60 protein-coding genes, 1 tRNA gene and 1 pseudogene (1 of these 62 only partly in view) are annotated in these 56,646 nt (G+C 67.6%); 29 read left to right on the top strand and 33 right to left on the bottom strand.

Translation table 11 applies throughout. The annotated features are described in order from the left end of the window. Positions 1-806 carry the 3' portion of an AfsR/SARP family transcriptional regulator gene (locus AB0L60_RS19235; protein ID WP_364615442.1) on the top strand. Its footprint begins 52 nt before the window's first position, so 806 of the gene's 858 nt are visible here — the last part of the coding sequence; the start codon falls outside the window, past its left edge; it ends in the stop codon at positions 804-806. On the opposite strand, the gene AB0L60_RS19230 is transcribed toward AB0L60_RS19235, so the two are convergent. Genes AB0L60_RS19230 through AB0L60_RS19215 form a run of 4 tightly spaced genes read right to left on the bottom strand, consistent with a single transcriptional unit; the run spans position 746 to position 5,808 of the window. Further along, entirely contained in the window at positions 746-2,431 is a 1,686-nt protein-coding gene (locus tag AB0L60_RS19230) for an ABC transporter ATP-binding protein (RefSeq protein ID WP_364615439.1), read from the bottom strand. The genes AB0L60_RS19235 and AB0L60_RS19230 overlap by 61 nt on opposite strands. Further along, positions 2,409-3,236, bottom strand: coding sequence for an ABC transporter permease (locus AB0L60_RS19225; RefSeq protein WP_364615436.1), 828 nt, complete (start codon positions 3,234-3,236; stop codon positions 2,409-2,411). The genes AB0L60_RS19230 and AB0L60_RS19225 overlap by 23 nt, the downstream gene beginning before the upstream one ends. After that, complete coding sequence (locus AB0L60_RS19220) at positions 3,233-4,195, bottom strand: ABC transporter permease (protein WP_364615433.1); 963 nt, start codon at positions 4,193-4,195, stop codon at positions 3,233-3,235. Before AB0L60_RS19220 ends, AB0L60_RS19225 begins: the two co-directional genes overlap by 4 nt. Then, positions 4,183-5,808: an ABC transporter substrate-binding protein gene (locus AB0L60_RS19215; RefSeq protein ID WP_364615430.1), complete on the bottom strand. Its 1,626-nt coding sequence runs from the start codon at positions 5,806-5,808 to the stop codon at positions 4,183-4,185. The genes AB0L60_RS19220 and AB0L60_RS19215 overlap by 13 nt, the downstream gene beginning before the upstream one ends. Positions 5,809-5,964: 156 nt before the next feature. On the opposite strand from AB0L60_RS19215, the gene AB0L60_RS19210 reads away from it, so the two are divergent. Continuing rightward, a complete protein-coding gene (locus AB0L60_RS19210) occupies positions 5,965-6,876 on the top strand; it encodes a zinc-binding dehydrogenase (protein ID WP_364615427.1) in 912 nt (303 codons plus the stop codon). Positions 6,877-6,882: 6 nt separating this feature from the next. Here the strand turns inward: AB0L60_RS19210 and AB0L60_RS19205 are convergent, their stop codons facing one another. Continuing rightward, the gene (locus tag AB0L60_RS19205; protein ID WP_364615424.1) at positions 6,883-7,629 is read right to left on the bottom strand and encodes an SDR family NAD(P)-dependent oxidoreductase; all 747 of its coding nucleotides are present in this window, start codon (positions 7,627-7,629) and stop codon (positions 6,883-6,885) included. Positions 7,630-7,832: 203 nt separating this feature from the next. On the opposite strand from AB0L60_RS19205, the gene AB0L60_RS19200 reads away from it, so the two are divergent. The 8 genes from AB0L60_RS19200 to AB0L60_RS19165 all read left to right on the top strand — a co-directional run bounded on the left by AB0L60_RS19200 (position 7,833) and on the right by AB0L60_RS19165 (position 14,064). Beyond that, positions 7,833-9,128: a beta-ketoacyl-[acyl-carrier-protein] synthase family protein gene (locus AB0L60_RS19200; protein WP_364615421.1), complete on the top strand. Its 1,296-nt coding sequence runs from the start codon at positions 7,833-7,835 to the stop codon at positions 9,126-9,128. Beyond that, positions 9,125-10,351 (top strand): ketosynthase chain-length factor, encoded by a 1,227-nt coding sequence (locus tag AB0L60_RS19195; protein WP_364615418.1) that lies wholly within the window; start codon positions 9,125-9,127, stop codon positions 10,349-10,351. The genes AB0L60_RS19200 and AB0L60_RS19195 overlap by 4 nt, the downstream gene beginning before the upstream one ends. Positions 10,352-10,397: 46 nt before the next feature. Continuing rightward, positions 10,398-10,709 (top strand): acyl carrier protein, encoded by a 312-nt coding sequence (locus AB0L60_RS19190; RefSeq protein ID WP_364615415.1) that lies wholly within the window; start codon positions 10,398-10,400, stop codon positions 10,707-10,709. Continuing rightward, entirely contained in the window at positions 10,706-11,479 is a 774-nt protein-coding gene (locus AB0L60_RS19185; protein ID WP_364615412.1) for an SDR family NAD(P)-dependent oxidoreductase, read from the top strand. The genes AB0L60_RS19190 and AB0L60_RS19185 overlap by 4 nt, the downstream gene beginning before the upstream one ends. 28 nt (positions 11,480-11,507) lie before the next feature. Next, on the top strand, positions 11,508-12,461 hold the full coding sequence (locus AB0L60_RS19180) for an aromatase/cyclase (RefSeq protein WP_364615409.1): 954 nt from the start codon (positions 11,508-11,510) through the stop codon (positions 12,459-12,461). Beyond that, complete coding sequence (locus AB0L60_RS19175) at positions 12,448-12,894, top strand: nuclear transport factor 2 family protein (RefSeq protein ID WP_364615406.1); 447 nt, start codon at positions 12,448-12,450, stop codon at positions 12,892-12,894. Before AB0L60_RS19180 ends, AB0L60_RS19175 begins: the two co-directional genes overlap by 14 nt. A gap of 11 nt (positions 12,895-12,905) precedes the next feature. Beyond that, positions 12,906-13,628, top strand: a complete 723-nt coding sequence (locus AB0L60_RS19170; RefSeq protein ID WP_364615403.1) for a hypothetical protein — start codon at positions 12,906-12,908, stop codon at positions 13,626-13,628. A gap of 151 nt (positions 13,629-13,779) precedes the next feature. Beyond that, entirely contained in the window at positions 13,780-14,064 is a 285-nt protein-coding gene (locus AB0L60_RS19165; RefSeq protein ID WP_364615400.1) for a helix-turn-helix transcriptional regulator, read from the top strand. Between the two features lie 418 nt (positions 14,065-14,482). On the opposite strand, the gene AB0L60_RS19160 is transcribed toward AB0L60_RS19165, so the two are convergent. The 7 genes from AB0L60_RS19160 to AB0L60_RS19130 all read right to left on the bottom strand — a co-directional run bounded on the left by AB0L60_RS19160 (position 14,483) and on the right by AB0L60_RS19130 (position 19,970). After that, a complete protein-coding gene (locus AB0L60_RS19160) occupies positions 14,483-14,851 on the bottom strand; it encodes a YbjQ family protein (protein WP_364615397.1) in 369 nt (122 codons plus the stop codon). A gap of 179 nt (positions 14,852-15,030) precedes the next feature. Then, on the bottom strand, positions 15,031-15,942 hold the full coding sequence (locus AB0L60_RS19155) for an NAD(P)H-binding protein (RefSeq protein ID WP_364615394.1): 912 nt from the start codon (positions 15,940-15,942) through the stop codon (positions 15,031-15,033). A 9-nt stretch (positions 15,943-15,951) separates the two neighbouring features. Further along, on the bottom strand, positions 15,952-16,344 hold the full coding sequence (locus AB0L60_RS19150; RefSeq protein WP_364615391.1) for a hypothetical protein: 393 nt from the start codon (positions 16,342-16,344) through the stop codon (positions 15,952-15,954). Between the two features lie 228 nt (positions 16,345-16,572). Then, positions 16,573-16,842: a trypco2 family protein gene (locus AB0L60_RS19145; protein ID WP_364615388.1), complete on the bottom strand. Its 270-nt coding sequence runs from the start codon at positions 16,840-16,842 to the stop codon at positions 16,573-16,575. Positions 16,843-17,360: 518 nt separating this feature from the next. Then, the gene (locus tag AB0L60_RS19140) at positions 17,361-17,813 is read right to left on the bottom strand and encodes a hypothetical protein (protein ID WP_364615386.1); all 453 of its coding nucleotides are present in this window, start codon (positions 17,811-17,813) and stop codon (positions 17,361-17,363) included. Positions 17,814-19,385: 1,572 nt separating this feature from the next. Continuing rightward, entirely contained in the window at positions 19,386-19,769 is a 384-nt protein-coding gene (locus AB0L60_RS19135; RefSeq protein ID WP_364615384.1) for a hypothetical protein, read from the bottom strand. Between the two features lie 60 nt (positions 19,770-19,829). Next, a complete protein-coding gene (locus tag AB0L60_RS19130) occupies positions 19,830-19,970 on the bottom strand; it encodes a hypothetical protein (protein ID WP_364615382.1) in 141 nt (46 codons plus the stop codon). 2 nt (positions 19,971-19,972) lie between these two features. On the opposite strand from AB0L60_RS19130, the gene AB0L60_RS19125 reads away from it, so the two are divergent. Further along, positions 19,973-20,137: a hypothetical protein gene (locus AB0L60_RS19125; protein ID WP_364615379.1), complete on the top strand. Its 165-nt coding sequence runs from the start codon at positions 19,973-19,975 to the stop codon at positions 20,135-20,137. A 415-nt stretch (positions 20,138-20,552) separates the two neighbouring features. Next, positions 20,553-20,741 (top strand): hypothetical protein, encoded by a 189-nt coding sequence (locus AB0L60_RS19120; protein ID WP_364615376.1) that lies wholly within the window; start codon positions 20,553-20,555, stop codon positions 20,739-20,741. A gap of 842 nt (positions 20,742-21,583) precedes the next feature. On the opposite strand, the gene AB0L60_RS19115 is transcribed toward AB0L60_RS19120, so the two are convergent. The 6 genes from AB0L60_RS19115 to AB0L60_RS19090 all read right to left on the bottom strand — a co-directional run bounded on the left by AB0L60_RS19115 (position 21,584) and on the right by AB0L60_RS19090 (position 25,111). After that, positions 21,584-21,763 (bottom strand): DUF1272 domain-containing protein, encoded by a 180-nt coding sequence (locus AB0L60_RS19115; RefSeq protein WP_364615373.1) that lies wholly within the window; start codon positions 21,761-21,763, stop codon positions 21,584-21,586. 60 nt (positions 21,764-21,823) lie between these two features. Then, positions 21,824-22,870 (bottom strand): alpha/beta hydrolase, encoded by a 1,047-nt coding sequence (locus AB0L60_RS19110; protein WP_364615370.1) that lies wholly within the window; start codon positions 22,868-22,870, stop codon positions 21,824-21,826. Positions 22,871-22,912: 42 nt separating this feature from the next. Next, positions 22,913-23,416: a hypothetical protein gene (locus tag AB0L60_RS19105; protein WP_364615367.1), complete on the bottom strand. Its 504-nt coding sequence runs from the start codon at positions 23,414-23,416 to the stop codon at positions 22,913-22,915. A gap of 237 nt (positions 23,417-23,653) precedes the next feature. Further along, positions 23,654-24,586: a tyrosine-type recombinase/integrase gene (locus AB0L60_RS19100; protein ID WP_364615364.1), complete on the bottom strand. Its 933-nt coding sequence runs from the start codon at positions 24,584-24,586 to the stop codon at positions 23,654-23,656. Between the two features lie 97 nt (positions 24,587-24,683). After that, positions 24,684-24,757: transfer RNA gene (locus AB0L60_RS19095), tRNA-Ile, on the bottom strand. A 72-nt stretch (positions 24,758-24,829) separates the two neighbouring features. Further along, the gene (locus tag AB0L60_RS19090; protein ID WP_364615361.1) at positions 24,830-25,111 is read right to left on the bottom strand and encodes a hypothetical protein; all 282 of its coding nucleotides are present in this window, start codon (positions 25,109-25,111) and stop codon (positions 24,830-24,832) included. Between the two features lie 182 nt (positions 25,112-25,293). On the opposite strand from AB0L60_RS19090, the gene AB0L60_RS19085 reads away from it, so the two are divergent. From AB0L60_RS19085 to AB0L60_RS19075, 3 genes are all read left to right on the top strand, one after another. Next, complete coding sequence (locus AB0L60_RS19085) at positions 25,294-25,722, top strand: nitroreductase family deazaflavin-dependent oxidoreductase (protein WP_354838026.1); 429 nt, start codon at positions 25,294-25,296, stop codon at positions 25,720-25,722. Positions 25,723-25,913: 191 nt separating this feature from the next. Continuing rightward, positions 25,914-26,960, top strand: a complete 1,047-nt coding sequence (locus AB0L60_RS19080) for a TerC/Alx family metal homeostasis membrane protein (RefSeq protein ID WP_364615357.1) — start codon at positions 25,914-25,916, stop codon at positions 26,958-26,960. A gap of 63 nt (positions 26,961-27,023) precedes the next feature. Next, positions 27,024-27,509: a hypothetical protein gene (locus AB0L60_RS19075; protein WP_364615354.1), complete on the top strand. Its 486-nt coding sequence runs from the start codon at positions 27,024-27,026 to the stop codon at positions 27,507-27,509. Between the two features lie 440 nt (positions 27,510-27,949). Here AB0L60_RS19075 and AB0L60_RS19070 read toward each other — a convergent pair whose 3' ends face one another. The 9 genes from AB0L60_RS19070 to AB0L60_RS19030 form a co-directional block, all read right to left on the bottom strand. Then, entirely contained in the window at positions 27,950-29,719 is a 1,770-nt protein-coding gene (locus AB0L60_RS19070; protein ID WP_364615954.1) for an SDR family oxidoreductase, read from the bottom strand. Positions 29,720-29,742: 23 nt separating this feature from the next. Then, positions 29,743-30,852 carry a PDR/VanB family oxidoreductase gene (locus AB0L60_RS19065; RefSeq protein ID WP_364615351.1) on the bottom strand — a complete coding sequence of 370 codons (1,110 nt, stop codon included), beginning with the start codon at positions 30,850-30,852 and terminating at the stop codon, positions 29,743-29,745. Next, positions 30,849-31,754: a metal-dependent hydrolase gene (locus AB0L60_RS19060; RefSeq protein WP_364615348.1), complete on the bottom strand. Its 906-nt coding sequence runs from the start codon at positions 31,752-31,754 to the stop codon at positions 30,849-30,851. The genes AB0L60_RS19065 and AB0L60_RS19060 overlap by 4 nt, the downstream gene beginning before the upstream one ends. Before the next feature lie 174 nt (positions 31,755-31,928). Beyond that, positions 31,929-33,794, bottom strand: coding sequence for an amino acid transporter (locus AB0L60_RS19055; protein ID WP_364615951.1), 1,866 nt, complete (start codon positions 33,792-33,794; stop codon positions 31,929-31,931). A gap of 214 nt (positions 33,795-34,008) precedes the next feature. Next, positions 34,009-34,800, bottom strand: coding sequence for an N-acetylmuramoyl-L-alanine amidase (locus AB0L60_RS19050; protein ID WP_364615345.1), 792 nt, complete (start codon positions 34,798-34,800; stop codon positions 34,009-34,011). Positions 34,801-34,837: 37 nt separating this feature from the next. Beyond that, positions 34,838-35,257, bottom strand: a complete 420-nt coding sequence (locus AB0L60_RS19045) for a MarR family transcriptional regulator (protein ID WP_354838014.1) — start codon at positions 35,255-35,257, stop codon at positions 34,838-34,840. Beyond that, positions 35,247-36,623 (bottom strand): MFS transporter, encoded by a 1,377-nt coding sequence (locus AB0L60_RS19040; RefSeq protein ID WP_364615341.1) that lies wholly within the window; start codon positions 36,621-36,623, stop codon positions 35,247-35,249. The genes AB0L60_RS19045 and AB0L60_RS19040 overlap by 11 nt, the downstream gene beginning before the upstream one ends. 122 nt (positions 36,624-36,745) lie before the next feature. Beyond that, positions 36,746-37,477, bottom strand: a complete 732-nt coding sequence (locus AB0L60_RS19035) for a hypothetical protein (protein WP_364615338.1) — start codon at positions 37,475-37,477, stop codon at positions 36,746-36,748. Positions 37,478-37,557: 80 nt separating this feature from the next. Beyond that, a complete protein-coding gene (locus AB0L60_RS19030) occupies positions 37,558-38,547 on the bottom strand; it encodes a zinc-binding dehydrogenase (RefSeq protein ID WP_364615335.1) in 990 nt (329 codons plus the stop codon). Positions 38,548-38,709: 162 nt separating this feature from the next. Between AB0L60_RS19030 and AB0L60_RS19025 the strand changes: the two genes are divergently transcribed. The 8 genes from AB0L60_RS19025 (at position 38,710) to AB0L60_RS18990 (ending at position 45,145) form a co-directional block, all read left to right on the top strand. Further along, positions 38,710-39,003 carry a hypothetical protein gene (locus AB0L60_RS19025; protein ID WP_364615332.1) on the top strand — a complete coding sequence of 98 codons (294 nt, stop codon included), beginning with the start codon at positions 38,710-38,712 and terminating at the stop codon, positions 39,001-39,003. A 7-nt stretch (positions 39,004-39,010) separates the two neighbouring features. After that, positions 39,011-39,643, top strand: coding sequence for a TMEM175 family protein (locus AB0L60_RS19020; RefSeq protein WP_364615329.1), 633 nt, complete (start codon positions 39,011-39,013; stop codon positions 39,641-39,643). Positions 39,644-39,844: 201 nt separating this feature from the next. Continuing rightward, positions 39,845-41,281, top strand: coding sequence for an ATP-binding protein (locus AB0L60_RS19015; RefSeq protein WP_364615326.1), 1,437 nt, complete (start codon positions 39,845-39,847; stop codon positions 41,279-41,281). Continuing rightward, positions 41,278-41,691, top strand: coding sequence for a roadblock/LC7 domain-containing protein (locus tag AB0L60_RS19010; RefSeq protein WP_364615323.1), 414 nt, complete (start codon positions 41,278-41,280; stop codon positions 41,689-41,691). Before AB0L60_RS19015 ends, AB0L60_RS19010 begins: the two co-directional genes overlap by 4 nt. Then, the gene (locus tag AB0L60_RS19005) at positions 41,688-42,041 is read left to right on the top strand and encodes a DUF742 domain-containing protein (RefSeq protein ID WP_364615320.1); all 354 of its coding nucleotides are present in this window, start codon (positions 41,688-41,690) and stop codon (positions 42,039-42,041) included. The genes AB0L60_RS19010 and AB0L60_RS19005 overlap by 4 nt, the downstream gene beginning before the upstream one ends. A 52-nt stretch (positions 42,042-42,093) precedes the next feature. After that, on the top strand, positions 42,094-42,663 hold the full coding sequence (locus tag AB0L60_RS19000; protein WP_354838494.1) for an ATP/GTP-binding protein: 570 nt from the start codon (positions 42,094-42,096) through the stop codon (positions 42,661-42,663). After that, positions 42,660-43,922, top strand: coding sequence for a cytochrome P450 (locus AB0L60_RS18995; RefSeq protein ID WP_354837996.1), 1,263 nt, complete (start codon positions 42,660-42,662; stop codon positions 43,920-43,922). Before AB0L60_RS19000 ends, AB0L60_RS18995 begins: the two co-directional genes overlap by 4 nt. 35 nt (positions 43,923-43,957) lie before the next feature. Continuing rightward, positions 43,958-45,145 (top strand): cytochrome P450, encoded by a 1,188-nt coding sequence (locus AB0L60_RS18990; protein WP_364615316.1) that lies wholly within the window; start codon positions 43,958-43,960, stop codon positions 45,143-45,145. A 69-nt stretch (positions 45,146-45,214) separates the two neighbouring features. Here AB0L60_RS18990 and AB0L60_RS18985 read toward each other — a convergent pair whose 3' ends face one another. Next, positions 45,215-45,562, bottom strand: coding sequence for a hypothetical protein (locus AB0L60_RS18985; RefSeq protein WP_364615313.1), 348 nt, complete (start codon positions 45,560-45,562; stop codon positions 45,215-45,217). A 96-nt stretch (positions 45,563-45,658) separates the two neighbouring features. On the opposite strand from AB0L60_RS18985, the gene AB0L60_RS18980 reads away from it, so the two are divergent. The 3 genes and pseudogenes from AB0L60_RS18980 to AB0L60_RS18970 form a co-directional block, all read left to right on the top strand. Then, on the top strand, positions 45,659-45,922 hold the full coding sequence (locus tag AB0L60_RS18980) for a GlsB/YeaQ/YmgE family stress response membrane protein (RefSeq protein WP_364615310.1): 264 nt from the start codon (positions 45,659-45,661) through the stop codon (positions 45,920-45,922). Positions 45,923-46,316: 394 nt separating this feature from the next. Continuing rightward, the gene (gabT, locus tag AB0L60_RS18975) at positions 46,317-47,660 is read left to right on the top strand and encodes a 4-aminobutyrate--2-oxoglutarate transaminase (RefSeq protein WP_364615307.1); all 1,344 of its coding nucleotides are present in this window, start codon (positions 46,317-46,319) and stop codon (positions 47,658-47,660) included. A 38-nt stretch (positions 47,661-47,698) separates the two neighbouring features. Then, a pseudogene (locus tag AB0L60_RS18970) lies at positions 47,699-47,779 on the top strand (succinate-semialdehyde dehydrogenase); the annotation flags it as partial. A gap of 28 nt (positions 47,780-47,807) precedes the next feature. Here the strand turns inward: AB0L60_RS18970 and AB0L60_RS18965 are convergent. Continuing rightward, positions 47,808-48,224: a zinc-binding dehydrogenase gene (locus AB0L60_RS18965; RefSeq protein ID WP_364615304.1), complete on the bottom strand. Its 417-nt coding sequence runs from the start codon at positions 48,222-48,224 to the stop codon at positions 47,808-47,810. 174 nt (positions 48,225-48,398) lie between these two features. Here AB0L60_RS18965 and AB0L60_RS18960 point away from each other — a divergent pair, with 174 nt between their 5' ends. After that, a complete protein-coding gene (locus AB0L60_RS18960; RefSeq protein WP_364615300.1) occupies positions 48,399-49,895 on the top strand; it encodes a cytochrome P450 in 1,497 nt (498 codons plus the stop codon). Here AB0L60_RS18960 and AB0L60_RS18955 read toward each other — a convergent pair whose 3' ends face one another. The 4 genes from AB0L60_RS18955 to AB0L60_RS18940 all read right to left on the bottom strand — a co-directional run bounded on the left by AB0L60_RS18955 (position 49,896) and on the right by AB0L60_RS18940 (position 54,346). Further along, positions 49,896-50,897: a helix-turn-helix domain-containing protein gene (locus AB0L60_RS18955; protein WP_364615297.1), complete on the bottom strand. Its 1,002-nt coding sequence runs from the start codon at positions 50,895-50,897 to the stop codon at positions 49,896-49,898. It lies immediately after the preceding gene. Positions 50,898-51,035: 138 nt separating this feature from the next. After that, positions 51,036-51,971: a ParB/RepB/Spo0J family partition protein gene (locus AB0L60_RS18950; RefSeq protein WP_364615294.1), complete on the bottom strand. Its 936-nt coding sequence runs from the start codon at positions 51,969-51,971 to the stop codon at positions 51,036-51,038. 309 nt (positions 51,972-52,280) lie between these two features. Beyond that, the gene (locus AB0L60_RS18945; RefSeq protein ID WP_364615291.1) at positions 52,281-53,276 is read right to left on the bottom strand and encodes a GAF domain-containing protein; all 996 of its coding nucleotides are present in this window, start codon (positions 53,274-53,276) and stop codon (positions 52,281-52,283) included. 35 nt (positions 53,277-53,311) lie between these two features. Further along, positions 53,312-54,346 carry an SDR family oxidoreductase gene (locus AB0L60_RS18940; protein WP_364615288.1) on the bottom strand — a complete coding sequence of 345 codons (1,035 nt, stop codon included), beginning with the start codon at positions 54,344-54,346 and terminating at the stop codon, positions 53,312-53,314. Between AB0L60_RS18940 and AB0L60_RS18935 the strand changes: the two genes are divergently transcribed. Further along, complete coding sequence (locus AB0L60_RS18935; protein WP_364615285.1) at positions 54,324-55,067, top strand: SDR family oxidoreductase; 744 nt, start codon at positions 54,324-54,326, stop codon at positions 55,065-55,067. The two genes, AB0L60_RS18940 and AB0L60_RS18935, sit on opposite strands and share 23 nt — an antisense overlap. A 268-nt stretch (positions 55,068-55,335) precedes the next feature. Beyond that, positions 55,336-56,646: serine/threonine-protein kinase (locus AB0L60_RS18930; RefSeq protein ID WP_364615282.1), on the top strand; the 1,311-nt coding region annotated here is incomplete at its 3' end.

Here is a 56,646-nt window from a genome sequence, read left to right as displayed (position 1 = left end):
GCGCAGTCCCGAGCGCACCGAAGCAGCGCCAACTGCTCGCCCTGCTGTTGATGAACGCGAACCGGGTGATCTCGGCTGACTACTGCATCGAGGAGCTGTGGGAGTCGGCGCCGCCGTCCTCGGCGGCCTCCACGCTCCAGACCTATGTCATGCAGTTGCGCAAATGCCTCGGCGAGCACAGCTCGAACCTGGATCGGGGCGAGTCCCGGCTGGAGACCCGCGAACGCGGCTACCTCCTGCATGTGGGCCCCGGGGAATTCGATGTCGACGTCTTCGAGGACAAGGTCCGGCTGGCGCGGCTGGCGCTCGCCGCCGAGGACGACGATAGCGCCGACGGCGCGCTGCGCGCGGCGCTGGCCGTGTGGCGCGGCCCGGTCTTCACCGACATCAAGCCCGGTCCGGTGCTGACCATGTGGGCCACCAGCCTGAACGAGGTGCGGCTGTCGATCCTCGAACACCGCATCGAGGTGGATCTGCGGCTGGGCCGTCATCGCGAACTGATCGGTGAACTCAGCGGCATGGTGCAGCGCTCGCCGCTGCTGGAAAGCCTGCACGCGCATCTGATCATCGCGCTCTACCGCTCCGGTAGGCAGGCGCACGCGCTGCAGGTGTACGAGCGGTTGCGGCACCGGCTGGCCGAGGAGCTGGGCTTGGAGCCCACCCCGGCGCTGCAGCAACTGCACCACAAGGTGCTGCGCAGCGCCCCGGAGCTGGCTCCGCCACCGAAAATCGTTGCCGCCTCGCGCTATTCGGCCGAGCTCATCGCGGGTCGACTGCGACCGCAGGTGGATTCGCTCTGCGGCTGAAGCCGGACCGCGGCGAGCAGGGCCCGGGTGACGTCGTGCTGCGGAGTGTCGAAGACCTGGTCGACACTCCCCTGCTCCACGATCCGGCCCGCGGACATCACCGCCACGGAGTCGCTGAGGTGCTGCACGACCGCGAGATCGTGCGAAACGAACAGCATCGACAGTCCCCGCTGGGCTTTCAGATCCGCGAGCAGATCCAGGATCTGCGCCTGGATGGTGACGTCCAGGGCGGAGACCGGCTCGTCACAGATCAGGACGGCGGGATCGGAGGCCAGGGCGCGGGCGATGGCCACCCGCTGGCGCTGCCCGCCGGACATCTCGCCGGGCCGCCGCCGTTCGAAAGTTTGTGGCAGACCGACGGAATCGAGCAGGCTCAGGATTCGCGTGCGCCGATCGGTGGCGCTGCGCCCGCGCGCGGGCAGGGCCTCACCGATGATCCGGGTGACGTCCCAGCGGGGATCGAACGAACTCGCCGGGTCCTGCCAGACGACGCCGACCTCCGGCCGCCGGGCCCGGCGGGCCCGCTCGGGCAGGGCGCTCCAGGGTTGGCCGCCGAGGGTGACGGTGCCGGCATCCGGTCGCAGCAGGCCGAGAACCAGTGCGGCGGTGGTGCTCTTGCCTGAGCCGGATTCGCCGACCAGGCCCAGCGTGGTGCCGACCGGCAGCTCGAAGCCGACCTCGGTGACGGCCGCCACCGACCGGCCGCGGGCCACGCGGAACGACTTGCACAACCCCGTCACGGACAGGGCGGGCGGGGCGGATTCGGTCCCGCCGTCGACGAGGACCGCCGGTTCCGATCGCGCGACAGTCCGGCCATCCCCGGACAGCCGCCTGCCCCGTTTGCCGGGAGTCGGGACCGCCGCCAGCAGCCGGCGGGTGTAGGGGTGCTCGGGTGCGCCGAGAACCCGTGCGGTCGGGCCCTGTTCGACAATGCGGCCCTCGTGCATGACCGCGACCCGGTCGGCTATTCCGGCGACCACCGACAGGTCGTGGCTGACCAGCAGCAGGGCGGTGCCGTCATCACGCAGGGCGGACAGCAGTTTCAGGATCCGCGCCTGTACGGTGGCGTCGAGGGCCGTCGTCGGTTCGTCGGCGATGATCACCTTCGGCCGGCCCGCGAGGGCGGACGCGATCAATACCCGCTGCCGCTGCCCGCCCGAAAGCTGATGTGGGCGCATGGTTCTGCGCAGTTCCGGATCGTCGATGCCGACCGATCTCAGCAACTCGTCGACCCGGCGGGCGCGGTCGGCCGCGGAGCGCGCGAGCCGGTGCGCGCGAAGCGTGTCGCCCACCTCGGCCGCAACGGGCCGCAACGGGTCGAGCGAGATCAGCGCGTCCTGCAGGATCAGCGCGATCTCCCGGCCGCGCACGGAACGCCACTCCCGCGCGGACAATCGATCCAGATCGATGTCCCCCAGGCGCAGGGACCGGGCGGCGACCGTCGATCCCGGTCCGGTCAGGCCCAGCAGCGCGCGGGCGGTGACGCTCTTGCCGGACCCGGATTCCCCCACCAGCGCCAGGCATTCACCGGCCGCGAGCTCGAAACCGATGCCGCGCACCGCCGCTACCCGGTCACCGCCCCGGCCGAAGGAGACGTGCAGATCATCGACGTGCAGAACGGGCAAGGCCGCCCTCCCAACGTTGTTGCAGTGCCCGGCCGAGCACGGTGACGGTGACGACGGTGAGGGTGATGGCGGCTCCGGGCGGAACGGCCACCCACCACGACTTGGACAACAGTTCACGGCCCGCCGACAGCATCGAACCCCATTCGGGGGTGGGCTCTTTCGGGCCGAGCCCCAGGAAACTCAGGGCCGAACCGATCATGATCGAACTGCCGACGCCGAGGGTCGCCAGCACGACGGTCGGGCGCAGCGAGTTCGGGACGATATGGCGGGCGATCCGATATCCGGGCGAGCGGCCCAGCGCGATCGACGCTCGCACGTAGTCGGCGTTCCGCACCACCAGGGCCTGCGACCTGACCAGCCTGGCGTACGAGGCGGATTCGGCGATGGCGATCGCCGCGATCAGGCTGCCCGCCCCCTGTCCGAGCATCGCGATCACCAACAGCGTCAGCAGGACGCCCGGAAACGCCAGCACGATGTCCAGCCCCCGCGCGATGACGGTGTCGATGAGCCGGCCGCCGAGCGCGGCGCACAGCCCGATCAGCGTGCCGCCGAGCACGGCCAGCAGAGTGGCGGTGAGACCGACGAGGATCGAATAGCGGGCGCCGAAGACGATGCGCGCGAAGATGTCTCGTCCGAGCTGATCGGTCCCGAGGAAGTGGTGGCGGCCGGGCGTCGCCAGCGCTTGACCGAGATCGACCTCGATGGGCGATCGCGTCGCGATCCAGCCGGGCACGAGGACACAGGCCGCCAGCACGACGGCGATAAGGCCGGGCAGGAGCAGTCGCGCGTTCCGCGTCACGGTCACCGGGCCACCCCCGAGGGCGTCGCCGAGCGCGGATCGATGACCCGATAGGCCAGGTCCACCACGGAATTGACGGCGATGAACAGCAGCGAGCCGAACATGACCAGCGCGATGACCACCGGAAAATCGTGAGTGGTGACCGCCGACAACAGGACTCGCCCCAGACCGGGGCGCGCGAACACCGTCTCGACCAGCACCGCGCCGCTGAGCAGACCGCCGACCAGCCAACCGCTGACCGTGACGGCGGACAGCAGCGTGTGCCGTAGCGCGTGATGGATTCGGATGTCCAGCTCACCCAACCCCCGGGCGCGGGCGCTGAGCACGAACGGGGACAGCATGACCGCGTCCACGCCGTCCCGCATCACCTGGGCGAGCAGCGCGCCGATGGGCACGGCCAGGGTGGTCGCGGGCAGGACCAGGGCCGCCGGACCGGAACCGGTCGAGGGGAACAGGTGCAGACGGAACGAGAGGCCCGCCAGCAGCAGGGTGCCGGTCCAGAAGGTCGGCGTGGATACCGCGATCAGCTCCAGCGCATGGGCGATCGCCCGCGGCACGCGGCCTGTCCCCGAGGTCGCGACCACCGTGACCAGCGCACCCGCGACGCCGAGGGTAATGGCCGCCGCGGCGAGTTGCAGTGTCGGAGTGAGCTGTTCGCCGATCACATGCAGTACCGGCTGCTGTCGTTGGAAGGATTCGCCGAAATCACCGCGGGCCAGGCGGCCCAGATAGTGCAGGAACCGCTGCGGCAGCGGCTCGTCCAGGCCCATCTGCGCACGGATGGCGGCAAGAGTCGCCGGGGTCGCGGGCGCATTCCCGAGCATGGCGTAGGCCGGATCGCCGGGCACGAGTGACATGGCGAGGAACGTCACGGTCGCGACCCCCGTGAGGATTCCGGCGATTCCGAGTACCCGGCGCAGGGTCGCACCCGCGACGGTCACCAGGGCGGCCATCAGTTCAGCCACGCATCGTAGAAGACCGGGTACGACGCCGGGGCGGCGGCGATACCGTGCACCCGGGTCCGGGTCGCGACCTGGCTGGCGGGCACGAAGATCGGAACGAGCACCGCCTGATCGATGGCCCAGTGCTGGGCGGCGGCATAGTCCGCGCGCCGCGCGCCCGCGTCGAGCGTGCGCGCCGCATTGCCGACCCACGCGTCGACCTGTGGGTCGTCGACCCACGCAATATTCTGTCCCGCCATCGGTTTGGCGGTGGAGAGCAGGAAGCTGCGCATGATGTCCGGCGAGTTGGATGACCAGCTGGTGTCGAACAGGTCGTAGTCGCCGCGCGCGACGAGCTGGAAGAGCTCACCGGTCTGGACATTGGTGCGGGCGATCTCGATGCCGACCTGCTTGGCCGAGGCGACGATGGCCAGCCCGACCAGGCCCCGATAGTTGGATTCGTCCTGTGCCCTGGTGGTCGTCCAGGTCGCACGGAGCCGGACGCCATCCCTGACCCGGTAGCCCGCTGCGTCGCGCTGGTTCCACCCGGCCTCATCGAGCAGCCGGTTGGCCTCGTCGGTGCTGTAGTTCCACGAATTCTCCAGTGCCGCATCGTAGAACTGCGTGGCGGGGGTCAGGATGCTCCAGGACCGGCTGTAGACGCCGAAATAGATCGAGGACAGGATCGCGTCGACATCGGTCGATCGCTGCAATGCCCGGCGGACGCGTGGGTCCTGCCACGGACCCCGCCGCGTATTGATGTAGACGCCGTAGCCGGTGCCCTGTGCGTCGTAGCGGGTGTACCGGAGCGAAGCATCCGCCTTCAGGTCGCTGACGTTCTGCGCGGGCACCGACAGCAGTCCGTCGATCTGGCCGCTGGTCAACGCCCCGATGCGGGTCGAGTTCTCCGGCACGAAACGGAACTCGACACCATCGAGGTGCGCAGGTCCCGCATGCGCCGAAGTCTCAGGGGCCCAGTCGTATCCGGCGAACTTGGCGAGGCTGACGCTCTGCTGCGCGGTATGCCCGGCAAAGGTGAACGGACCCGACCCGACCACGTGATCGCAGAGTTTGCCGGCGTTGTCGGCGAAGTTCTTCGGCGACTGGATACCCAGGGCGGTGGTGCTCGCCGCCGCGAGGAACGGCTGGAAGGGCTCGGTGAACGTCACCTCGACGGTGTGCTCGTCGATCACGGTCGACCGGCTGTACGGTCCCAGCAGCGTTGCCGCCCATTGGGATTTGGTGTTCGGATCGACGATCCGGTCGAAGTTCGCCTTGACCGCGGCGGCATCGAGCCGGGCGCCGTCGTGGAACACCACATCGTCGCGCAGGGTGAAGACGTACCGCGTCAGGTCATCGCTGATCGTCCAGCTCTTCGCCAGCCAAGGGTGGAAGGTGTTGTCATTGCCCTGCGCCACCAGGGAATCCACCACACCGCGATCGATCAGGGCGGTGGCGTCGGCGGGACTCACCCCCGGGTCCAGGCAACTCGGCTCCGAGGGCAGCGCGAAACGCAGCGTGCCGCCGGCCACCGGCGGCCCGTCCGATCCCCCGCCATCCGTACCCGGGGAGCAGCCCGCGACCAGCGCGGCAGCGGTCAACAGGGCGGCCAGTGGCCACACGGTTCTACCCATCATGGTTCGCAGTGTTGTCGCCGCTGATGCAGCCGCACTCCGGCGCCGCTGGAGGAACGCTGGAAGGCATCCGGCGCTTGCTGGACAGCGTTGCGCGGCAGTCGTTTTGCTGGATCGCGTAAATACGCGCGACAGGACGGGTGTGCGATGAGAGCGGTAGTGACCACCGGCGACCGGCAGACGCCGACGCGGCTGATCGAGGTCGACGAGCCGACGCCGGGGCCCGGTGAGGTGCTGGTCCGGGTGCGGGCCATCGGGATCAACCGAGGTGAGCTGACCCGGGCGGAGCGACTTCCGGCTGGATCCCGGCTCGGCTGGGACATTCTCGGCACGGTCGAGGACGCCGACGCCGACGGGCCGGCGCACTCGCGGGCCGTCGTCGCGCTCGCGCGCGGCGACGGGTGGGCCGATCGGGTCGCCGTGCCGCGCCGTGACGTCGCGGTCATCGACGACCCCGGCGCGGCCGTCGATCTCGCCGCGCTGCCCGTGGCCGGGTTGACGGCGCTCGCGGCCATCCGGCGAGCCGGGCCGATCATCGGCAGGACCGTGCTGGTCACCGGAACGAGCGGCGGCGTCGGTGGGGTGCTGGCGCAACTCGCGCACACTGCCGGGGCCGAGGTGCTGTCGGTCCGGCACCGGTTCACCGGCACCGGGCTCGAAATCACCGATGCCGGGCTCGATGTCGTCTCTCCGGAAGGCGAACCGACCGCACCGCGGCCGGTCGACGTCGTGTTCGACAGTGTCGGCGGACCGACGTTGCAGGCGGCGTTCGAGCTGCTGAAACCGCGAGGCGTGCTGGTGAGTTTCGGCAATACCGTCCGCGCGCCGCTCGAGCTGCCGGTCGATTGGGGACATCGGCGGCCCGGGGTGAGTCTGAGCTACGTGAACCTGTTCGACGAGCTCGACGCCGGGACCGGGGCCGCCGACGATCTGCTCTGGCTCGGACGGCGCTGGGCCGCAGGTGATTTGAGCCTCGCCGTAAACCGAACCGGGCCGCTGGACACGCTCGACGACACGCTGTCCGCACTCCGGGAGCGGACCTTTCACGGCAAGGCGGTCCTGCACTGGTAGCAGGCGTCAGAACGCGAGGCCGCCGTTCACCTCGAGCACATGGCCGTTGACGTAGTCCGAGTCCGGACCCGCAAGGAACCGGGCCACACCGGCGATCTCCTCGGCCCGCCCCGGCCTACCCGCCGCGATGGTCGGTAGGTACCGGTCCCACACCGGTGGATTCGCGATGAGATCGCGGCCCATCCCCTCGTCGATGAAACCGGGAGACAGGGCGTTCACCGAGATGGACTGTGGTGCGAGCTCTATCGCCGCGATGCGGACCAGGGTCTCGATGGCCGCCTTGCTGATCGAGTACGCGCCCGCGCCCGGCGCGATCCGCTGCGCCAGGGCCGACGACAGGGCGATGAATCGGGCGGATCCGGAGTCGGCCAGATAGGGCACCGCCGCCTGCAGGGTGAGAAACGTTCCGACGACATTGGTTTCGAGCACCGTGGTGAAATTCGCCGGCGGCGTAACCGCCAAGGGGCCGGGGCGGCTCACGCCTGCGTTCGCGAACACCACATCGACACCGCCGAGCCTGCTGCCGGCCTCGGCGAAGGCCGCCGCCAGCTGCACGGCGTCGGTGACATCCGCTGTCACGGCGCTCCCGGCGGGATGCTCCTGAATCCACTGTGTCGCAGTCGATTCCCTGCCGACGATCACTACGCGCGCGCCGTGGCGGAGCAGATCCTCGGCCACCACGCGGCCCAGCCCGCGGCCACCCCCGGTGATCACGATGCGGCGTTCGGCCAGACCATTCGGCTGCACAGTCATTACTTCTCCTCCAGGTGGACAGTCGTCGCTCGACTGTGCCCACACCCGCCGGACAACCGCCTACAGGATCGCTGGAGCAGCCGATTCCAGTGGTCCTCCAGCATTCGTCGGCGTCGCCTCCAGCAGCCGATGCGAGTGTCGACGCCACTGACACGAAGTCGTGGCGATCGCCAGCAGTTGTTCCGAACTCGAAAGGATGGAACATGGCATACGTTGGGGCGCAAGCAAAGACAACAAAGGCGCACGGACCGCGCCGGGTCGCGATCACGGGAATCGGCATACTGGCCCCCGGTGCGGTCGGCACCGGCCAGTTCTGGGACCTGCTCACCGCGGGCCGCACCGCCACCCGCCGGATCAGCTCGTTCGACACCGGCGGCTACCGGTCCCGGATCGCGGGCGAGATCGACTTCCGGCCCTACGACCACGGATTGAGCCGGCGCGAGGAGCGGGCCTGGGATCGGGTCACCCAGTTCGCGGTCACCACCGCCCGGGAAGCATTGCAGGACAGTGGATTCGATCTCGGCAGTGTGGACCCCGCGCGGATCGGCATCAGCATCGGCAGTGCGGTCGGGTGCACGACCGGCCTGGAACGCGAGTACTCCCTGGTCAGCGATCAGGGCCGGGAATGGCTGGTGGACCCGGCCTGGGCGGTGGCGCAGCTCTTCGACTATCTGGTGCCCAGTTCCATTGCCGCGGAACTGGCTTGGATGATCGGCGCCGAAGGACCCACGTCGGTGGTCTCCACCGGTTGCACGTCCGGGCTGGACGCGGTCGGCCACGGCGCCGATCTGATCCGCGAGGGCGCCGCCGATATCGTCGTGACCGGCGCCAGCGAGGCCCCGATCTCACCGATCACGGTGGCCTGCTTCGATGCCATCAAGGCCACCAGCCCCAACAACGACGACCCGGAACACGCGTCGCGTCCGTTCGACCGGGATCGGGACGGCTTCGTCCTCGGCGAGGGTTCCGCGACCCTGATCCTCGAGGACTGGGACCGGGCCCGCGCCCGAGGCGCGCACATCTACGCCGAGTTCGCCGGATTCGCCACGCGCGGCAATGCCTTTCACATGACCGGCCTGCGGCCCGACGGAGTGGAGATGGCCGAGGCCATCGGCGCCGCGCTGAACCAGGCCCGGGTGGACCCCACCGCGGTCGACTACGTCAACGCCCACGGCTCCGGAACCAAACAGAACGATCTGCACGAGACCGCCGCGGTGAAAAGGGCGCTGGCCGACCATGCCCGGCGCGTTCCCATGAGCTCCATCAAGTCCATGATCGGGCATTCGCTCGGCGCTGTCGGCTCCCTCGAGCTGGCCGCCTCGGCGCTGGCCATCGACACCGACGTCATCCCGCCGACCGCCAACCTGCACAACCCGGGCCCCGGCTGCGATCTGGACTACGTGCCGCTGACCGCGCGCGGCCAGCGCACCGACACCGTGCTGAGCGTCGGCAGCGGATTCGGCGGATTCCAGAGTGCCGCAGTGCTGGTCGCGCCATGACCGGACTCGCGGCCACGGTGGAGCCCGCCGTCACCGGCATCGGCGTGCACGCGCCGACCGGAGTCACCGTGGCGGATTACTGGCGCAACACCCTCGCGGGGCGCTCGGCGATCGACCGGATCACCCGCTTCGATCCCAGTCCGTACACCGCCACCCTGGCCGGGGAGATTCGCGACTTCGACCCCTCGCCGCTGTCCGGCCGCCTGCTTCCGCAAACCGACATTTCCACCCGGCACGCCCTGGTGTCCTCCGACGCCGCACTGCGCGACGCCGGCATCACCCCGGACGACCGGGACGACTTCGAACTCGGAGTGGTCACCGCCAGCACCAGCGGCGGCTTCGAGTTCGGGCAGAAGGAGCTGCAGAAACTATGGGCCCAGGGCAGTCGCCATGTCAGCGGGTATCAGTCTTTCGCCTGGTTCTACGCCGTGAACACCGGGCAGCTCGCGATCAGGCACGGCGCGCGCGGACCCTCGAGTGTCGTGGTGGCCGACCAGGCGGGCAGCCTCGACGCGGTCGGTAAGGCCCGCCGGCTGGTGCGCGCGGGCACCCCGCTGGTGCTCACCGGCGGCTTCGATTCCGTACTCTCGCCGTGGGGCTGGCTGGCCACGCTCGCCGCGGGCAATGTCAGCACGAGCACCGACCCGAAACGGGCCTACCAGCCATTCGCCGACACCGCCGAGGGTTTCGTCCCCGGCGAAGGCGGCGCCTTGACCGTCCTCGAACATCCGGACCGGGCACACGACCGCGGTGCGCGCGTCTACGCCCACATCAGCGGGTATGCCAGCGGATTCGATCCGCGGCCCGGCTCACCGCGGCCACCGGCGCTGGCCCGGATCATCCGGGCCGCGCTCGCCGACGCCCGCGTTGGGCCCGGGGAGATCGGGGTGGTGTTCGCCGACGCGGCCGGAGTCCGCGAACAGGACGATCACGAAATCGCCGCGCTCGACACGGTATTCGGCGCGCACAGGGTCCCGGTAACCGCCCCCAAGACCGGGACCGGACGACTGTTCGCGGGCGGCGGGGCGCTCGATATCGCCGCGGCCGCCCTCACGCTGGACAGCCGCACCATCCCGCCCACCCCCGGCCTCGAGCACTATCCCTGTCCCACCCGCCTGGACCTGGTCCGGGAGCCGCGTGAGCTGACCACGCCGGCCGCGCTCGTGCTCGCCCGCGGTGGGCGCGGGTTCACCTCGGCGGTGGTCCTGCGCGGCGCCCGATGAAAACCCCACTTCCCCAACAGCACCCGACAGAGAAGGGAGGCACATGGTGTCTGCCAACCCAGCCGTGACCACCGATCAGCTGCGCGAGGTACTGCAGCGGGTCGCCGGCGAAGACGAGACCATCGACCTGAGCGGAGACATCACCGATCGCTCGTTCGAGGACCTGGGATACGACTCCCTCGCGGTCCTGGAACTGTCCAACCAGATCGAAATCCGTTACGGGATAAAGCTTCTCGACAGTTCGGTGGTCGACGCCGTGACCGTTCGAGACTTTCTCGAGCTGGTCAACACCACCCTCGCGGAGGGCGCCGGCCAGGACGCCGGTGCCTCCGATCCATCCTCAGGAGCACTCGCATGAGCAAGCACGCCATTGTCACCGGCGCCACCAGCGGAATCGGCCTCGAGATCGCCCGCACGCTGGGCCTGGCCGGATATCAGGTCTTCATCAACGCCCGCGATGCGGACAGGGTCGAGAGCACGGTCGAGGAGCTGAGCGCCGAAGGCATCACCATCGACGGCATCGCCGCCGATGTCCGATCGACCGACGACGTGCGGGCCTTCGTCGCAGCGGCGGTCGCGCGGTTCGGACCGGTCACGGTGCTGGTCAACAACGCGGGCCGCAACGGCGGCGGCGTCACCCGGGACATCGACGACTCGCTGTGGCAGGACGTGCTCGACATCAACCTGACCGGAACCTTCCGAGTGACGCGAGAAGTGTTGTCGCACGGAGGAATTCTCGATTCCCAGGACGGCCGCATCATCAATATCGCCTCGACCGGCGGCAAGCAGGGCGTGGTGCTCGGCGCGCCCTACTCGGCGTCGAAGCATGGGGTCATCGGATTCACCAAGGCGCTCGGACTGGAACTGGCCAAGACCGGGGTGACGGTGAACGCCGTCTGCCCCGGATACGTCGAAACCCCACTGGCCGAACGGGTCCGGCGCGGCTACGCCGAGGTGTGGAACACCACCGAGGCCGCCGTGCTCGAGAAGTTCGAGGCCAAGATCCCGCTGGGGCGGTATTCGACTCCGCTGGAGGTCGCGGGACTGGTCGGCTATCTCACCACACCCGCCGCCGCGCCGATCACCGCGCAGGCCATCAATGTCTGCGGCGGACTGGGCAACTACTGAGCCACCGAGAGATTGGGAGGTGGCTCGGATGAGCCTCCATCACACCGAACACGCCATCACGATCGCAGCGCCGGCCCAGGCGGTGCACGACGCGCTGCGCTCGGTCATCGACTGGCCCAACATCTTTCCCCCGACCATCCACGCCGAGATCCTCGAGCACGACGCCTCCGGCGACCACATCCGGCTGTGGGCCACCGCGAACGAGTCGCTGAAGACCTGGACCTCGCGCCGCACCTTCGACCCCGAACAGCGCCGGATCACCTTCCGGCAGGTGGTCTCCGCTCCCCCGGTCGCCTCCATGAGCGGGGAATGGGTGGTGCAGGAGATCGACGCCGACACCAGCCGAGTGCTGTTGCTGCACAGCTTCTCTCCCGACGACAGCGCGGGAGCCCGGGAATGGATCGAGGCCGCGGTCGACACCAACTCGACCCGGGAGCTCGAATCGCTCAAGTCCGCGGCCGAGGCGCTGGCCCGGCGACCCGAGGCCACCGTCACCTTCGCGGACTCGCTGTGGATCGACGCCGAACCGGCGCGGGTCCGGGAATTCATCGACCGTGCTGACCTGTGGGCGGAGCGACTCGCCCACGTCGACGCCGTCACCCTCAGCGAACCGGTACCCGGACACCAGTTTCTGAGCCTGGACACCCGGACACCGGACGGGGACGTCCACACCACCGCGTCGTGGCGCGTGGTCCTCGACTCCGGCGACATCGTCTACAAGCAGACTCGGCTGCCCGCGCTGCTCTCCCTCCACCGCGGTCGCTGGAATTTCACACCGCGCGACGGGGGAACGCTCGCGACCTCCGAGCACACCGTCGCCCTCATCACCGAGGCGATCCCCTCGATCCTCGGCACGGGCAAGACCCTCGCCGATGCCACGGCCTTCATTCGAAATGCCCTGGGCCGCAATTCCCTGTCCACCCTCGAGAACGCGAAGAAATGGGCCGAATCCACCGAACGGGGCTCCGATGTCCGACGCTGACCGCACCCGACAGCTCTATGTCGACCTCCAGCAGTTCTATGCCGCGCACCTGCGCCTGCTCGACGACGGGCGCGTCGACGAATGGGCGGCCGAGTTCGAACCCGACGGGCTGTTGATCCATCCGCAGCGGGCCGCCACCCACACCGGGCGGGCCGAGATCGCCGACGGGCTGCGCCGCACCGCGGAGCGACTCCGCGCCGCGGGCCTCGTGCGCCGCCATTGGCTGGGCAACCTGACCATCGAAAACGGCGGCGCGGCAACAGGAACCATCCGCACCCGCTTCTACTCCCTGGTCGTCGAAGCCGGCCCCGGGCAGTCCCCGCGGCTGCACCTGAGCACCGATATCCGCGATCACCTCGTTCCGCACGGTGCCTCGTGGCTGGTCCGCGAACGCAGCATCACCCACGACCCCATCCTCACCACCCCGAATTGAAAGTCATCCCCTTGCACAAGAACATCGGCCTCGCCCTGCTCACGGCCACCGCACTGACCGCCCTACCCGCCACCGCACACGCCGACTCCGGTGCCGCACAAGCGGACTCCGGCACCGCCGGCCGAGTCGCCTACACCGCCGTCGGCACCGACAGCGCGCTCACCATCACCACCGACGCCGGCTCCCTGGTGAACGACCACGGCACCTTCAAGATCGAAGCCGCCGACGGCACCACCCTTGCCGGCACCGAATTATCCTTCCGCGTAGACGATTTCGTCTTCCCCATCACCGCCGACATCACAAACCGCACCGCCGTCCTCACCCCCCGTTTCGACCTCGACCACGCGGTCTACCAACCCGTCGCCCTCCCCTACGAGAACCAGGCGCCCTGGAAGAACGAATACGACCGCGAACAAGCCGCCTGGGCTCGCCTCGGCACCACCCTCGTCACCGGCGCCGCCATCGGCACCCTGGTGGGCGGCCTGGGCGGTGCCGCCGTCGGCTGCCTCCTGGGCGGCGCAGCAGGCGCAGCCGCCGCCTCCGCCACCATCGTCGGCCTCTTCGGCCCCTTCCTCCCCGCCGCCGCCGTCGGCTGCATCGGCGGCATCGCCGCCATCGCCCCCCTCGGCACCGTAGCCGGCCTACTCCTCGTAACCGCCCCGGTAGCCATCCTCGCCGCCGCCCAATACTTCACCACCATCAACCAACCCTTCACCCCACCGGCCGCCAAATAGCCCGACCCCCAAAGGAGCCGCAGGTCCCGCAACCTGCGGCTCCTTTGATCGTGGGCCTGAGCTGCCGCAATGCAAACAGTAAGGTGCTGGTCGACTGCCCCGCCGTTGATATCGACAGACTCAGTGACCGATCCGCAGCCAGGTTCCTCTCATGAACGCTCAGAAGGATTTCGACGCGACGCTGGCAGCAAAACGCGCTACTCCCGAGTATCAAGCAGCCATGAGGGCATACGCACTGGCACACGAACTGGGCCGTCAGGTGCGCAGAGTCCGGGAAGCGCGAGGCTGGACTCAAACCGAGCTAGCCAGGCGAACCGGTCTGAAACCGCACGCGATCAGTCGCCTCGAGGCCGGAGATGTGGTGCCGACGTTGACAACCCTCGAGCGAGTCGCCGCCGCTCTCGATGCCGAGTTGTCGGTGTCCCTGGCCGCGTAGCCGCTGCGCGCTACGCCGCACCTCCATGATCGCTCCTAGTGCGGTCTTCTCGGGTTGGGTGGTCATCACGATGACCGTGGTGGCGTGGATTCGAGCGCGAGCCGGAACTCCTTTTCGAGGTCTGCGGCGGAGGTGACGTCGACAACACGCCGTTCTTCGAAACCGCAGATGTGGCCGTATCGGCCCGAGACTCCATCGGAGCAGGCCGTCTTTCTTGCACGTGTCACAGGTCGAGGACGCCGGGCTCTGCGGGTTCGAGGGGGTCGGGCCGTTGCCTCGGCCAGTTCGGGCACGCTGGAATACTTTTCGCTCCAAGTGGCGGTGAGGCCGCTGCGGGCGAAGGTGATTCGTGGACCATTGACCTCCGGGCCCGCGGGTCCGAACGGTTGACGAACCCGCCGCCGCTGGAGATGGCCAGTTATCGCTTCCGGATTTTGACCGCGGTGCCGTACGCGCAAATCTCCTGGCCGCCGTCGCCGAAGTCATTGGCGTCGAAGCGCATTGCGAGAACAGCGTGCGCTCCGCGTTGCTGAGCGCTGTCGATCAGACGGTCCCTGGCTTCGATCCGGCTGTCGTAGAGCATCTTCGTCATGCCTTTGAGCTCGCCACCGAACATCGACTTGATGCCGGCTCCAATCTGCGAACCCAGGTGCCGACTGCGTACCGTCAGGCCGACGACATCACCGAGCACCTCGACCACCTCGTATCCCGGCAGATCGTTCATCGTGCTGATGATCACGCTGTTCGTGCTGGCGCTTCCATGGTTATCAACCTCATTGATGGACATGGACATCCCTTCATCGGTGTGCTTGCCCCTCGATCGTCACCGATCCGAACCGGCTTCCACATCACTCACGGGTCGCGGAACAAATCGTCCTACGGTCGCTATCCCCTACGACTCCGGACTCACATCCGACCCTGAGATTCACCCAGACATCGGATCGACCGCACGGCACCCGGCGTCCTTCATGAGAACAGTTCCGGGTGTTCGGCTATGTACTGACCGACCGTGGATGGCGGCTGTCCCGTGATCTTCTCGACGTCGTCGGTGGCTCGGTCGTAGCGTCCGGCGCGGTGTAGCAGTGCCAGTGTGGTCAGGTGCTGCTCGACGTGCGCGGGCAGACCTCGGGGCTCGAGGATCTCCTGGACCCAGGTTTCGTGGGGAATGTCGGTGCCGCGAATCTGCCGGTGAAGTCCCAGGGTGTACTCGGCGGCCAGGCCATCGATGTCCAGACGCGCCGGGCCGGTCAATTCGCAGACGTCGCCGATGCGGTGGGTGGGATCCACGAGCACTGCCGTAATCGTGCGGGCCACGTCGCTGGTAGCTATCGGTGATGTTCGACCCGTTCCGAAGGGGAGGGCCAACAGGTTTCGCTCTCGCAGCGACGGTGCCGCGAGTCCGGTGAATATCGGATTGTCCAGAAACACCGTGGGCCTGATGTGCACGACCGGGACACCCGACCAGTTCAAGACGTGCTCGGCGAGGTAATGCAGTCGATGTTGACGAGACTCCCCCACACTGGTCAGCGTCATTTGAGAAACAGTCATCTGGGACATGTTCACGACCACCTCGAGACGGCCGTACTCCAACGCGGCATCGCAGACGACAACCGTTGCCTGCAGGTAGTCCGGCGAGACACCCATCGAAAAGAACATCCGATCGACACCGGCCATCGCATCGACCACATCTCGTGGATCGGTCAAATCTCCGACCACGACATCAGCGCCGAGTGCACGTAACGGCTCAGCTCGGGCGTCGTCGCGGTGCACCAACGCTCGAACGCGATCCCCGCGTCCCCGCAATTGCTCGATCACCTGCCGGCTCACGCCACCGGTGCCACCACCCGCCCCGGTGATCAGGTACAAGGGCGCATTCATAGTCGCTCCTCACGGTGTGTTTTCCCAGTGCTTGGCAAGAGGTGTGCCGGCGAACCTCTCGAGCATCACGCGGGACAACAGCAGCACCGAGCTGCGTGGACGGTGGTTCACCACGAGGCGCTGGGCCTTTCCTGCGGCGTCGAAGGTGACCAGGACGATGACATGAATCGGAACGCCGCTTACGGAGGAGGTGTAGTCCTCCAGGAAACTGTTCTCGCCACAGGGGCCGGCGTAGTGAAAGTCTTGGAACTCATATATTTCGCGGGCGGCGACCACGACTTCATGAACGGCCTCTGCGCCCTCTATGACGCCGTCCCACGCGGCGCCTTCCCCGGTTACGTCGTCAGCCAGGTTATCCAGCCACGCTGGATAGTACGGCTTCCCCATATACGTCGATGTCATGCCGCGCCTCTCGTGAAATCCGGCAGCGAGCCGGCTCACCGACGCGCGCCCTCGATATGTGACCAATGACCATGCGGGTGCGGCGACGAGGACTGAGCGACTCCCAGTTCTCGCTGCCCCAGTGACTGCCGGGAGACGGTGAATCGCAGGGCAATGTCAGGTGCCCTTGGACTTCACCGGGCCGACGGTGACCTGGGAAGGCTATGCACCGCTGCCGGTCTCGAAGACCTACTCCTTCGAATCGCCTGCGGCGGCGGGCTTGAATTTCGCGCTGACCCTATGAGTCTGCGCTGAGGAGATCCCGCCGCCGATGGCGACGACGTACGCCTTGATGCCCGCCTCGCCTTCGTCTTTCACGGCGATGTTCAGCTCGATGGCGCATTCGTCGAGCGTCAACTTGGATCCGTCACCCGAGCCCGCTTGGGCCGCGGTCAGCTCGGACTTGAGATAGCGGATCATGTCCGAAAGTTCGATTCTGCCATCGGCTGGAATGGTCATGCCGCAATGCCTCTCGCTTGACGGTTATTTCTCAAGCCAGTTCCAGGGTCGAACCCAAGAGTATTTGACCGCTGCCCCGACGTGCCTCGAGACGCGCCGGATCCCGATCGGTTTCGCCGCCACCCCCTACTTCATCAGGCTCATACCCGCCGTCATGTCCGCCGGGCCGCGTTCGGGCCCACGGCGGCGGTGGGCATGTCCTGTTGTCGCGCAGGGTTTCTCACTTGCCGGGCGGGCCCGCTGGCGGGTCTGCCCGGAGCAGGGCCTCGATGAGCCCGTCCGCGGCGGCCAGCCCGATCATCGCACCTGCTCCGGCGCGGTGGTTCGCCCGCTCGATCAGCGGCAATGGTGGCCCTATACCCGTGCGCCACAGCAGATTTCATCGCGGATGAACCCTACAGCGGTCCTGCCGTCAAGGAACGTGTCACCAGGTGCAAGCTGCTCCCAAAGGTGGCCCCCAGCCGCAAGGCGGGCAGGCTCAGGGTGACTTTTCGCAGATCTGGACCTCACGCCCCGCATCAGAGTCCGGCGCTACCGGAGCTGAGGAGGTTCGAGCTGCCGGATCCGCCGCTGTCATGGCAACTGGGCTGTGTCGGCGGTTGCGGGGTGCCGGACCCCGGCGGTGCGGCGACCACGGTCACCGTGGTGGACGAGGAGCCTCGTTGGTTCACGGTGATCTTGTGGGTTCCGGCGGTGGTCGGAACCCAGAGGACATTCGCGAAGAGGTGGCCCGGGTCTGTGTCCGACGGCGCGATAGCGCCCGCGACACATTGTCCGTTGTCGTAGAAGGACACGAAGGCGTTGTCCCCGTTGACGTTGGGCGTGATCGGCGAGTCGAGCATGTAGGTCTGGCCGACGACATACGACGGCGGTATCACGCAAGGCGGTCCCGGGTACGACGAGGACGTCGGGTCCGACGTGCATTGGTAGACCTGGACCGGCCCGATGGCGGAGGCCGTGGGCGCGGACAACGCAGCGATGGTCGCTGCCAGTGCCAAAGTGGTAGCGCCCCAACCGATGCGGCGGATAGGTCGAGTTTCGGCGTGCATTGGTGGACTCCTTTCCTACCCCTTCGTTCGGGGTAGACAGAACATAACTTTCACCAACTGTGAAATTCGTCCACTTCAAAAAACCCTTGTGGCCCCAACTTTCTTGGGCGATATTTCCGGGGTCAGCTCGTCGGACAGAGGGCTTCGCTCTCGGGCGAAGGTGATGCGGCCTCTTCTGGAATCAAGCTCACCTGGTGGCCGTCGGTTCGATGGCCGGTGACCGGGCGACGCTGCACGCCGTCACGGGTGCGCGATGGGAGATTCCTTCTTCGTTCTCCTGCGACTTCGCCTGTTCGACAGCCCGTGTCGGCGAACAGCGGATGATGGCGGTCTCGCGCAGGTCGTAGAAGTCGGTACCGGCGCGTCCGGTTCTAACGCCCCCATGCGAGCCGCTTCTACGCGCAGAATGCAAGGCTCGAGGTGCTTTGTGCGCTTTGTACCGGACCGGCTCGACCGAACGAGGCGGAGTATCCGCAGGTGAAAGCAGGTTTGCGGGGCGGGCGGGGCTCGAACCCGCGACCAATGGATTATGAGATCAATCACTGTCAGCTCTGTGCGCGACAGCAAAGTACCTGCACGTCATCGAGCATTCGTCCATAATCTATTGGTCCAGGATCCCTACGATGCACCAGGTGACCGAGGGGATGAGGCACGCTGCGAAAATCACTGCCAAACTTCTAGTTTGCCGTACCAGTTGCCGGCGACCATCGCGAACGAGACGAGCCCGCGACCCCCGCACCAGGGCTTGCACTGCGCAGGAGGGCGAGAAGTTTTGTGCTGTCACCCCCGGATACGATAACTATCCTGTATGTAGCGATAGATACCGGCACTAGTATCCACAACAAATTCTCACGGACCCATTCCGTGACTAATTCATATCGAGACTTGACGACTTCAGCGGTATTCGACGCGCCAGCGGATTCTTCTCCCCCCACGGGAGATGATTCGCTTCTTGCGTTCTTCGAGATTCCACGTACAGCCCTAGCAGTCCTGTACTACGCGCGCGAAGGCACACCGGATCGAAGGCCTGGCCTTGAGGAATACATCGGGCTCACACTCCGAACAGATCTACTATCGTTGCGCAAATCTCACTCTCCAATCCATCCCTCCCTCTACCTCTTGCTGGAGGGTAGTGAACACGTCGCTATTACACGATCTGTCGTTGCTGATGTGATCAGCGCTACACCCGGATCTGGGAACGCATCCAGCACCTCACCTATAGGACTGCTTCGCGCGGCACGCCAGGATCCGCGCGCCTACGCTCGGACGCCCGCCCGTAGGCCAGCTGTAGCGCGATACGGACGCGGGCCTGCCGCCACCGCGCGGCCACGCCGTCCGGTCGCGGAACCATCGGAATCACCTGCGCCACATCATCATGAGCCACACCTACTTCGACGACGGGATGATTGGATCGGTTCCAAACCGAGAGCACTGCTACCGAAAGGCGCGAGCTGCCAGCGGCCGAAGGTCAGCAGATCCGCGGTGCCGATGGACTCACCGGCGGAGTACTGACCACTGGGCGAAGACTCGCGGTTTCCGCACACCCGCCTGATTTGACGAGTTGTGCCCGCTGGACCAGTCGAGACGCTGACGAGCTACAGCGGTCCGCCCCGCGCCGCTGGTCGGCAACTGGATCGTCACCTCGACCCACGACGCGAAGTCGAGCTGACTGGTGGCAATGTCAGCCGGGACGGTGGCAGTAGCCTTGAGCACCACCGAATCCGGGCCGGTCACGACTAGCCCAGCTTCACGGATTGAGACCCCGTACGCGTGCTCCGGTTCAATCAACCGCACCGCACCGCGAGCACCCTCGGTGAGGACCATGTGCCGACTGAATTCGACGTTGTCAGCATCGAACTGGTCCCCATCGGCCGTCACGAACCGAATCGCCCCTGCACACCGCCCAGGCCGCCGTCCGCGACTGGCGGACCCGAACTACTACATCATCGCCAGCGACTTCACCCCCAGCTGCCGGCCCGAGGCGACATCGATCACCAGGGCGACGGTGTCGAACATCTTCCCGTTCGCGGTCTCCGAATCACTCAGCGGCACGTACTCGGCCGCGCTCCAGCGGACCACCGGTGGCGCGGCAGCAGAACGCGCTGCTCCGAGTCGATGAAAAGGACCGCTTCGAGGGCAAGAACACGCTCATCCTCAACGTACTGGAGGTCGCCGTACGGGTCCCGCCGCTGCGCCAGGCGAAAGGTCAGCTTCGGCTGAAGCAACTCCAAGGTCGGCACCGCTGAGACAGCGCTGAGCAGGGTCAGCATTTCATGCCGCTTGGCGGTTCGGGCCCGCGTTCCGTCTCGCCATGGGACCTCCCGTGTGAGTCCGCCGGCCGTGTTCGGGTCGACGTTGACGACGTACGGAGAGCGGTCGGTCTCGAAGTGGTGGCAGGGTCGAAGATGACTTCGTTGAGTGCAAGACGAAGTGGCCCGAGAATCCCGCAGGGGCGGCCCGCCGAATCGCTGGGATCGCGAACGCGGCCCGCGGCGAGAACGTCATCTGGCTGATCGGCCTGGACGAGGGCGGACACCGCGTGGCAACCCTGGACGACACCGAACCGGGAAACTGGTGGGGTTCAGTGGAATCGAAGTTCGCCGATGGCGTTGCGCCTGCACTCCGGATTCGCAACATCCCCACCGACCACGGAACAGTCGTATGTCTGCATCCGGTAACCCGTTCCACGATACCCAGGACATGGGCTTCGATTCGCTGCCAGTTCACGATCGCCAAATGTACGCCGACAGCAGCCTTGTCTGCTTCTTCTTTTTCGTCCGGCAGGCAGATCCAACGCAGCATCGGGTGCATGCTGCCGCACTCCACGATTCCACGGGCGGTCCGCTCTGATTCGTATGCACACCAGCGCATTTGACTGTAGATCATGGCGGGTGTTGTGCCACAAATTCGCGACAGAATGGACAGCAGATCGGCCGGACTCCCCAGAAACTTGCCGGAAATTTGCCGATCTGATGTCGGGAGTTTGTTTCACCGGCCAAGTCGGAACCCCGTGTGCCCCTGGGTGGTGGCGCTTGTGCCTCCACCGGGCAGGCCCCCGGCCTGTCGATTCAGGATCCACTGCCTGTCTAAGGCTAGAGATCGACAAGGAGGCGAAGAACACACTGCTAGTAGGGCTTTCGCGGCAAACACGACCGATCCAACCAGGTTGCCGAGGCCGATCCCGCTGTCGAGTAGGGGAGCTGTGTACTCAGGCCGCTGGGTCGGTTCTTGAAGCCAGCCAGTGCACCCGCACCCGCGAGCGAGCCCTTGAGTAATACAGGTAGCCCGGCCCGGACGCCAGCGGTCCCGACCATGCGGATCCCGGCAGGGCTCGGGCTCCAGCAGTAGCGACGTTGAGTCTTCGCTCACACCGTGCAGGACCGCTGGCATATCGATCAATCGGGCTTCGGTGCGGGAATCGCTGTCGCGCGAGGCCGCGGCCCCGTCTACTCGGAGCCATCGTGGATGTCGCCTGTGGAGTTGGGCAACCTCGCATTGTCAGATATATCGACGTTATATCTAGTTATGACGATAACGTCCGCTATGTCAACTTAGAGAACCTAGACGGCGGCGGGACATAGACATCTGCCGCCGTCGGCCATCCACCTGCACGCCCGGACCCGCCGCCTCATCGAATCCAGATGATCGACGGTCCCGGGGAACCGTCTTGGCGGTGAGCATGTAGCGGCCCGTCAGGTGCGCCGCCGGGGCCTGGCGACCAGTTCGCCGCCGCAGTTCGGGCAGATCTCGCCCATCGTCTCGCTGCACGACACGCAGAAGGTGCACTCGTAGGAGCAGATCCGCGCCGGCCCGTCCGCGGGCAGTTCGACCGTCTCGCATCGCTCACAGTGCGTTCGCATTTCCAGTGCCATGCTGGTCCTCCATTCCTCGGCGGGATTCTCGATGCCATTGCAGCGGATCGGGTTCCGTGGTTATGCGCCGACCGTCGAGGTCGAGATCCAGTTGTGGATTGCGGCATTGACCTGCGGTGCGCACTCGAGTCCGACCCAGTGCCCGGCGTCGAGCATCACCTCGGTCAGGTTGCGGCAGAGCTGACGCATGGGGCGCGCCAGCTCCGAGTGGGCGGTGTCGGCGACCGGATCGTAACGTGCCCCGACGAACAGGGCGGGAACCTCGAGCTGGCCGTCGGCTGGTGCGGTGTCGCTGTAGGCGAGGTTGTCGGCGTGGTTGAGGTAGTAGGCGGTCGCGGCGGAGAAGCCGTGGCGGGCGAAGGCGCCGCGGAGCTCTTCGAACAACGCGGTGTCGAGGATCCGTTCGTCGCGTGGGAGATCCGGGACTTCGGCGCTGCCGCCGAACCAGCCGCCCGCGTGGCTCACCGTCGCCGTGAGACCGGGTTTCCCTGCGCCGTCGGGGTTTCCGCTGCGGTAGAACGCTTTCAGCGTGCGCTCGGGGTGGGCGTCGAACAGCGCCGTCACGCGGTCGGGATGCCGCTCGTAGTAGCGCATGTAGTCGAATTGCGCGTCCGGGTACTGGTCTTCGGGATAGGTGTCGCGGTTGACGTAGGCGAGCATGGCGTCGATCCCGCGCTCGAGGGTGCGGTACGGCACCGCCAGGCTGACCACGCCCGAACACGCGTCGGCGTGATGGGCGGCCAGGCTCCAGACCGTCGCGCTGCCCCAGTCGTGACCGACCCAGATCGCCTGATCGCGGCCCAGATGCGCGAGCAGTGCCATCATGTCGGCGACCAGATGGCGTTGGGCGTAGGCGCTCGGATCAACCGGGGCGGCCGAATCCCCGTACCCGCGCATATCCGGGGCCACCACGCGGAAACCATGCGCGGCAAAGTAATCCAGTTGCGGACCGAACGTGCGCGCGATCCCGGGCCAACCGTGCACGAAGACGATCAGCGGCCCGTCGGACGGCCCGGCCTCGTGATAGGCGATCGACCCCGCCGGACCGTGGGCACTGCGCCGGAGGGTCGTCGCGTGCGACCCGGGCACCTGACTATATGACGACATAGACAGGACAGTAGCTTGCTGGCTATGGTTCAGTAAAGTCAGTCATTCGGGGGTGCAACCATGACCGCTCTGATTCCCGCTGTCACCGGCCAAGTGGCATCCGCGCTGGCCCGGCGACTGAATGCCGAACAGGTGCCGGCCCGCGCGCTCGCCCGCGACCGGGGCCGCGCCGAGGCCGCGCTCGCGGGAACCGCCGACGTCGAGGTCGCGATCGGAGCGCTCGACGACACCGATCTGAGCGAGCCCAAGCCGAGCACTGCCCTCAGGTCGGCCTCCGTTGACGACTCGACGACCATCACGGGTCGAGACCGACGGGGCGACTATGTCCCAGTAGGGATTTCGACTCTCAGCGCTGTCTCCGGTCATGTAGTTCAGAAACCTGAGGTCGAAGGCAGCATCGGCCTGTTCGTCACCACTGCCAGGAATCATCGGCGCCGTATCCAAGTAGTCGGCCACCTTCGGATACTCGGCGCGCAACCGCTGCTCATCACCGAGCAAGGCAGCCAACCGATCTCGACGATCTGGGGTGAGAACGAACCCGGTCATAACTCCATACTGCCGGTACCGCTGCGGCTGGTGGCCTAAAACGCGTAAGCGTAGCGTGCAAGCGTCGGCAGCGACCGTCCCAACATCCGTCCACAGAAAGGTTGTCGTACACCTAGGAACTATGCCGTTTTGCTCAACAACAGCCTACATAAATGCAGGTCAGGACAGCGTTTCGAGGTTAGGAACTTCTAATCCCTAAGCGGGGTATCTCATGACGTTGGTTCCGATCGATCGGCGTTAGAGTTTGTCGCCGAGCCGTGCACGCCGATGAGCCGCCTTGGCCCGCTCATCCGCAACCGACTTGCCATAACGGTCCAACATCTGCCGTGATCGCCACCCAGCCAACATCATCAGATCCTGCTCTTGGCCGCCGTTGGCGAGCCAGTTGTAAGCAAACCAATGCCGAAGCATGTGCGGATGAATGTGCCCGATACCCGCCGCCTCCGCACGGCGTTCCAGCATCTGCCGGATGCCGTGATCGGTCATTGGCCCCTGCCTGCCGAGCCACAGCCGGTCACTCCTCGTTGCGAACGGATGCTGCGCCCTGACCCGCAGATACCGACGCAGAGCGATTCTCGTCTTGTCACCGAACGGAGACGAGCGTGGCCGATTCCCTTTGCCGACGACCAGTGCAGAGTCTTCCTCGAAATCGAGATCATCGACGGCCAGATTGGCGACTTCCCCACAGCGGCAACCAGTGTCGGCAAACAACCGGATGATCGCGTTGTCCCGCCGCGATATGAAGTCCGTTCCAGAGCACTCGTCGAGCAGCGCTTTCAGAGACTCGATGCTCGGGACAGGCACCAGCTTGTCAGGGGCATCCGGAAGACTCAGCTTGTCGAACGGGTCGACTGCGATGATCTCCTCGGCTGTCAGGTATTTGAAAAACTGCTGGAGACTCCGGTACTGGCTGCGCGCGTATTGCGGCGACAGCGGCTCGCCGGTCCGCCGGTTCGTTCGCGACAGCAACGTCTCGATGTATCCCCCGATATGGTCGCGGGTGATGTCAGGCGCTTCGATCGGAAGTGCCTCGGAGAGCAGGTAATCGGCGAAGTACCCGATGTGCACCAGGTACACATCGATCGTCTTCTTGGCTCGGTTCTTCCGCCTCAGCTCGGTCGCAAAGTCGTCTTTCAACTCACGGATGTCGTCCAGTGAAGCGGTCCCCATAGTGCGATGTTACGCCCATAATCTATTCGTGGAAGAGCGCTGTTCTAGATTGAAACCTCTCCAGAAAAAGCAAAACCCCCTGATCAGAGGGGGTTTGTGGGGCGGGCGGGGCTCGAACCCGCGACCAATGGATTATGAGTCCACGGCTCTAACCGACTGAGCTACCGCCCCCGACCGCTTCAGATCACTGCGGGCTCCGCGAGATGCTACCGCTTCGGGTGGGTCTATGCCCAGTTGGACTCGCTATGCGGCGTAGCGGTCGGCGATCTTGTTGAGTTCGAGCTGGTAGTAGAGGATGCCGAGGCCGAGGATGAGGTTCAGGACGAAGCCGAGGAGGGGGTTGCAGGTGCCGTCGAGCCCGGCGGCTTCCTGGGATTGGCGGATTCGGGTGCCGGTGCGCCAGAAGCTGATGATGGCGCCGATGCCGGTCCAGGAGAGGAAGAGCATGACCAGGAGGGGGCCCGCGACCGGGGCCTCGGGGTCGCGGCGGAGATGCCGAGGGTGATGAGCGGCCAGACCAGCCACACCAGCACCGGGTTGCGGAGCTTGATCGGCGTGGCGAGAGCGGTGGTCATGCGATGAATCCTTTTGTCGTCGTGCAGTTTTCGCAATCCCCGGTGAACCGGCTCGGGAAACGTATCCACAAGATCGTGACCGGATCGTGAAGCGTTAATCTGGGGCAGTCCACGACCGCAGGGAGGATCACGATGGCGAGTCTGTTCGCGAACGTGCTGAAGGCACATCAGTGGATCTACGAGAACAGCAACGGCCTGGTCGGGCACAAGCTGCTGTTCGGGAACCCGACGCTGCTGCTGCGCACGGTCGGCCGCAAGACCGGCCAGGAGCGCACCAATGCGCTCACCTACGCGCAGGACGGCAAGGACTACCTGGTCACCGCGTCCAATGGCGGGTCGCCCAGGCCGCCGGGCTGGTTGGCCAATGTGAAGGCCAAGGCGGATTGTGACATTCAGATCGGCACCAAGCGGATTCCGGTCACCGCACAGGCCACCTATCCGGACGATCCGGAGTACGCGCGCCGCTTTCAGCTCGTCGACAAGGTGAATCAGGGCCGCTACACCCAGTACCAGACGATGACCTCGCGTCCGATCGCCGTGGTGGTGCTCACACCGCGCTGACACCAGCGCCGGGTGGACCTCGTGGGTAAGGGTCGACTATCCTTCCTGACCTGAGGGGAGTACTTCCCAAGAATCACTCCGGTCAGTACGGGCCGCGCCGACGCGTCCCCCGGATGGTTGCCTGCGACTGTGGCATTCGACGACGCAGGTGAAGGAGACCTCGGCTGGTTTACCCTGCCCGAGGAGGTCCCATGAGTCCTACCCTGTCCGTTCTCGCGAGTTCCGCCACCATCAACAGCGTCGGGACGCCCTGGCTGTGGGGCGGGACGATCGCCGCGGTGCTGGCACTGCTGATCCTCGATTTCGCGCTCACCCGCCGCCCGCACGAGGTGTCCATGCGCGAGGCCGTCGCCTGGACCGTCTTCTACATCGCCTTGCCCATCGCCTTCGGCGTGTTCCTGTGGTTCAACAACGGCAGCACCCCGTCTGTGGAGTTCTTCACCGGCTACCTGCTGGAGAAGTCGCTGTCGGTGGACAACCTGTTCATCTTCATGCTGCTGCTGTCCGCCTTCGCGGTCCCGGCGGCGCTGGCGCAGCGGGTGCTGCTGTACGGCATCGCGGGCGCGCTGGTACTGCGCGGCATCTTCATCGCGCTCGGTGCGGCCGCCCTGGCCACCCTGGACTGGGCGTTCCTGCTGTTCGGCATGATCCTGCTGGTGACCGCGGTGAAGCTGCTGGCCGACGCGGCCGGCGGGCATGAGCAGGAACTCGATGTCGCCACCATGAAGTCGGTGCGCCTGCTGCGCCGCATCTGGCCGGTCACCGACGACTACCGCGGCACCAGGATGGTGGTCCGCGAGGCGGATCCCGCCCAGCCCGGTAAGTTCCGCCGTGCCCTCACCCCGCTGGCGCTGGTGGTCGGCGCGGTCATGGCCACCGATGTCGTCTTCGCCGTCGACTCGGTGCCCGCGGTGTATGGCGTCACCGGCGACCCGTTCCTGGTGTTCGCCACCAACGCCTTCGCGCTACTCGGTTTGCGCGCACTGTATTTCGTCCTGCACGCCGCGCTCTCCCGCCTGGTGCACCTGGCCTACGGCCTGGCCGCCATCCTCGCCTTCATCGGCGTGAAGCTGGTCTTGCACTGGGCGCACGGCATCTGGAGCGGTGTACCCCAGATCCCCACGGCCGCCTCGCTACTGGTGATCGTGGTGGTGCTCGCGACGGTCACCTTCACCAGCCTCCGCTCCACCCGCGGCGACAAGGGACACGCTGAGGAGTCCGCGGTCGACGTGCAGTGAGCCGCGGCGGGGACAGGCGAATATCGCTCGCGAACCACGCCGGTATCGACGTAGCGTGAAATCATGCTGCTGCACCGTTCCCGGCCGCCTCGGCTCGAGCAGGTCAATCGCGCCGTGGATGCGCTGGAACTTCCGGAGGCGGTGTTCAAGACCTGTCCGTGGCAGCCGCGCGAGCTGGTGGAAACCGGGCTGCGGCAATGGTTGCGCTGTTGTGGAGCGGCGATGCGTGACGATCGGGTGATCGGCATGCCCTCACATGCGGTGGATGAGGCTTGGCACGGGCTCATCCTGTGCACGAAGCGGTATGCGCGGTTGTGCGACAGCGCGTATGGCCGGTTTCTGCATCACTTCCCCGATGGCGAGGGCACGGGTTCGGGCGACCCGATGGCGGAGCAGTTGGGGCGCACAGTGGTCGCCTGGTCGTTCGTGGCGCGACCGGGCGAGAAATGCGTGCTGTGGGACCTGGATACCGTTGTGGGAGTGGACCATCCGTGGGGCATCCCATCGGAGCGGGTCCACTCCATCGAGGCGGCGCTGGGAGCGGGCTAACCACCGCCGCCGCCGCAACCTCCGCCGCCGCCACCGCAACCTCCTCCGCCGCAACCCCCGCCACCACAACCACTGCCACCACCGCAACCACTGTGCCCGCCTCCGCACCCATGACCGTGGCCACCGCCCCCATCGGCCCATCCGCCACCGGTCGAGGTGCCGCTCCCCGCGCTCCCGACCGAGCCATGTCCCCAACTCGTGCGGCGACTTCGGGTGGGACGAACGGGAGCCTTCCGGATGTTGACGCTCGCCGCGACGATCAGGGCGACAAAGATGACGCCACAGATGATTCCGAAAATCATGGTCGGAGGCCTCCCCTGCTCACGGCCGCTCTGACAGACCGTCATAGCCGAAAGTTACTCGGGGAGAATCCGCACGACAGTCCCATCTTCTGGGGGGGACCCATCCTCGGTGTGAGCCCCCGTCGTCGTGGGTACTCGCTAGGTCAGCTTCACCCGCGCCGCGAAGAAGCGGGCGACGGCCGGGGCGAAGCGGTTGAAGCGGTACTGGAGCCAGGCCTCGGGGGTGACCGGGACGATGTCGCGGCCCTGTTCGACGGCCTTGACGATCTGAGCGGCGACCTTCTCCGGGCCGTAGCGGCGGGCGGCGTAGAGCTTGTCGTAGCGCTGCTGCTTGGCGGCCTCCTCTTCGGCGGAGACACCCGAGAAGCGGGTGGTGGCAACGATATTGGTGTGAACGATGCCGGGGCAGATGGTGTGGACGCCGATGCCCTGTCCGGCCAGTTCGGCGCGCAGGCAGTCGGAGAACATGAAGACCGCGGACTTCGAGGTGGAGTAGGCGGCGAAACCGCGCTGGGGGGTGTAGGCGGCCATGGAGGAGAGGTTGACGATGTGGCCGCCGAGGCCGCGGTCGGCCATGGCCTTGCCGAAGGCGCGGCAGCCGTTGATGACACCGTGCAGGTTGATGTTCAGCACGCGGTCGAATTCGGCCGCGGGGGTTTCGAAGAAGTCGCCCGCCGCGCCGACACCGGCATTGTTGATCAGGATGTCCGGCACACCGTGGGCGGCGATGACCGCCGCCGCGTGCTCGGCGACAGCCGCCTCCGAGGACACGTCCAGCTGGTAGGCGTGCGCCGTACCGCCTTCGCGCGCAATGAGTTCCGCGGTCTCCTTGGCCGAGTCCAGGTTGATATCGGAGAGCACGACTTCCGCGCCCTTGCGGGCGAAGGCGAGCGCCGTCTCGCGTCCGATGCCGCTGCCGCCGCCGGTGATCACCAGCAGCTGGTGCTCGAACGGCCGCTGCCCCTCACCGACTTCGGCACGACGCAAAGTGCGCGGCGTTTCCCCGGTGCGCAGCGAGTCGATGAGCTCAACGGTGGAGGTGGCCAGCAGTTCCGGGTGCGAGAATGGCAGCCAGTGCCCGCCGCCGACCTCGCGCCGGTACAGGTTGGGCGCCCAGTCCTTGGTGTCGTCGTAGCCGGCGGGCCGTACCGCGACATCGCGGCGCGCGATGATCAGCTGCACCGGCACCTCGGTGCGGCGCTCGCGTGGATCGCCCAGGCGCTGCAGGATATTGGCGCGGTAGATGCGCATGCCGTCGAAGAAATCGCGCCGGAATTCCGGCCCGAGCTTGATGTTCTCGGGCGAGGTCTCGTTCATCAGCCCGACGAAGCGCGACCAGATCTTCTCGGTGCCCAGCGGCTTGAGCACCACCCGCGGCACACCCGGGGTCATGAACAGCCCGGTGTACATCGACGACAGCAGCTGCGTGAACGGCCCCCACACCTTGCCGCGCGACAGGCTCGACCGCACCCACGCGCCCAGATGGTCCAGGTTGGGCCCGGACACCGAGGTGAACGAGGCGACCCGCCCGGCGGCCTGCGGCTCGCAGACGGCTTCCCACATCTCCACCGAACCCCAGTCGTGAGCCAGGATGTGCACGGGCGCATCGGGACTCACCGCGTCGGCGACGGCGAAGAAGTCGGCCGCGAAGTGCTCGAGCCGGTAGTCCTCGGTGCGGTCGGTGCGGGTGGAGCGACCGTGCCCGCGGGTGTCGTAGGTGACCACGTGGAAGCGGTCGGCCAGCAGCGGCACAACGCGGTCCCACAGATGGTTGTCGTCGGGCCAGCCATGCACCAGCACAATGGTTTCTGCGGAGGGTTCACCGTATTCGTAGACGGCGATGTCGAATTCACCGCTGCGCACCAGGCGTTCGGCGGCGGGGATGACGGTGGGTTGATCGGTCACGATCTCCTCCTCGTTGAGAGACGGCGCTAGATGTCCAGCACCAAACGGTCCCCGCCGCAACGGGATACACAGATGAGCATGTCGCCGGCCGCGCGCTCGGCATCGGTGAGCACGGTGTCGCGATGGTCGACCTCGCCGGAGCGCACCCGCACCACGCAGGTGCGGCAGAAGCCCTGCCGGCACGAATACGACGATTCCGGACGGGCCTTCAGCACTTCCTCGAGCACCGACCTGTCGGCGGGCACGTCGAGGACCTCGCCGGTGCGGGCCAGCTCCACCTGGAAGGCGGTGCCGTTCACCACGGGCGGCGGCGAGAAACGCTCGGAATACAGTTCCACGCCAGGCATTTCGCGCACGGCGTCGGCGATGAGCTGGGTCATCACGACCGGCCCGCAGCAGTAGACGGAGGTGTCGGGACCCACGCCCGGCAGCAGCTCCGCGGCCGTCGGAATGCCGTGCTCGTCATCGGTGCGCACGGTCACCCGCGAGCCGAACGACTCCACCTCCGACAGGAACGGAATGGTGTCGCGGGACCGCCCGGCGTACACCATGCTCCACTCCACGCCCAGCCGATCGGCCATCCGGATCATCGGCAGGATCGGCGTGATGCCGATGCCGCCCGCCACGAAATGCACTCGTGCAGCAGAGGATCCGTACCCGGGCAGCACGAACGGGAAGGCATTGCGCGGCCCCCGCACGGTGACCGGGGTACCGACCGCCAGCCCCTCGTGCACCTCGAGCGAACCGCCGTTGCCGTCCGGAATACGCCGCACCGCAACGCGATACGCGTGCCGGTCGGCCGGGTCGCCGCACAGCGAGTACTGCCGCACCTTCCCCGAGGGCAATTCCAGATCCAGGTGCGCGCCCGGCCGCCACTCCGGCAGCTTGCCTCCGTCCGGCGCGGTCATCAGCAGGCTGATCACATCGGTGTCGTGCGCCTCCACCCGGCGCTGCACCACAACCAGCGGAATCCGCCAGTCGTCCACCCGGACGTCCGGCTCACGCCGGTTCACGAGCGTGGTCCAGCGCAAACGGCTCTCGGCGATGAAATCCAGCACCCGCGTGGTGCGATCGGCACGACCCTTACCGAACAGATCCTGCGGCGGCGTGACCGGGACGGGACGAACCGCGCTCACGAGGCCAGCGCCCGGGCGGCCGGGGACTGCGCCAGGTAGGCCACGGCCTGCGCGGTCGAGCCGACGGTCTCCGGGGTGTAGCCGGGCTTGAAGGTGGACAGCGCGCTGATCAGCAGTGACGGAATCCCCGGAATCGACCCCCGCCACATGCCCGCGAAGATCCGCCCGATCAATATCGGGTAGCGGTGGTCGGGCAGCGACGGATCGGCGTGCACCAGGAACTTGGTGCCGCGCAGGATGAGTGCGATGAAGATCGGGAACACCAGCAACATGAGCGCACCGCGGCGCAGGTAGCCGATCTCGAAGTACTCGGCCACGTCGTGGGCGACCATGCGGTGCTCGACCTCTTCGGCCCCGTGCCAGCGGAACAGGTCCAGCATCTGCGGATCGGTGTCGAACTGTTCGAGGTCGGCGTTGATGATCCAGTCGCCGAGGAAGGCGAAGAAGTGCTCCAGCGCGGCGATGACACCGAGACGCTCGACCAGTTGCTGCTGCCGCGCCGCCTCACTGGCCGCCGCCTTCGGGCCCAGGGTCTTGCGGAACAGGAATTCCGTCTGCCGCACGTAGGGTTCGATATCGATCCCGTGCGCGGACAGCACCTCCTCGAGCGCCCCGTTGTGACTCTCGGCGTGCATGGACTCCTGCCCGATGAAGCCGATCATGGCCTCGCGCAGCTTCTCGTCCTTGACCAGTTCGAGGGCTTCGCCGAAGGTCACCAGGAACATGCGCTCGCCCTCGGGCAGCAGCATGCTCAGGGCATTGAGGACGTGAGAGGCGATCGGTTCCTGCTTCATCCAGACCGGTTCGGTCCGGGACCAATCGAACTGCACATTCCGGGCGTGCAGGGCTACCTCTCCGGGTTCGGTCACCGGTCGGCGGCCCAGCTTCGGAAGTAGCTTCATCGGTACTCCTGGTCTCGTCTCGCGTTTGCTGCGTGAGCGTAGCAATATTCTACGCATGCATGAAACCCTGAGTTACACCTAAACTTGCGAGCCCTCCCCTGTACGAAACAACAAGGGAGCTCTCACTGCGGAAATTCGTCCGAATCCCCGCGATGAGAGCTCCCTCGTGCGGAGCTAGCTGTCGACGTGGACGTGGGGACGCTGGGAGCGGCGCGGGATGGCGCGGCGGAGGATCTCGCGGGTTACGGGGGCGACCTCGCCCTCACCGAAGAACATGAAGCGCATCAGGTTCGTCAGCGGATTGCCCTCGGTCCACTCGAAGTACACGTGCGGGCACTCGCCCGTGCGGTCGCGGATCGCGATCAGGATGGAGGCGATGCAGTTCGGCACGGCCGCGGCCTCGACGGTGAGGATGTGGTAGTCCTCGACGTCGACCTCGGTCACGTGCAGTTCGGTGCTGAACTCCGAGGGGTCCTTGACTATGACCTCGAGGAAGAGGATCGGCTCCGTCTCGGGAATGTGACTCTCGCGACGCTGGTCGGCTTCCTTCTCCGCGTACTCCTCGGGCGAGCGCCCATCGGTGATGTCGTGGGTGACGATGCGGATCTCGCCGCGCTCGGCCAACTGGTCGATCATCTGGCAGGCCTTCTCGTCGAAGATCACCTCGACGGCCCGCAGCTCGAAGGCCCGGCGAACACGAGAGGCGAACGACACCACCATGATCGCCACCACGAAAAGGATGGCCAGATGCAGACCGGCCGGCTTCTCGATGATGTTGTCGATGGTGGTGTACACGAAGATCAGCGACACCAGGCCGAAGCCCAGCACACGCGTGTGCTGCTTCTTGCGCCAGGCCGAAATTGTCACGGCCACGGCCGCGGAGGTGATGAGCACCAGGACACCGGTCGCGTAGGCCGCGCCCTGCGCGTCCACGCTGGCGTCGAAGTACCAGGTGATGCCGAAGGACACGAGCGCGAAAACCAGGGTCAGCGGCCGGATCTGACGCGCCCACTCCGGGGCCATGCCGAAGCGCGGCAGGTAGCGCGGCACCAGATTGAGCAGACCCGCCATGGCCGAGGCGCCCGCGAACCACAGGATGGCAATGGTGCTGACGTCGTAGACGGTGCCGAACGCGTTGCCCAGGTACTCGTGCGCCAGGTAGGCCAGCGCGCGGCCGTTGGCCTGCCCACCCTCCTCAAATTCCTTCTCCGGAATGAGGATGGTCGTGATGAAGCTGGTGACGATGAGGAACGCGCTCATGATGACCGCGGCGGTGGTCAGCAGCTTGCGGGTGCCGTTGATGCGGGTGCGGGGGTATTCCTTGGAGTCGGCCGGATTGCCCTTGATCTGCGGCATGACCGCGACACCGGTCTCGAATCCGGACAGACCCAGCGCCAGCTTCGGGAAGACCAGCAGCGCCACGCCGATCATGGCGAAGATATTGCCGTGCTTGGCCGTCAGCAGATGCGACCAGTCGGTCACCAGGTGCGGAGCCTGCAGCACCTTCGTGATGCCGACCACGGCGACAACCAGATTCAGCGCCAAGTACGCGCCCACCAGCCCGACCGCGATGCCGATGGCCTCACTGAACCCCTTCAGGAACACCGCCGCCAGCAGCGCCAGCAGGACCAGCGTGATGGTCATGTTCTGGTTCTGCAGGAACGACGGCACGTACGGGTTCTCGACGATGTGCGCCGCACCGTCGGCGGCCGAGAGCGTCATGGTGATGGTGAAGTCGGTGGCCGCGAAGCCCAGCAGCACCAGAATGGAGACCTTGCCCCACCAGCTCGGCATGAACTTGGCGAACATGGCGATCGAGCCGCCGCCGTCGTGGCTCTCCCGGGCCACCCGGCGGTAGACCGGCAGCGCGCCGAGCAGGGTGAGAGCAACCAGCACAATGGTCGCCAACGGCGACAGCACACCCGCGGCGAGCGCCGCGATGCCGGGCTGATAACCCAGTGTCGAGAAGTAGTCGACACCGGTGAGGCACATCACCTTCCACCAGGAATGCTGATGCTCCTTGGGAGCCTTCTTGGCCATCGGGCCCGGAATCTGCGAGTACTGCTCCCCCGCGTCTTCCAATAGCCAGTTCGCGAAGCGCGAGCGCGGCTGTGCGTCGGTCGTGGTCAAGGAGTCCTCCCCGGAACCCTGGTCGTCCGGTTTCCCGAAATATTCCGTAAATGACGTGACGAATGTACTCACGGCAAATCGGGCGCGGACAGTGCCCGCGCCATGAGCCGTTCAGTCCGGTGTGCTAGCCCAGATAGGCCGCGATGGCGGTGGCGATGGCCTGCGCGAATCGCGCGCGGCCATCCGGTGATTCGATGATCGCGGCGTCGCCGGGATCTCGCATGTTCCCGCACTCGACGAGGGCGGTCGGGCGCTCGGAGAAATTCAGCCCGGCCAGATCGGCCCGCGGGTTCAGCCCGTCCGAGCCGACGTAGGTGGAGGTGGTGAAGCCCGCGCCGACCATGGTGTCGCGCAGGGTGGTGGCCAGCTGCACCGACGGCCCGGACTGGGCGTCGTTCAGCGCGGGCGAGGAGTAGGCGACGTGGAAGCCGTGGGCGCCCGCGGGCGCGCCGTCGGCGTGGATGGAGACCACGGCCGCCGCGCCGACCCGATTGCCGAGGGTGCCGCGGTCGTTGACGCACGGGCCGACGCCGGTGTCGCTGTCGCGGCTCATGATCACCTGGTAGCCGCGGGCGCTGAGCAGGTCGCGGACGCGCTGGGCCACATCCCAATTGAATTCGTGCTCGGTGTAGCCGTCGTCACCGCTGGTGCCGGTGGTGTTGCAGGGCTTCATGCCGCCGCGGCCGTCGGGCACCTGGGCATTGATCTCGTCGGTGTGGGCCGCGCCGCCGCCGTTGTGGCCGGGATCGAGGACCACGGTCTGGCCGGCGATCGGAAACAGCGGGCGGACAGGAGCTTCCGGCACCGGGCGCGCGAGCGACCCCGAAACCGGTGCGGCGGCGAGGCTCTGGCCGGTGCCCGCGATCAGCAGGACGCCGCAGAGGGCCGCGAGGGACTTCCAGGTTCGGTGTCGCACGGGACAAACGATAACGGTTGAATCACGAACGGGTTGGTCAGTGTTCGAGTTTGCGCAGGAGTCCGTGGAGTGTGCGCAGGTCGGCCGGGGTCAGGGCGGCCAATTCTGCGGGCGCCGGGTCCGGCGTGGCGAGGGCCTCGGCCACCACCTCCTGGCCCGCGCGGGTGAGCGAGATGAGCTTGCAGCGCCGATTGGTCGGGTCGATCTCGCGGATCACCAGGCCGCGCTCTTCGAGATCATTGACCACGACCGTGGTGGCGGGGGCGTCCATGGTGGCCGCCCGCGCCAGCTCCTTGGCGGTGAGCGGGCCGGGCAGCAGCCGGCGCAGGATGCGAATCCGGCTGAACGGCATGCCGGTTCGCTCCACCACCGCGCGCTTCCAGGTGTCGCGGGTGTCCATCACCAGGTGGGTGAGCTGCCGCCAGACCTCGTCGGTCGTGGGCGTGTCATCCGGCATGAGCGAGGACCTTCTGTTCGAGCAGGGGGGCGACGCGATCTCGCGAACGGTACGCCCAGTCGGTATTGGCGGCCACGCCCAGTGCGGTGACCGCGGCGGCGAAACCGGCGATGGTCCACCACAATCCCGCGCCCGTGAGCGCACCACACAGTGCCACACCGAGACTCACACCGACCTGGCGGCTGGTGGAGGCGACCGCGGCCGCCGCGCCCGCGCGATCGAGCGGCATGCCGCTCACCGCGGTGGTGGTGATGGGCGCGTTCACCATGCCGAAGCCGATGCCGAACAGCGCGAAGGTGATGACCAGCTGCCAGATCGGGGTGTCCGGGTGCAGCAGGGTGAGGCCGATCGCTGCCACCGCCATCAGGATGCCGGAGGCCAGCAGCGACGGGCGGGTGCCGTAGCGGCCCACCAGCCGCCCCGACAGCGGCGAGAAGAACAGCATGCCCAGCGCCATCGGCAGGTACAGCAGACCGGTGTGCACGGCCGAGAAGTGCCGGGTCCCTTGCAGATACAGCGACATATCGAACAGGAACGCGCCCAGCGCGGCGAACGAGCAGACCGCGATGACGGTGGCCGAGGAGAACGGGAAGCTGCGGAAGAAGCGCAGATCGATGAACGGCGACGGGTGGCGCGCCTCGTGCCAGACGAATCCGGCCAGCGCCACGGCGGACACCACGAAGACCGCCGGTTCGCGCTCGATCAGGCCGTACACGAGGGTGAACAGGACCACGATCGCCAGCGCCTGCCCGATCGGATCCATGCCGCGCGGCCTGGCCGACTTCGATTCCGGCACATAGGCGGTGGTGAGCGCCAGCGCGACCGCCACGATCGGCAGGTTGATCCAGAACACGGACTGCCAGCCCAGGCTGTCGATGAGCACGCCGCCGACCATGGGCCCCAGCGCCGTCGAGATGCCGACCACCGCACCCCACACGCCGACCGCCCGTGCCCGCTCGATCCGGCCGGTGAAGGTGGTCGTAATGATCGACATGGCAACGGGATTCAGCATGGAACCACCGACGGCCTGCACGAACCGCGCGCCGATCAGGACCTCGATGGTCGGCGCGACGCTGCACAGCAGCGAGCCGAGCGCGAAGGCGAGCAGTCCGATGCGGAACACCCGCTTGCGCCCGAAGCGGTCGGCGGCCGCGCCGGAGAGCATGAGCAGGCTAGCGAGGGTGAGCGTGTACACGTCGACGATCCACTGCAGCCGCGACAGCGGCGCGCCCAGGTCGTCGCGGATGGCGGGGATGGCGACATTCACGATGGTCGCGTCCATGGACGAGATCAGCAAGCTCAAACAGCAGGTGATCAGGATGATCGTCTTCCGGCGCGAGCTCAGCTCGTCGACAGTTGTAAGCACACAACGATTGTGAAGACACAACTATTCCGAGCGCAAGGGGTCGCGCCGATGGCACGGATCACACGAGGCATTGGCGGACCAGCCGAGCCCGCACGGTGACACCGCCGGCACAACGCGGATTGTCAGTGTCTGGGAGTCACCGGGTTCGTCAGCGCCGACCACGCGCCGAGCACATCCTCGGTCTGCTGCTCGGCGGTGCCGTAGGTGTGAGCGGCGACGGTGAATCCGGGGCCGAAGGACACCGATGCCACTTCCGGAGCGCCGACATCGGACCAGCCCCACTTGGTTCCGTACACCTGCGGCAGTCGCGCGGTGCCCCAGTCCTGACGGGTGCCGTCGGCCGCCCGCTCGCTGGGCTGTTCCATCCAGGCCAGGATCAGGCTGTCGGGTTCGTCGCGGATTTTCGCGGCCAGGAAGTCGGCCACGTCGGCGACGCTGGTGGTCGACAGTTCCCACCCGCCGCCGCCGTGGGTGGCGCGCAGGCCGTACTCCTGGGCGACCGCGTCGATGGCGTACGGATATTTCGCCGCGATCCGGTCGGCGGCCGCGTCATCGGACTTGCAGACCATGCGCTCGCCCAGTTCGCGATCCTCGGCCGAGCCGTCGCCGTGCCGCAGAGCGAAATCCGCCAGGAACAGCTTGGCGATGGACAGGGCCGCGCGCTCCTGGGTCTCGTTGTCGGTGCCCCAGCCCGCGCCTGGCACCAGCGTGCGCACCGAGAGCGCGGTGCGCGGCGGGATGTGAACGGGCTGCGGGATGTCCGGTTCGAAGCCCGGTTGTGCGCACGCGGCGCCCGCCACGGCCATCCAGACCCCCGCCACCACGGCCGCGACCGCACCGGCTCTGGTACCCATCACCACCTCCGCGTCGTGTTCCGCCCGATGCCACCTTGCTCTCCGAGGCCGGGCGAAGGTTCACGACACGCCGATGACTCTCAGACCGTGAGGATGGTCCGGCCGACGGCGGCGCGGGAGCCGATGGCGGTGTGTGCGGCGGCGGCCTGATCGAGGGGGAAGGTCTGGCCGATGACGACCTCGAGGCGACCGGCGGCGACCTCGGCCTGGGCGCGGTCGTGGAGGGTGAGCCAGTCGGTCTCGGGGGTCGCGATCTCGAACAGGGAGACGATGGTGATGCCCTGGGCGGCAGCGGATTCCGCATCGACCGCGGCGAAGCCACCGGCCGAGTTGCCGTAGGCGATGAGCAACCCGCCGGGAGCGGTCGCGGCCAGGGCCGCGCGGCCGATGTCGCCGCCCGCGCCGTCGAGGACCACCTGCACGCCGCCGGTCCGTTCCCGGACCCGCTCGGCCCAGCCGGGTTTCGAGTAGTCGACCACCTCGTGTGCGCCGAGCCGTTGCGCCAGAGCGAGTTTCGCCTCCCCGCGCGCGGCGGCGATGACCTGCGCGCCGGCCGCGCGCGCCAGCTGGATGAGCAGGGTGCCCAGACCGCCCGCGGCGGCGGTGATCAGCACCCACTGACCCGGTTGGATCGCGGCCCGGTCGGCGACCGCGAGCACGGTGCGTCCGTCGTGCACGAGCGCGGCGGCCTGCTCGAAGCTCAGCTCGTCGGGGATGACGGCCAGGGTGCCGACCTTGGCCAGGGCCCGTTCGGCATAACCGCCGACGGGCAGGCCGCCACCGATGCCGCTGGCCGCCGTCGGGGTGGCGACCCGCTTGCCGACCCACGCGGGGTCGACGTCGGGCCCGACCGATTCGACCGTGCCCGTGACCGCGCCGCCGGGGACGAACGGGGGCTCGACGGGGAAGAAATTGCGCGCCCACCCGCTGCGCAGTGTCGTGTCCAGGAACATGACGTCGGCGGCCGCGACCCGCACCACCACTTCGCCCGGACCGGCGACCGGATCCGCGACCTGCCGCACGGTCAGCACCTCGGGTCCACCGAACTCCTCGGCCTGCACTACACGCATCTCGTTGCCTCCCTTTCGCTTTCGACGGGGTGTCGATGACTCCAGCATCGAACCTCTACTTATGTTGAGGTCAAGAGGGCGGGCCGCGATTCCGCTCTGGGCGAACCGTGGGCGATTCACGGGCATACCGAAACCGGGGCTGCGTCATGTCCCGGAGCCGGGATGAGCGCATGCGAGAATCGAGCGGTGGTGATCGCGGCGGCGCCGAGTTATCGCATCGTTCCGGCGCGGTTCCGGCTGCCCTTGTCGCTGTTCATGTTCGGCGGGCTGAGCGGGGTGACGCTGGCAGCGATCCGGGTGGTGACGCTGCTGCGACCCGCAGGGCCGCAGGTGAATTCGTGGTCGCCGATCGTCGCCGTACCGATTTTCGGGTTCGCGCTCGGCTCCCTCATCGCCGGTGCGCGCATACGCGAACAGGAACTCGAGGACATCGAACCTGGCACGCGCACTCGATAATGACCGCATGCAGTACCCCGAATCGCGGCTTTCCGACACCACCCGCGTGGAAGCCTTCAGCGATGGCGTCATGGCCATCGCGATCACCCTGCTCGTGCTCGAGATTCGCATTCCGGAGACCGATGACGGCTCGCTGTGGCATGAGCTGACCGGGCTGTGGCCGAGCTACCTCGCCTATGCCGGATCGTTTCTCACCATCGGTGTGATCTGGCTGTGCCATCACCGCTTCTTCGGCCGGGTCCGGCGAATGGACGGACTGCTGCACTGCGGCAATCTGCTGTTGCTCCTGGCGGTGGCGTTCCTGCCGTTTCCGACAACCGTGCTGGCCCATCATCTGGAGGACGGGGGCTGGAATGCCAAGGTGGCGACCGCATTCTACGGCGTGCTGGGTGCGGTGCAGGCGGCGGCCTGGTTCGTGATGTGGATTGCCCTGCGCCGCAACCCGGATCTGTTCGAGCCGGGCTACGATGCGGACTACGCGCGGCGGGAGAGTATGCAGGCGGTGATCGGCTTCGTGGGCTTCGACCTGATCGCGGCGATCGGACTGGTGCTGCCCGCGGCGGCGTTGCTGCTGTATCTGGTGGCGGTGCTGGGCTACGGATACCTGAGTACGCGCCCGCAGGTCTTCGCCCGCATCTGAACCGCCGTCCCGCTCAACAGGACTCGTGATCGTGGGCGGGTTCGCGCTCGGGTAGCGCCGCCCGCCCCGTGCGCTTATGCTGCGTCCGGCAGATCCGAATCCGCTTGCCGGTCCGGGCATTTGGCACGGATACCGCATGCGGGTGCGGTTGGGGGCATCGGGGTGTTCGCCCTGGTGGACGTCGGTTCGGAAGTGCGGAGCGTGTCGGAATCAGTGAATCCGCCGGGCGGGGAGCAGCAACCCGTCCTACGACAGCGACCGCCCCTGTCCACACTGGCGGGATCCCTGGCGCTCAGTGCGGCCGCGGTAGCGGTCGCGGTCCTTTACTCCCCCACCGATTTCCGGGTGCCGCTGGCCATCGGCGCGAGCGTGGCGGCGCTGTTGCTGACCGCCGCCCTCACGGCCGCCGCCTACTACCGGGGCCGGGTGCAGGCGGTGCGGCAGGAGGCCCTGGCCTACACCGCGCAGGCCGATGCCCATGTGGCCGCGACTGTTTCCGCCGCTCAGGCGCGAATAACCGAGTCCGAGGCCAGGATTCACGGCATCCGCGAACAGGTCGCGGCCGAGGCCCGAGCGGCCAAGGAGAGCGAGAGCCGCCGCGCCGCCGCCATGGCCGCGTTTGCCGGCGCGGCGGGGCGCATGCAGGCCATGAGCACCAGCATGCTGGCGGAGCTGCGTGAGATGGAGCACCGGCACGCCGACCCGAAGGTGCTGGCCGACCTGCTGGAACTGGACCACCGCACCGCGCAGGCGGGCCGGCTGGCCGACAGCATCGCGGTACTCAGCGGTGCGCGCTCGGGCCGCCGTTGGGCGAAACCCATTGCCATGGAATCGATTCTGCGCGGCGCCATGGGCCGGGTCGCGGGCTACCAGCGCGTGCGCCTGCGCGCGATCACCGAGATCGCCATCGCGGGCCATGCCGCCGAGGGCGTCATGCACGCCCTGGCCGAGCTGCTCGACAACGCCTGCAACTTCTCCCCGCCCACCACCGAGGTCCACGTCTACGCCGCCGAGGTCCCCGCCGGTGTGGTGATCACCATCGAGGACTCCGGCCTCGTCATGAGCGAGTCCGCCCTCCGGCGAGCCGAATCCGCCGTCTCCGGCCCCCACGCCGGCTCCGACCTCTCCACCCTCTCCGGCACCCGCCTCGGCCTGGCCGTGGTCGGTCACCTGGCCCGCAAACACGACCTCACCGTCAGCTACCGCCCCTCCGCCATCGGCGGCACCGCCGTGGTCGTCGTCATCCCCCGCGAACTCACCACCCGCCTGGAACGCCAATCCGGCACTTTCGGCCGCCTCACCCCGGTCACCACCCGTCCGCACCCCGGCACTCCGGCGAGGGATGTCCCCACCGCGCCCGAAACGGCCCCGCCGCCGAAACCCGCCTTTGCCTCCACCGCCCCGGACGTTCTTCCGGCCCAGCCCGAAATCGACCAGCACACAGCGACTTCCAGCGGCCTGCCGAAGCGCCGCCGCGGCAGCACGCTGGCCGCCGTCCACCCGGACGGCCTGTCCGGCCCGGCGCAACCCGAGGCGCCACGCATGCCGTCCGCGCCCTCGGCCATGGCCGCCTTCCAACGCGCCTTCACCACGAACTCGTTCCCCGCCCCTACGACCCCATCGGAGACCGATCGATGACACCGCCCGCCACACATCTGGGTTGGCTGCTGGAGCAGTTGCTGGCGCGTACGCCGCGGGCGCGGCATGCGCTGCTGCTGTCCGGCGACGGGTTGAAGATCTGTCATACGGCCGGGCTGGGGACCGACAGCGCGGATCAGCTGGCGGCGATCGCCGCTGGGATCCAGAGTCTTTCGCACGGGGCCTCGGTGGAGTTCGGGGACGGGCGGGGCGGGGTGCGCCAGTCGATGACCGAGTTCTACGGGGGCATCCTGTTCATCGTCGAGGCCGGAGTGGGGGCGCACATCGCGGTGGTGGCCGCGGAGGACGCCGATGCCGGGCTGGTCGGCCACACGATGCGGGAGCTGGTCGAGCAGCTCGGCGAGCATCTGGCCGCCGCCCCGCGGGTGCCGGGGGCGAGCGTGTCGTGACCAGGCCAGACGAGGATCCGGATCGGCTGTACACGCTGACCGGCGGTCGCAGCCAACCGGATTCGGACGCGTTCGATCTGGTGACCCTGGTGGTCAGCGAATGCGATCCGGTGCGCGGCATGCAGTCCGAGCATGCCGCCATCCTCGACATGTGCCGCGCGCCGACGGCGGTGGTGGAGATCGCGGCCGAGCTGCGGCTGCCGGTCGGCATCACCGTCGTCCTGCTGTCGGACCTGCTGCACGCCGGCAAGATCACGGTGCGTCATCCGGATCATGCCGCGCGGCAATGGAATTCGCTGCCCGATACCGACATGCTGGAAAAGGTGCTCGTTGGACTCCGTAAGCTCTGACATCCGGTGCGCCGGCACCGAGGACCCGCGTCCGGCCCGCGCCGACGCCCCGCTGCACGCCGATGCCCGGCAGGGCCTGAAGATCGTGATCGTGGGCGGCTTCGGCGTCGGCAAGACCACCATGGTCCGCTCGATCAGCGAGATCCGCCCGCTGGACACCGAGGCCACCATGACCCAGGCCGGCCAGGGCGTCGACGATCTCGCGGGCGTGCCCGGAAAGACCACCACCACGGTGGCTTTCGACTTCGGCCGCATCACCATCGACACCGAGCACGTGCTGTACCTGTTCGGCGCGCCCGGCCAGGAACGCTTCTGGTTCCTGTGGGACCGCCTGTTCGCGGGCGCGCTGGGCGCCATCGTGCTGGTGGATCAGCGGCGGATCGCCGACTCCTGGTACGCCATCGACCGGCTCGAGCACCAGCGCACCCCGTTCATCGTGGCGTGCAACAACTTCGGACCCGGCCCAGCCCTGCCCGCGGTGCGCGAGGCGCTGGATCTGGACCCGCACATCCCGCTGCTCGACTGCGACGCCCGCGACCGCGACTCCTGCAAGAACGTCCTGATCGCCCTGGTCGAATACCTCTCTCACCCGGAGACCGCGCTGTGGAGGAATCCCGCATGACATCGCCCGCGCCGGGTTCCTGCCCCGTGCCCCACGAGCCCGGCGTGGTGCCGTTGAGCGGCCCCCGTTTCCACACCGATCCGCATTCGCTCTACCGGGAGATGCGCCGCGACCACGGGCCGGTGGCCGCGGTCGAGCTACCCGGCGGGATTCCGGCCTGGCTGGTGCTGGGGTATCGGGAGATGCACCAGGTCACCAGTTCTCCCGAACTGTTCCCCCGCGATGTCAGCCTGTGGAATCAGTGGCCGAACATCCCGCCGGACTGGCCGCTGCTGCCCATGGTCGGCTCGCCCATGCCGTCGATCTATTTCACGGCGGGCGCGGAGCACCGGCGGCACCTGGCCATGGTCGAACCCGCGCTGGAATCGGTGGATCCGTTCGAATTGCGCCGGGTCTGTGAGGGTTTGGCCGATCGGCTGATCGACTCCTTCTGCGGTCGCGGCCAGGCCGATCTGGTGGGCGAGTTCGCCGAACCGCTGCCCGTGCTCGTCCTGGCCTGGCTGCTGGGCATTCCCGACGCGGAAGGCCCCGGGCTGGCGCGGGCCATGAAGGTGATGGCCGACGGCGGCGCCGACGCGCAGGCGGCGCACCTGCAGTTCATGCAGTACATCCAGCATCTGCTGGCGGTGAAGAAGACCGCGCCGGGCGATGATCTGGTCTCGCGCATGCTGGCCTTCCCGGCGCCGTTCACCGACGAGGAGTACGTCAACGACCTGATGGCCGTGACGGCCGCGGGACACCTGCCGACGGCGGACTGGCTGGTCAATTCGGTGCGCCTGATGCTCACCGACGACCGCTTCGCTGCCGCCCTGGGCGGCGGACGGCGCAGTGTGGACCAGGCGATGAACGAGGTGCTGTGGGAGGACTCCCCCACCTCGATCCTGGCCGGGCGCTGGGCCGCGCGCGATACGCGCCTGGCGGACCGGACGATTCGCGCGGGCGACCTGCTGCTGCTCGGGCTGGCCGCCGCGAACACCGATCCGCACGTGCGCCAGGCGGTCGGCGAGGCCGCCACCCACACCGGCAACAACGCGCACTTCGCGTTCAGCCACGGCGAGTACCGCTGCCCGTTCCCGGCGCAGCAGATCGCGGAGGTGGTGGCGCGCACCGGCATCGAGGTGCTGCTGGACCGGCTGCCGGACATCGATCTGGCGGTGCCCGCGCAGAACCTGGTGCGGCGGCCGTCGCCGTTCCTGCGCGGAATGACTTCCCTTCCTGTTGTTTTCACTCCTGTTCGCGCTCTCGGAGGTTTCCAGTGAGTTCCCCATGCCCGCATGCGATTTCGATAGATCCGATGGTCGGTGATCTCGCCGGCGAGACCACCCGCCTGCGCGCCGCCGGTGCGGTCACCCGGATCGATCTGCTCGGCGCCACCGCCTGGACGATCACCGACCACACCATCGCCCGCCAGCTGCTCACCGACACCAGGCTGGTCAAGGACATCAATGCCTGGAAGCTGTGGCGGGACGGCGTCGTCACCCGGCAGTGGCCGCTGATCGGCATGATCGACGCCGGCCGCTCCATGTTCACCGTGGACGGCCCGGAGCACCGCCGCCTGCGCATCAAGACCACCCAGGCGCTGACCCCGCGCCGCCTGGAAGCCTTGCGCCCCACCATCGAACGGCTCACCAAGGAGCTGCTCGACGATCTGGACGAGGCGGGCCGCGACGGCACGGCGGTGGATCTCAAGCAGGTCGTCGCCTACCCGCTGCCCATGCGGGTGATCTCCGAGCTCATGGGGGTGCCGCGCGCGGACCACCCGATGCTGCTGGACTGGTACAAGAAGTTCTTCTCCATGGTCACCCCGCAGGACGAGCGCCTGCAGATCATCGAGGACATGGACGTCTACTTCACCGAGATGGTCCGCCGCAAGACCGCCGAGCCCGGCGACGATCTCACCAGCGCGCTCATCCTGGCCGACGAGGGCGGCGAGCCGCTCACCGAGGAGGAGGTGGTCGGCAATCTGAAGGCACTGGTCGCCGCCGGGCACGAGACCACCGTGAGCCTGATCCTGAATGCGGTGCGCGCCTTGCTGACCCGGCCCGAACAGCTGGCCCGGGTGCGCTCGGAGGAGGTGGAGTGGAAGCAGGTCATCGAGGAGACGCTGCGCTGGGACGGCCCGGTCACCCATCTGCTCATGCGCTTCGCCACCGAGGACATCACCGTCGGCGGCACCGTGATCGAGCAGGGTGAGGGCGTGGTCATGTCCTACCGTGCCATCGGCCGCGACACCGCGGTCTTCGGCGAGGACGCCGACGATTTCGACATCACCCGGCCGAGCGCGCACCGCAATATCTCCTTCGGATACGGCCCGCATATCTGCCCGGGCGCGGCGCTGGCCCGCCTCGAAGCGGGCATCGCGCTGCCCGCCCTGTTCGACCGCTTCCCGGAGCTGCGGCTGGCCACCCCGGTCGAGGAGATCATCAACCTTCCGGTCATGACCCAGAACGACATCGCCGCCATGCCGATCCACGTGGGCTGAGCCGGGATTCGGCGCGCGGACACTGTCCGGGCCGCACGATCACGACCCGCTGATCGCGGCCCGGGCGGGTCACGGGTGCATGCCGGACTCGGTCCACCTCCTGAAGACGTCCACCTTCTCCGCCGGCCAGGCGCCGTCGCAGGGCATGGTGCCGGCGGCCAGGCGGTCGAGGATCTCGGCGGTGTGCTTGGTGACGTCGTCGAGGGACCACAGGTCGAAGACGAGGCTCATGGAGCGCTGATCCTTGTCCCGGAACAGGGGTTTGATGTGGGCGCCGAAGCCGACGGCCTCCTCGGGTCGGGGCAGGGCAGGGTCGGATGATTCGGCGGACGGCTGCGGCGCCACGTAGGGCGGCGGTCCGGCCGGGCCCCAATCCCAGTCGGGCGGCCCGAGAACGCCGGTCCGGGCGCCGCCCACGGGACGAAACGCGCACGCCGGTGTATTGCGACACGCACATTTCGGGCGTCGGCCCTGCTACCTTCGAATGCGCCACCTCGAGGCAAGGAGCATGCCATGGGCATCATCACGATGATCATCATCGGGCTCATCGCGGGCGCGATCGCCCGCCTTCTGGTTCCGGGCAAGGAGGATTTCGGCATCATCTGGACCGCCGTTCTCGGCATCATCGGCAGTTACGTCGGCGGCACCCTGGGCAGTCTGGTCTTCGCCCCGCACAAGTTCAGCGTCCATCCCCCGGTCCAGCACACCTTCCTCGGCGCCATCATCGGCGCCATCGTGGTGCTGGTCGTCTACAAGTGGATCAGAGCCCGCGTCTGACCTGCCGCACAACCGAATACGACCGAGGGGCGGGGCCGCTGACTCGCGGCCCCGCCCCTCGTGTGTCGACAGCCTTGCGCGTGATGAGGGGTCCGCACAATCCTGCCGCCACGACGCCGTCCCCACGGCGCCCTCAGCCGCAGGTGGTCTACGGCTCGAGCTCTTTCTACGTATCTACTAAGTAGATACGTAGAAGATAGCAGTCCCCACCCCGTCGATCAATCAGCTTCGGCGAGAAGGGGGAGGAGAAGTTCGGCCCGGGTTAGGGCATTGTCGAGCTTGCGGTCCAATCAATTCCTGCCCGGCGTGTTGTCCAATTCGGCACGGGTGATCGCGGGTGCCGTGGCGCAGACTGATGACCGGTGCCACCAACCCTCGACCGGGAGAATGCCGCATGCCCTCGATCGACTACCGCCTGCCCCAGCGTCGCGACCTCGTCACCGAGCTGCCGGGCCCGCGTTCCCGGGCCCTCACCGCACGCCGGACGGCGGCCGTGGCGGCCGGGGTCGGATCGTCGGTGCCCGTCTATGCGGCCGACGCCGACGGCGGGGTCATTCTCGATGTGGACGGCAATTCGCTGATCGATCTGGGCTCGGGCATCGCGGTCACCACGGTCGGCGCGTCCCATCCGGAGGTGGCGGCCGCCGTCGCCGAGCAGGCCGCGCGGTTCACCCACACCTGCTTCATGGTCACCCCCTACGAGAACTACATCCGCGTGGCCGAGGAACTGGCCGCACTCACGCCCGGCGCCTTCGACAAGCGGACGGTGCTGTTCAACTCGGGCGCGGAGGCGGTCGAGAACGCGGTGAAGGTGGCGCGGCTGGCGACCGGCCGGCCGGCGGTGGCCGCGTTCGATCACGCATATCACGGCCGCACCAACCTGACCATGGCGCTGACCGCGAAATCCATGCCGTACAAGGCGCATTTCGGCCCGTTCGCACCGGACATCCACCGCATGCCCATGTCGTACCCGTACCGCGACCAGCCGGGGCTGACAGGAGAACAGGCTGCGCGCCAAGTGATTTCGCGGCTCGAGGTGCAGATCGGGGCCGATTCGCTGGCGGCGATCGTCATCGAGCCGATCCAGGGCGAGGGCGGATTCATCGTGCCCGCTCCGGGATTCCTTGCCACGCTGGCGAACTGGGCCCGCGAGCGCGGGGTGGTGTTCATCGCCGACGAGGTGCAGACCGGATTCGCCCGCACCGGAGCGTGGTTCGCGAGCGAGCACGAGAGCATCGAGCCGGACATCGTCGCCATGGCCAAGGGCATTGCGGGCGGCATGCCGTTGTCGGCCGTCACCGGCCGGGCCGAGCTGCTGGACGCGGTGCATCCGGGCGGGCTGGGCGGCACCTACGGCGGCAATCCGGTGGCGTGCGCGGCGGCGCTGGCCAGCATCGAGGTGATGCGGTCGCTGGACCTGCCGGCCCGGGCGCGGGCCATCGAGGCGGCCACTGTGCCGCGGCTGCGGGAGCTGGCCGCCGCGACCGGCGTGATCGGTGACGTACGCGGCCGGGGTGCGATGCTCGCCATCGAACTGGCCCGACCGCGTACCGACATCCCCGATCCGGATCTCACCAAAGCCATTGCCGCCGAGGCGCTCTCGCGCGGCGTCGTGCTGCTCACCTGCGGCACCTACGGAAACGTCATCCGGCTGCTGCCTCCGCTGGTGATCGGCGACGACCTGCTCGCCGACGGCCTCGGGGTGCTGTCCGAGACGGTGCGGGATCTGACCCGCTGAGTTCGAAATCCGGTGAGTATGAGGAGACCCCGCAATGCGTAAAGCAGTCCGGGCTGGGCCGGGAGGCCGGGGTCGAGGGCATCGAGGAGTACCTGGAGACCGAATACATCGCCCTGCCCTGGCGGAATCCGGCCCCGGCCGTCCGGACTAGCCGACGGCAACCGTCATCTTGCCGCCGGCGGTCCCGGACTCCATCACCTCGTGCGCCCGCACGATCTCGTCGAAGGTGAAGGTGCGCACCGGTTTCGCGTGGTACACACCGACTTCGGCCTTGGCGACGAGGTCCGCGAGCGGGACAGCCGAGAGCGGGAATCCGGGCGTCCCGAAGACAGAACTGCCGAAGAAGGAGAGCTGGACTCCGCTGGGCAGGTCGGCGATCGGGTTGAACTCGGGCACCGGGGCCAGGCCGCCGAGGAATCCGGCCTGACAGACACGCCCGCGCGGTCGCACGGTCGCGACCGAATCACGCAGGACGGAGTTGCCGACCAGGTCCAGCAGGGCGTCGATGACGATTCCGGCCGCGCGCGCACGCTCCGACAGGTTGCCGTCCTCGGTGAGAACCACTGCCGCACCGATCTTTTCGAGGGTTGCTCAAGAATCAAGGGTGCAGTTGCCACCGAACCCGTGACCCGGCGGACGCGGATACACCACATCGCCTGCGCGAACTCCTACTCCCCAGTAGCATTCGAGCGTAAGCCCCTCGGGGCGAACGACTTTCGATCGCACGGGATGGTCCCCATGACAGCACCGGCCACAGGAAGCACCGAACTCCACCCGCCGCGGTGGCAGCCCGCACCCATGCGCTGGCACAACACGCCGGTCACCTGGGGGCAGTCCTGGCGGCTGGCGCTGGGACTGCCCGGGCGGATCCGGGAGCGCACCATCATGCAGTACCTGGCATCCGAGCTGCCTGGTCAGGACGATGTGCTGATCGCCCGCCTGCCGATGGCGAAGTACGTCGTCGTGCGCAGTCCGGAGCTGGTCCGGCAGGTGCTGATCGCCAATCACGAGAACTACGTGCGCGGCGCCGAATTCGACATGCTCGCCGTGGTCTTCGGCCAGGGCCTGGTGACCCAGCGCGACGATCGCCTCTACTACCGCAACAAGCGCCTGGTGCAGCCGATCTTCGCGCGCAGCGCCATCGACCAGTTCGATGTGCCCATGGTCGAGGCGGCCCAGGAGACGGCCCGGCGGCTGCGGGCGGCCGGGGCGCCGGTCGACGTGGGCGTGGAGATGACCCGCCTCATGCTGGATATCGTGGCGCGCACCATGTTCGGCACCGACCTGGACGGGCCCATCTCCAAGATCAAGCTCGAGCGGCTGCTCAAGTTCTTCGGCGTCGGCGTGGTCACCAATGTGAGCCGGACGCTGCGGCCGCTGTCCATGTGGCTGGTGCGCCGCACCGAGAAGCCCGAGAAGCAGACGGGCTCACGGATTCCGATCCGGGCTGTCCGCGCCGCCTCCTGGATGGTGGCCCCGCACATCATGTTCGAGCTGCGCGGCATCGAGAATGCCGTGGCCGGAATCATTTCCGATCATCGCGAGGGCCGCATCACCCGCAAGGACAATCTGCTCGGCCTGCTCATGGCGGCCACCGATCCCGAGACCGGGCACAGCTACACCGATCTCGAAATCCGGGACGAGCTCATGACATTCATCGGGGCGGGCATGGAGACCTCGGCCACCGCGCTGACCTGGGTGTGGAAGCTGCTCGCCGACCATCCCGAGGCCCGGCAGCGCCTCCACAAGGAGCTCGACACCGTGCTCGGCGGGCGCACCCCCACCGCCGCCGACGTGGACAAGCTGGTGTGGACCAAGGCCGTCTTCCTGGAGACGATGCGGCTGTACCCGCCGATCATGGCCTTCAGCAAGGTGGCGCTGGGCGAGGACGTGCTGGCGGGCTACCGCATCAAGCGCGGCACCACCATCATGATCAGCATGCACGGGGTGCACAGCAACCCGCGGGTCTGGGATCGGGCGGGCGAGTTCGATCCGACGCGCTATCTGCCGGAGAACATGACCCGGCCGCATCGGGAGGCGTCGCTGGCGTTCGGTGCGGGCAAGCGGATCTGCATCGCGCAGAACTTCGCGACCATGGAGGTGGTGCTGTCGATCGCCACCATCGCCCAGCAGCTGGATCTGCGGATCGCCACCAGCGAGCCCATTCGGCCGCAGCTTTCGTTCATCGGCGCTCCGGACAAACCGCTGCTCATGCAGGCCGTGGCACGAGACTGATCAGCGGGTGCGGGCAGCGCCCCCGGTCGCCCGGTAGGCGGCCGGGGTCATGCCCAGCTCGATGCGGAAGGCGCGGTAGAACTGCCGTTCGGTGGCGAAGCCGGAGTGATGGGCGACGGCGGTGACAGGGAGATCCGGTCGGGCGGTGAGCAATCCGCAGGAGTACTCGATTCGTATCCGGCGTAGCAGGGTCGCCGGGCCCTCATCGAATTGTTCGAGGACGCGGTACAGGGTCCGGCGTGACACCCCGCAACCGGCCGCGATGCCGTCGACCGTCAGGCGCGGATCGCGGCAGTGCCGTCGCATGAATTCCATGACCCGTCTTCGGCTCAGCGTCTCCGCCGGCTCTCCCCGGACCGTCCGCCCGATGGTCAGGGAGATGGCCGAGGCCAGCAGGTCCACCGCCGAACCGGCCAGGACGGCGGCCTGTTCGGGTGCGGTGTTCTGCAAATCGGTCAGCTCTCGGAGGAAGCCGGTGACCACGCCGGCCGGACTGCGCTGCGCCACGGCGGTCGCGGTCGGGATCTCGCGCGGGGTGATCCCGGCCCGCTGCCGCAGCCGGCTCAGCGGCACCTGCACCGCCGCCATCTCCCAATCCCCCTCGAACTCCCAGTGATACGGCCGTGTGCTGTCGTAGAAGACCATCTCTCCCGGCCCGACCTCGGCGACTCGGCCGTCCTGGTGCAGCCAGCCACGGCCGGTGAGCTGAATGCTGGTGTGCAGGAATTCGTCATCGGTGCGGGCGATCAGGGTCCGGGTGCGGTCCACCCGTTGCCGGGTGGCCCCCAGTTGCGACAACTCCACATCGCCGTAGGTTCCGTGCACGATCCACCCCGTGAACCGCCCCGAAGTTCGCGGCGAAACCGCAAGCGGCACATAGGCCTCGCTGAGCCCTGCCTCCCACTGCTCGAACACCCGGCCCGAGTACTCCCCGTCCCCGCCGCGGACCTCGATCCGCCGAATGCCCGACAACCCGACCACTCCGAACTCACCCGACACCACGATCAGTACCCACCCAGTCTTTCACGTCCCACATAGGCAGGTATGAAGCGAGCCAACACATTCGACGGCATCGGCACGCGTACGCGGCGCCGACCGCCGACCGTCATCGACCCGATCGAAGGCGGTCGGATCGAGCTGTCACGCGGCAGTGGTCTTCTCGGCCGCGGCGGTCCGGCTGGCGGATCGGGCCAGTGCGGCCCAGTGCCGGGCCTGCTGGGAGGCCAGTTCGGCGACCAGGGCGGCGCAGTACGGCGGGAGATCAGCGGCCAGGTCCGCCCAGGCCACGGGGTCCGCGGGCAGCTCGTCGAACAGGCGTAGGAGTTGCCTGCCGGATTCGGTGCGGGTCAGCGCCGGGTCCGAGCGCAGATTCCACAGTGCGCGAGCGGGATACGACAGGTCTTTCGCGGCAGACCCGGGACCGGTCTGGGGACGCTCGTCGCGGATTCGCTCGGGGTGACACTGGCGCGGCTGTGGCGCGGGAGCCGCGAGTGCGCGGCGGGCGAGGTGGTGGCCGGGGCGCGCCGCCGCCCGCTTCCGGACGGCGGCGATGGTCCGCTCGGGCAGGCCGATCACCTCGGCCAGCTTGCGGTCGGACCAGTCCGGATAGAACGAGAGCGCCTGTTCGGCCGCGGCCTTGCGGTCGGCCGCGGACAGGGGCAGGCCGTGCCTGCTGTTCAGCCGGACCGCGAGCAGCAGGGCCTGCCCGTCGTCACCGTCGAAGTAGACCGCGTCGATCCACTGGGACCCGCTGCAGATTGCCGCGCGCACGCGATGGGCGCCGTCGATGACCGTCATGCGCGATCGATGCACGACGATCGGCGGCAGGGCCGCGGCGACCTCCGACAGCGCCGTGACATGCCGGGAGTTCTCGCCGGATTGCCGGATCGTGGTGTCGATGTGCAAGCGGTCCAGCGGAATTCGCACGATATCCGTGGGGTTGGGCTCCAGCAGCGGGAAATTCGCGTCCAGGCGCGGCCGCGCGTAGTTCTCCCCCACTCGGATCGCCCGGGTGACGATCCACTGCCAGATACGGCCGCGCGGGTGCACCCACCACGCGTATGTCGGTCCGAGCACTGCGCCGCCTCCCAACGCCGAGCAGCCCCGAATCCCGAGGCACTCCACGAGCGTCCCCGGGCAGGGCGTTCCTACGACGCGACAAGCGGCATCACACGGATCACCGGCAAGATTCCCGCTCACGCGGGTGCGTGTACGCGGCAGTGTATCGACGCGCACACAATGTGATCAATTGAGCAAATCGCGTGCCTGCCTGCGTATTTACTGGCGAAACACGCTGACCTGGAGCAGCAGCCCGGGACCGATTCGGACGGTGTTAGATACACAACAAACATTGCCGCCGGTCTGTTTGCTGGCGGGTCGGGTGACCTAGTCCACGTCCGGCATATCCGGATCCCGGACGGTGACCAGCGCGGCCGTCGTGTGCTGGTCCAGTGCCATGAGCACGGCCCGGGCCCGCACCGATTTCCAGCCCCCGTCGAGCGTCCGGAGCCGCAGCCGCCCGGCGGTGCGGGAGTGAGCGAGGTTGCGGCTCATGGTCTTCGCCGTCTCGATATCGTCCGGGTGTATGGCCGGCTCCGGTTCGCCCGCCAGCGACTGCCAGGCGATGCCCGGCATGGGCGGACCCATCCAGCGCAGCAGCCGCAGGGTGCGCAGGTCGACAATGGCCCGGAAGTCACCCTCCGCGGCGGCCGCGTCGAGCACCCGGTGCTCGAGGATCACCGGCGGCGGCGCGGCGCTGACATCGGTGGCATCGCCGATGTCATGGGTGACCCCGCGCATGAACACCTCGGAATTCCCGGCGGCATCGGTCTCTTCGATGATGCGGCACGAGAAGTGCGCCGCCCGCAGAGCGCCGTCGTCGCGGCGGACGGTCCACACCGCCTGATGCTCGGTACCCGGCGCCGACCGGACCACCTTGGCCAGGGCGTCGGACTCGTCGCTATTGGTGATGACGCGGGCGAACACGCCCGCGATGGCGTGCTCGCGCGCCCGATTCTCCGGAGCGACACCGTAGAGATCCAGCAGATCGTCCGAGCGCGTGGACTTCGACGTGGACAGATTGAAGTACCACGCCCCCACCGGATCTCGCGGCGGCACCGTCTCCTCCGCCGGACCCGACCACACCAGCACGGCGTGCATGCGCTCCGGGGTGATCAGCAGCGGCGCGGTGAGAGTTCGCCGGCGGCCGCCGTCGCTCATGACCTCCACCGGCGCCAGCGCCTCCACGGTCGCCGCCACCGCTCCGCGGATGGTCGCCAGCGTCTCGCGCTGCCGGAAGATCTGCGTCAGCGGCACGAACTTCCTTGGCGCACTGCCCAGTCCGATGACGGTCGGCTCCCCACCGCCGAACGTCTCAATCAACAGCCATCGTGTTCCTGGCATCGTGCCTTCCCCTTTTATCCCCTGATCACGAGCCGAATCAGCTTCTCGTACTGCCCGCCTGCCACCCTGGCCGCGATTTCGGCAAGGATCGCGTCGGGTCCTATCAGTACACGACTCTTCCCCCGCGCGACACCACGCAGAATCACCTGCGCCGCAACACCGGGATCGGTACGGGCCACATACCGGTCGAACCGCTGCGCCGCCCGCTCCGCGTCCACCCCCGCCGCCGCCAACGCCGACCACGCGATCCCGGTCTTCACCCCGCCCGGGAACACGCAGCTGACAGCAACATTCGGCTGCCCGCGCAATTCCGACCGCAATGACTCGGTGAAGCCGCGAATCGCGAACTTGGCCGCCGTGTAGGGCGCGGCCCCGCCGAGCCCGATCAACCCGTACGCCGAGGAGAGATTCGCGATCCGCCCCTCGGGCGACTTCACCACATACGGCAGGAAGGCTTTCGTACTCACCACGGTCGCACCGAAATTCGCCCGCATCACCGCCTCGAAGTCGCCCGGCTCGGACTCCGCCACCCCGCCATAGAAAAGCTTCCCCGCATTGTTGATCAACACATCCACACCCCCGAGCCGCCCCACCACCTCGGCCGCGACCTCCCCCATCCGCTCCGGATCAGCGACATCGGCGACCAGCCCCACCACCTCCCCATCCCCGCCCCTGACCATCCCCGCCGTCTCCCCCAGCGCCCCTTCATTCGTGTCCAGCAGCACCACCGACGCCCCCTCCCGCCCCAGCCGCACCGCCAGCTCCCGCCCGATCCCGGCCCCCGCCCCGGTAACCACAGCAACCCGACCCGCATAGAAACTACGATCCATACCCGTGAGTCTGCACAGACCACTGGCATCCCGCGAGATATGTTCCGCGCCAACCCATCCGATCACGCAATAACCATGCGCCCGCGGCGAGGGTCCCGCCGTGATCTCGATAACCCGAGAGTGCCCGTCCCACAATGTCACGCGCTGCATGAAGTAGTTTGAGCCTGAATATGATTCATCGATCAGGGGAGGAATGATGACACGACGCGCGATCGTCACCGGCGGCGGCACCGGAATCGGGAAAGCAGTAGCACGACGCCTGGCCGTCGACGGCGTGTCGGTGACCATCATCGGACGCCGGCCAACCGTGCTGGAAGCCACTGCCAAGGAGATCAACACCGGCATCGGGGCCGACCGCATCACCACCGCGACCGCCGACCTCACCGCACCCGATCAAGTCCGGTCCCTTGCCGAACGGATCGCGGCAGACGGGCGTGTCGACATTCTGGTCAACAACGCGGGCGGTAGCCCCGCGCACACACCCGACGACCTGGACGGCCTCGCGGCCGCCTACATCAACACCTTCCAGCTGAACGTGCTCACCGCGGTACTGCTGACCGAAGCGCTGATCCCGCACATGACCCGCCCGGGCGGCCGAATCGTGTCGGTGAGCTCGATCGCCGCGCTACGCGGAGCAGGCCCCTACGGGGCCGCGAAAGCCGCCCTCCACGGCTGGGCCCTGGGCCTCGCACAACAGCTGGCCCCACAAGGCATCACCGTCAACACCGTCGCTCCCGGCTTCGTGCCCGCCACCGAATTCTGGACCGACCGGCTCACACCGGAACTCGAAGCCGACCGAATCTCCCAAATCCCCCTCGGCCGCGCCGGCACGCCCGACGAAATCGCCGCCGGCATCGCCCACCTCACCTCCCCCGAAGCCGGCTGGACCACCGGCCAGATCCTCCAGATCAACGGCGGAGCCCTCCTCGGCCGCGGCTGAAGGGCGCTGCCGCGCCCTAGATCGTTCCATTTACCGGTTCGAGGGAACGATTCACCAACGCGCGCAAGAACTCCGTCCAGTTCGTGCCTGTCTCAGCAACATCTTGGCAAGATGGCGGAGACCGGAAACCGACACCTTTTATTCAAGATGGCCCGCCTCCGAGTGGTGCTGGACTGCCGGCTTCTTCAGGAAGTTGGTCGTATGGCTCAGAGGTACGCTGAATTTGCGAGTACACCGTTTGCCAGTCGGGTGGTCACGGGACGGCGCAATGGATGACAAGTCAGTGCGTGGCGTGAACGCCACCTGGGGGCCGGCGCAGATGTTCGGACGCTATCGGCTGCTGTCGCTGCTGGGTCAGGGCGGCATGGGCCAGGTGTGGCGGGCGCATGATTCGCTGACCAACCGGGTGGTGGCGCTCAAGGTGTTGCCCGAGCGCTTCGCCGATGACGAGCGGCTGCGCGAGCGCTTCCGCCGGGAGTGCCGGGCGGTGGCACAGTTGACCGAGCCGCATGTGATCCCCATCCACGACTTCGGCGACATCGACGGTCGGCTCTATCTGAATATGCGGTTGATCGAGGGCACCGATCTGCGCAAGGTGATCACGCGAGAAGGGGCCTTGTCGCCGCCGCGGGCGGTGGCGATCATCACACAGGTGGCCGGCGCACTACAGGCGGCCCACGACGCCGGGCTGGTCCACCGCGACGTCAAACCCACCAACATCCTGCTTGCGGCCGATGAGTTCGCCTACCTGATCGACTTCGGGATCGCCCACGCCGCCGACGACCGTACGCTGACCGCCCTCGGCGAGACCGTCGGCACCGTCGCCTACATGGCGCCGGAGGAGATCAGCGCGGAGGTCGAGGCCGATGCCCGAGTGGACGTGTACGCGTTGACATGCGTGCTGCATGAGTGCCTGACCGGCCGGCCGCCGTTTACGAGCTCAGTGGGCATGGAGGGTGTGATCGCCCATCATCTGCACACCCCACCCCCGCGTCCCAGCACCACTACACCCGATGTACCGACTGCGTTCGATGCGGTCATCGCCAAGGGAATGGCCAAGAACCCAGACGATCGTTACCAGACCACGCGCGAGCTGGCCGCAGCGGCCCGCGCCGCGGTGGGCGAATCCGCGGTCAGCACCACCGAGGGTGTGGCCGCGCGCCATGGGCGGCGAATCAGATTGTCGCCCAAGACCGCCGGGCTGCTCGCGGCCGCGGTAGCGGTTACGGCGGTGGCCGCCGTGGCTGTCGTCATCAGTGTCGAAGGAGGCTCAGGCGGCGGTGGCAACTCGCCCACACCTATCGCCCCGGCCTACTCGTCACAGATTCCACTGCCGTTCAGCGGCGTCAGCCTGCCCACCGATGTGGCCGTCGACGCGGCGGGCACCGTATACGTCACCGACATGGGTAACGATCGGGTGGTGAAATTGGCGGCGGACGCGTCGACGCCGAGCCCGTTGCCATTCACCGGTCTGAAGAATCCCCTGGATCGCCCCGGGTTTGAGGGAGACCGTTGGATCTGGAGAGGATCAACGGTATGGCTGGGAATCGGAGATATCCGCAGGAGCTGCGGGAACGCG

Source organism: Nocardia sp. NPDC051981 (genome assembly GCF_040680715.1).
In the GTDB taxonomy this organism is placed as follows: Bacteria; Actinomycetota; Actinomycetes; order Mycobacteriales; family Mycobacteriaceae; genus Nocardia.
This window is presented reverse-complemented; position numbering and strand designations above follow the sequence as displayed.

Coding starts and splice junctions, on each gene's coding strand:
- AB0L60_RS19085 (WP_354838026.1), top strand. CDS start 25,294: ATGGCGAGTCTGTTCGCGAACGTGCTGAAGGCACATCAGTGGATCTAC.
- AB0L60_RS19200 (WP_364615421.1), top strand. CDS start 7,833: ATGGCATACGTTGGGGCGCAAGCAAAGACAACAAAGGCGCACGGACCG.
- AB0L60_RS19120 (WP_364615376.1), top strand. CDS start 20,553: ATGTCTGCATCCGGTAACCCGTTCCACGATACCCAGGACATGGGCTTC.
- AB0L60_RS19205 (WP_364615424.1), bottom strand. CDS start 7,629: ATGACTGTGCAGCCGAATGGTCTGGCCGAACGCCGCATCGTGATCACC.
- AB0L60_RS19020 (WP_364615329.1), top strand. CDS start 39,011: ATGCAGTACCCCGAATCGCGGCTTTCCGACACCACCCGCGTGGAAGCC.
- AB0L60_RS19080 (WP_364615357.1), top strand. CDS start 25,914: ATGAGTCCTACCCTGTCCGTTCTCGCGAGTTCCGCCACCATCAACAGC.
- AB0L60_RS19055 (WP_364615951.1), bottom strand. CDS start 33,794: ATGGCCAAGAAGGCTCCCAAGGAGCATCAGCATTCCTGGTGGAAGGTG.
- AB0L60_RS19165 (WP_364615400.1), top strand. CDS start 13,780: ATGAACGCTCAGAAGGATTTCGACGCGACGCTGGCAGCAAAACGCGCT.
- AB0L60_RS19175 (WP_364615406.1), top strand. CDS start 12,448: ATGTCCGACGCTGACCGCACCCGACAGCTCTATGTCGACCTCCAGCAG.
- AB0L60_RS19145 (WP_364615388.1), bottom strand. CDS start 16,842: ATGACCATTCCAGCCGATGGCAGAATCGAACTTTCGGACATGATCCGC.
- AB0L60_RS19180 (WP_364615409.1), top strand. CDS start 11,508: ATGAGCCTCCATCACACCGAACACGCCATCACGATCGCAGCGCCGGCC.
- gabT (WP_364615307.1), top strand. CDS start 46,317: ATGCCCTCGATCGACTACCGCCTGCCCCAGCGTCGCGACCTCGTCACC.
- AB0L60_RS18990 (WP_364615316.1), top strand. CDS start 43,958: ATGGTCGGTGATCTCGCCGGCGAGACCACCCGCCTGCGCGCCGCCGGT.
- AB0L60_RS19105 (WP_364615367.1), bottom strand. CDS start 23,416: ATGACCGGGTTCGTTCTCACCCCAGATCGTCGAGATCGGTTGGCTGCC.
- AB0L60_RS19160 (WP_364615397.1), bottom strand. CDS start 14,851: ATGTCCATCAATGAGGTTGATAACCATGGAAGCGCCAGCACGAACAGC.
- AB0L60_RS19150 (WP_364615391.1), bottom strand. CDS start 16,344: ATGACATCGACGTATATGGGGAAGCCGTACTATCCAGCGTGGCTGGAT.
- AB0L60_RS18980 (WP_364615310.1), top strand. CDS start 45,659: ATGGGCATCATCACGATGATCATCATCGGGCTCATCGCGGGCGCGATC.
- AB0L60_RS19025 (WP_364615332.1), top strand. CDS start 38,710: ATGAGCGCATGCGAGAATCGAGCGGTGGTGATCGCGGCGGCGCCGAGT.
- AB0L60_RS18995 (WP_354837996.1), top strand. CDS start 42,660: ATGACATCGCCCGCGCCGGGTTCCTGCCCCGTGCCCCACGAGCCCGGC.
- AB0L60_RS19035 (WP_364615338.1), bottom strand. CDS start 37,477: ATGGGTACCAGAGCCGGTGCGGTCGCGGCCGTGGTGGCGGGGGTCTGG.
- AB0L60_RS19110 (WP_364615370.1), bottom strand. CDS start 22,870: ATGTCGTCATATAGTCAGGTGCCCGGGTCGCACGCGACGACCCTCCGG.
- AB0L60_RS19185 (WP_364615412.1), top strand. CDS start 10,706: ATGAGCAAGCACGCCATTGTCACCGGCGCCACCAGCGGAATCGGCCTC.
- AB0L60_RS19010 (WP_364615323.1), top strand. CDS start 41,278: ATGACACCGCCCGCCACACATCTGGGTTGGCTGCTGGAGCAGTTGCTG.
- AB0L60_RS19155 (WP_364615394.1), bottom strand. CDS start 15,942: ATGAATGCGCCCTTGTACCTGATCACCGGGGCGGGTGGTGGCACCGGT.
- AB0L60_RS19030 (WP_364615335.1), bottom strand. CDS start 38,547: ATGCGTGTAGTGCAGGCCGAGGAGTTCGGTGGACCCGAGGTGCTGACC.
- AB0L60_RS19115 (WP_364615373.1), bottom strand. CDS start 21,763: ATGGCACTGGAAATGCGAACGCACTGTGAGCGATGCGAGACGGTCGAA.
- AB0L60_RS19060 (WP_364615348.1), bottom strand. CDS start 31,754: ATGAAGCTACTTCCGAAGCTGGGCCGCCGACCGGTGACCGAACCCGGA.
- AB0L60_RS19075 (WP_364615354.1), top strand. CDS start 27,024: ATGCTGCTGCACCGTTCCCGGCCGCCTCGGCTCGAGCAGGTCAATCGC.
- AB0L60_RS19195 (WP_364615418.1), top strand. CDS start 9,125: ATGACCGGACTCGCGGCCACGGTGGAGCCCGCCGTCACCGGCATCGGC.
- AB0L60_RS19100 (WP_364615364.1), bottom strand. CDS start 24,586: ATGGGGACCGCTTCACTGGACGACATCCGTGAGTTGAAAGACGACTTT.
- AB0L60_RS19045 (WP_354838014.1), bottom strand. CDS start 35,257: ATGCCGGATGACACGCCCACGACCGACGAGGTCTGGCGGCAGCTCACC.
- AB0L60_RS18935 (WP_364615285.1), top strand. CDS start 54,324: ATGACACGACGCGCGATCGTCACCGGCGGCGGCACCGGAATCGGGAAA.
- AB0L60_RS19215 (WP_364615430.1), bottom strand. CDS start 5,808: ATGATGGGTAGAACCGTGTGGCCACTGGCCGCCCTGTTGACCGCTGCC.
- AB0L60_RS18960 (WP_364615300.1), top strand. CDS start 48,399: ATGACAGCACCGGCCACAGGAAGCACCGAACTCCACCCGCCGCGGTGG.